At 37.2% G+C, this 57,671-nt stretch carries 54 protein-coding genes (2 of these 54 only partly in view); 20 read left to right on the top strand and 34 right to left on the bottom strand.

What is annotated here, in order from left to right; translation table 11 throughout:
* On the bottom strand, positions 1 to 85 hold the beginning of the coding sequence (locus MKY80_RS11280) for a 2-hydroxyacid dehydrogenase (protein WP_090001488.1). Its footprint begins 875 nt before the window's first position; 85 of the gene's 960 nt are visible here — the first part of the coding sequence; the start codon lies at positions 83 to 85; its stop codon lies beyond the left edge, outside the window.
* A 951-nt stretch (positions 86 to 1,036) separates the two neighbouring features.
* Between MKY80_RS11280 and MKY80_RS11275 the strand changes: the two genes are divergently transcribed.
* Entirely contained in the window at positions 1,037 to 1,945 is a 909-nt protein-coding gene (locus MKY80_RS11275; RefSeq protein WP_090001490.1) for a C40 family peptidase, read from the top strand.
* A gap of 86 nt (positions 1,946 to 2,031) precedes the next feature.
* On the opposite strand, the gene MKY80_RS11270 is transcribed toward MKY80_RS11275, so the two are convergent.
* Positions 2,032 to 3,462, bottom strand: a complete 1,431-nt coding sequence (locus tag MKY80_RS11270) for a DHA2 family efflux MFS transporter permease subunit (protein ID WP_090001492.1) — start codon at positions 3,460 to 3,462, stop codon at positions 2,032 to 2,034.
* 168 nt (positions 3,463 to 3,630) lie between these two features.
* Here MKY80_RS11270 and MKY80_RS11265 point away from each other — a divergent pair, with 168 nt between their 5' ends.
* Positions 3,631 to 4,173: a TetR/AcrR family transcriptional regulator gene (locus MKY80_RS11265; protein ID WP_089986525.1), complete on the top strand. Its 543-nt coding sequence runs from the start codon at positions 3,631 to 3,633 to the stop codon at positions 4,171 to 4,173.
* Between the two features lie 138 nt (positions 4,174 to 4,311).
* Here the strand turns inward: MKY80_RS11265 and MKY80_RS11260 are convergent, their stop codons facing one another.
* The 8 genes from MKY80_RS11260 to MKY80_RS11225 form a co-directional block, all read right to left on the bottom strand.
* Entirely contained in the window at positions 4,312 to 4,851 is a 540-nt protein-coding gene (locus tag MKY80_RS11260; RefSeq protein ID WP_107922259.1) for a GNAT family N-acetyltransferase, read from the bottom strand.
* A gap of 347 nt (positions 4,852 to 5,198) precedes the next feature.
* Positions 5,199 to 6,728, bottom strand: a complete 1,530-nt coding sequence (locus tag MKY80_RS11255; RefSeq protein ID WP_342532967.1) for a DHA2 family efflux MFS transporter permease subunit — start codon at positions 6,726 to 6,728, stop codon at positions 5,199 to 5,201.
* Between the two features lie 351 nt (positions 6,729 to 7,079).
* Positions 7,080 to 8,576: an ATP-binding cassette domain-containing protein gene (locus MKY80_RS11250; protein WP_107922258.1), complete on the bottom strand. Its 1,497-nt coding sequence runs from the start codon at positions 8,574 to 8,576 to the stop codon at positions 7,080 to 7,082.
* Positions 8,577 to 9,015: 439 nt separating this feature from the next.
* Positions 9,016 to 9,795, bottom strand: a complete 780-nt coding sequence (locus MKY80_RS11245) for an AraC family transcriptional regulator (protein ID WP_107922257.1) — start codon at positions 9,793 to 9,795, stop codon at positions 9,016 to 9,018.
* 11 nt (positions 9,796 to 9,806) lie between these two features.
* A complete protein-coding gene (locus MKY80_RS11240) occupies positions 9,807 to 10,385 on the bottom strand; it encodes a LysE family translocator (RefSeq protein ID WP_342532965.1) in 579 nt (192 codons plus the stop codon).
* Positions 10,386 to 10,464: 79 nt separating this feature from the next.
* Positions 10,465 to 11,433, bottom strand: coding sequence for an MBL fold metallo-hydrolase (locus tag MKY80_RS11235; RefSeq protein WP_089986529.1), 969 nt, complete (start codon positions 11,431 to 11,433; stop codon positions 10,465 to 10,467).
* 18 nt (positions 11,434 to 11,451) lie between these two features.
* Positions 11,452 to 11,829, bottom strand: a complete 378-nt coding sequence (locus tag MKY80_RS11230; RefSeq protein ID WP_043990349.1) for an enoyl-CoA hydratase — start codon at positions 11,827 to 11,829, stop codon at positions 11,452 to 11,454.
* A gap of 650 nt (positions 11,830 to 12,479) precedes the next feature.
* The gene (locus MKY80_RS11225; RefSeq protein ID WP_008177587.1) at positions 12,480 to 13,925 is read right to left on the bottom strand and encodes a PLP-dependent aminotransferase family protein; all 1,446 of its coding nucleotides are present in this window, start codon (positions 13,923 to 13,925) and stop codon (positions 12,480 to 12,482) included.
* Positions 13,926 to 14,275: 350 nt separating this feature from the next.
* Here MKY80_RS11225 and qoxA point away from each other — a divergent pair, with 350 nt between their 5' ends.
* From qoxA to qoxD, 4 genes are all read left to right on the top strand, one after another.
* A complete protein-coding gene (qoxA, locus tag MKY80_RS11220; protein ID WP_008177588.1) occupies positions 14,276 to 15,154 on the top strand; it encodes a cytochrome aa3 quinol oxidase subunit II in 879 nt (292 codons plus the stop codon).
* A gap of 68 nt (positions 15,155 to 15,222) precedes the next feature.
* A complete protein-coding gene (gene qoxB, locus MKY80_RS11215; protein WP_008177590.1) occupies positions 15,223 to 17,172 on the top strand; it encodes a cytochrome aa3 quinol oxidase subunit I in 1,950 nt (649 codons plus the stop codon).
* Positions 17,169 to 17,765 (top strand): cytochrome aa3 quinol oxidase subunit III, encoded by a 597-nt coding sequence (gene qoxC, locus MKY80_RS11210; protein WP_342532961.1) that lies wholly within the window; start codon positions 17,169 to 17,171, stop codon positions 17,763 to 17,765. Before qoxB ends, qoxC begins: the two co-directional genes overlap by 4 nt.
* 1 nt (position 17,766) lies before the next feature.
* Positions 17,767 to 18,051 (top strand): cytochrome aa3 quinol oxidase subunit IV, encoded by a 285-nt coding sequence (gene qoxD / locus MKY80_RS11205; RefSeq protein ID WP_008177593.1) that lies wholly within the window; start codon positions 17,767 to 17,769, stop codon positions 18,049 to 18,051.
* A gap of 88 nt (positions 18,052 to 18,139) precedes the next feature.
* Here the strand turns inward: qoxD and MKY80_RS11200 are convergent, their stop codons facing one another.
* Positions 18,140 to 18,679: an XRE family transcriptional regulator gene (locus MKY80_RS11200; RefSeq protein ID WP_008177595.1), complete on the bottom strand. Its 540-nt coding sequence runs from the start codon at positions 18,677 to 18,679 to the stop codon at positions 18,140 to 18,142.
* 149 nt (positions 18,680 to 18,828) lie between these two features.
* On the opposite strand from MKY80_RS11200, the gene MKY80_RS11195 reads away from it, so the two are divergent.
* Together MKY80_RS11195 and MKY80_RS11190 are read left to right on the top strand one after the other, a co-directional pair.
* Complete coding sequence (locus tag MKY80_RS11195) at positions 18,829 to 20,037, top strand: MFS transporter (RefSeq protein WP_342532958.1); 1,209 nt, start codon at positions 18,829 to 18,831, stop codon at positions 20,035 to 20,037.
* Between the two features lie 165 nt (positions 20,038 to 20,202).
* A complete protein-coding gene (locus MKY80_RS11190) occupies positions 20,203 to 21,057 on the top strand; it encodes a PhzF family phenazine biosynthesis protein (RefSeq protein ID WP_342532956.1) in 855 nt (284 codons plus the stop codon).
* A gap of 148 nt (positions 21,058 to 21,205) precedes the next feature.
* On the opposite strand, the gene MKY80_RS11185 is transcribed toward MKY80_RS11190, so the two are convergent.
* From MKY80_RS11185 to MKY80_RS11170, 4 genes are all read right to left on the bottom strand, one after another.
* Positions 21,206 to 22,540, bottom strand: coding sequence for a sensor histidine kinase (locus MKY80_RS11185; RefSeq protein ID WP_090001505.1), 1,335 nt, complete (start codon positions 22,538 to 22,540; stop codon positions 21,206 to 21,208).
* A complete protein-coding gene (locus MKY80_RS11180; RefSeq protein ID WP_008177603.1) occupies positions 22,537 to 23,175 on the bottom strand; it encodes a response regulator transcription factor in 639 nt (212 codons plus the stop codon). The genes MKY80_RS11185 and MKY80_RS11180 overlap by 4 nt, the downstream gene beginning before the upstream one ends.
* 11 nt (positions 23,176 to 23,186) lie before the next feature.
* A complete protein-coding gene (locus MKY80_RS11175) occupies positions 23,187 to 23,729 on the bottom strand; it encodes a glycoside hydrolase family 73 protein (protein WP_090001506.1) in 543 nt (180 codons plus the stop codon).
* A gap of 146 nt (positions 23,730 to 23,875) precedes the next feature.
* A complete protein-coding gene (locus tag MKY80_RS11170) occupies positions 23,876 to 24,757 on the bottom strand; it encodes a GNAT family N-acetyltransferase (protein ID WP_342532953.1) in 882 nt (293 codons plus the stop codon).
* Between the two features lie 475 nt (positions 24,758 to 25,232).
* Here MKY80_RS11170 and MKY80_RS11165 point away from each other — a divergent pair, with 475 nt between their 5' ends.
* Genes MKY80_RS11165 through MKY80_RS11155 form a run of 3 tightly spaced genes read left to right on the top strand, consistent with a single transcriptional unit; the run spans position 25,233 to position 29,008 of the window.
* Positions 25,233 to 26,759, top strand: a complete 1,527-nt coding sequence (locus tag MKY80_RS11165; RefSeq protein ID WP_342532951.1) for a spore germination protein — start codon at positions 25,233 to 25,235, stop codon at positions 26,757 to 26,759.
* Positions 26,760 to 26,775: 16 nt separating this feature from the next.
* A complete protein-coding gene (locus tag MKY80_RS11160) occupies positions 26,776 to 27,897 on the top strand; it encodes a GerAB/ArcD/ProY family transporter (RefSeq protein ID WP_008177611.1) in 1,122 nt (373 codons plus the stop codon).
* Complete coding sequence (locus MKY80_RS11155; RefSeq protein ID WP_043990350.1) at positions 27,884 to 29,008, top strand: Ger(x)C family spore germination protein; 1,125 nt, start codon at positions 27,884 to 27,886, stop codon at positions 29,006 to 29,008. The genes MKY80_RS11160 and MKY80_RS11155 overlap by 14 nt, the downstream gene beginning before the upstream one ends.
* Position 29,009: 1 nt before the next feature.
* Here the strand turns inward: MKY80_RS11155 and MKY80_RS11150 are convergent, their stop codons facing one another.
* From MKY80_RS11150 to MKY80_RS11130, 5 genes are all read right to left on the bottom strand, one after another.
* On the bottom strand, positions 29,010 to 29,963 hold the full coding sequence (locus tag MKY80_RS11150) for a nucleoside hydrolase (protein ID WP_107922252.1): 954 nt from the start codon (positions 29,961 to 29,963) through the stop codon (positions 29,010 to 29,012).
* A 146-nt stretch (positions 29,964 to 30,109) separates the two neighbouring features.
* Positions 30,110 to 33,280 (bottom strand): ATP-binding cassette domain-containing protein, encoded by a 3,171-nt coding sequence (locus MKY80_RS11145; RefSeq protein ID WP_342532947.1) that lies wholly within the window; start codon positions 33,278 to 33,280, stop codon positions 30,110 to 30,112.
* Between the two features lie 136 nt (positions 33,281 to 33,416).
* Positions 33,417 to 33,827: an SRPBCC domain-containing protein gene (locus tag MKY80_RS11140; RefSeq protein WP_008177618.1), complete on the bottom strand. Its 411-nt coding sequence runs from the start codon at positions 33,825 to 33,827 to the stop codon at positions 33,417 to 33,419.
* Positions 33,824 to 34,150 (bottom strand): metalloregulator ArsR/SmtB family transcription factor, encoded by a 327-nt coding sequence (locus MKY80_RS11135; RefSeq protein ID WP_036125832.1) that lies wholly within the window; start codon positions 34,148 to 34,150, stop codon positions 33,824 to 33,826. Before MKY80_RS11135 ends, MKY80_RS11140 begins: the two co-directional genes overlap by 4 nt.
* A 226-nt stretch (positions 34,151 to 34,376) precedes the next feature.
* The gene (locus MKY80_RS11130) at positions 34,377 to 35,063 is read right to left on the bottom strand and encodes a diphthine--ammonia ligase (RefSeq protein WP_089986537.1); all 687 of its coding nucleotides are present in this window, start codon (positions 35,061 to 35,063) and stop codon (positions 34,377 to 34,379) included.
* A 213-nt stretch (positions 35,064 to 35,276) separates the two neighbouring features.
* Between MKY80_RS11130 and MKY80_RS11125 the strand changes: the two genes are divergently transcribed.
* Positions 35,277 to 35,774 carry an NUDIX hydrolase gene (locus MKY80_RS11125; protein WP_107922250.1) on the top strand — a complete coding sequence of 166 codons (498 nt, stop codon included), beginning with the start codon at positions 35,277 to 35,279 and terminating at the stop codon, positions 35,772 to 35,774.
* A 4-nt stretch (positions 35,775 to 35,778) separates the two neighbouring features.
* Positions 35,779 to 36,435 (top strand): HAD family hydrolase, encoded by a 657-nt coding sequence (locus MKY80_RS11120; protein WP_139150936.1) that lies wholly within the window; start codon positions 35,779 to 35,781, stop codon positions 36,433 to 36,435.
* Between the two features lie 47 nt (positions 36,436 to 36,482).
* On the opposite strand, the gene proS is transcribed toward MKY80_RS11120, so the two are convergent.
* The 4 genes from proS to MKY80_RS11100 all read right to left on the bottom strand — a co-directional run bounded on the left by proS (position 36,483) and on the right by MKY80_RS11100 (position 40,862).
* Positions 36,483 to 37,919, bottom strand: a complete 1,437-nt coding sequence (gene proS, locus MKY80_RS11115; RefSeq protein WP_342532945.1) for a proline--tRNA ligase — start codon at positions 37,917 to 37,919, stop codon at positions 36,483 to 36,485.
* A 336-nt stretch (positions 37,920 to 38,255) separates the two neighbouring features.
* Positions 38,256 to 39,971 (bottom strand): GGDEF domain-containing phosphodiesterase, encoded by a 1,716-nt coding sequence (locus tag MKY80_RS11110; RefSeq protein WP_237068830.1) that lies wholly within the window; start codon positions 39,969 to 39,971, stop codon positions 38,256 to 38,258.
* 384 nt (positions 39,972 to 40,355) lie between these two features.
* The gene (locus MKY80_RS11105) at positions 40,356 to 40,526 is read right to left on the bottom strand and encodes a transcriptional regulator (protein WP_090001522.1); all 171 of its coding nucleotides are present in this window, start codon (positions 40,524 to 40,526) and stop codon (positions 40,356 to 40,358) included.
* A 186-nt stretch (positions 40,527 to 40,712) separates the two neighbouring features.
* On the bottom strand, positions 40,713 to 40,862 hold the full coding sequence (locus MKY80_RS11100) for a hypothetical protein (RefSeq protein ID WP_008177633.1): 150 nt from the start codon (positions 40,860 to 40,862) through the stop codon (positions 40,713 to 40,715).
* A gap of 207 nt (positions 40,863 to 41,069) precedes the next feature.
* Here MKY80_RS11100 and MKY80_RS11095 point away from each other — a divergent pair, with 207 nt between their 5' ends.
* Entirely contained in the window at positions 41,070 to 41,978 is a 909-nt protein-coding gene (locus MKY80_RS11095) for a copper amine oxidase N-terminal domain-containing protein (RefSeq protein WP_342532942.1), read from the top strand.
* A 54-nt stretch (positions 41,979 to 42,032) separates the two neighbouring features.
* Here the strand turns inward: MKY80_RS11095 and MKY80_RS11090 are convergent, their stop codons facing one another.
* From MKY80_RS11090 to MKY80_RS11080, 3 genes are all read right to left on the bottom strand, one after another.
* Positions 42,033 to 42,548, bottom strand: a complete 516-nt coding sequence (locus MKY80_RS11090; RefSeq protein ID WP_090001526.1) for a DinB family protein — start codon at positions 42,546 to 42,548, stop codon at positions 42,033 to 42,035.
* A 53-nt stretch (positions 42,549 to 42,601) separates the two neighbouring features.
* Positions 42,602 to 43,564, bottom strand: a complete 963-nt coding sequence (locus MKY80_RS11085; RefSeq protein WP_043990366.1) for a tyrosine recombinase XerC — start codon at positions 43,562 to 43,564, stop codon at positions 42,602 to 42,604.
* A 338-nt stretch (positions 43,565 to 43,902) separates the two neighbouring features.
* Complete coding sequence (locus tag MKY80_RS11080; protein ID WP_089986542.1) at positions 43,903 to 44,316, bottom strand: hypothetical protein; 414 nt, start codon at positions 44,314 to 44,316, stop codon at positions 43,903 to 43,905.
* Positions 44,317 to 44,391: 75 nt separating this feature from the next.
* Here MKY80_RS11080 and MKY80_RS11075 point away from each other — a divergent pair, with 75 nt between their 5' ends.
* The 3 genes from MKY80_RS11075 to MKY80_RS11065 all read left to right on the top strand — a co-directional run bounded on the left by MKY80_RS11075 (position 44,392) and on the right by MKY80_RS11065 (position 47,717).
* Positions 44,392 to 45,882, top strand: a complete 1,491-nt coding sequence (locus MKY80_RS11075) for a circularly permuted type 2 ATP-grasp protein (RefSeq protein ID WP_089986543.1) — start codon at positions 44,392 to 44,394, stop codon at positions 45,880 to 45,882.
* Positions 45,836 to 46,801, top strand: a complete 966-nt coding sequence (locus MKY80_RS11070) for an alpha-E domain-containing protein (RefSeq protein WP_342532939.1) — start codon at positions 45,836 to 45,838, stop codon at positions 46,799 to 46,801. The genes MKY80_RS11075 and MKY80_RS11070 overlap by 47 nt, the downstream gene beginning before the upstream one ends.
* A gap of 61 nt (positions 46,802 to 46,862) precedes the next feature.
* A complete protein-coding gene (locus tag MKY80_RS11065; protein WP_008177642.1) occupies positions 46,863 to 47,717 on the top strand; it encodes a transglutaminase family protein in 855 nt (284 codons plus the stop codon).
* 52 nt (positions 47,718 to 47,769) lie between these two features.
* Here the strand turns inward: MKY80_RS11065 and MKY80_RS11060 are convergent, their stop codons facing one another.
* Positions 47,770 to 48,645, bottom strand: coding sequence for a site-specific integrase (locus MKY80_RS11060; RefSeq protein ID WP_043990356.1), 876 nt, complete (start codon positions 48,643 to 48,645; stop codon positions 47,770 to 47,772).
* Positions 48,646 to 49,002: 357 nt separating this feature from the next.
* Here MKY80_RS11060 and MKY80_RS11055 point away from each other — a divergent pair, with 357 nt between their 5' ends.
* Positions 49,003 to 49,797 (top strand): enoyl-CoA hydratase/isomerase family protein, encoded by a 795-nt coding sequence (locus MKY80_RS11055; protein WP_008177644.1) that lies wholly within the window; start codon positions 49,003 to 49,005, stop codon positions 49,795 to 49,797.
* Positions 49,798 to 49,843: 46 nt separating this feature from the next.
* On the opposite strand, the gene MKY80_RS11050 is transcribed toward MKY80_RS11055, so the two are convergent.
* A complete protein-coding gene (locus MKY80_RS11050) occupies positions 49,844 to 50,659 on the bottom strand; it encodes an ATP-binding protein (protein ID WP_239354559.1) in 816 nt (271 codons plus the stop codon).
* A 281-nt stretch (positions 50,660 to 50,940) separates the two neighbouring features.
* Between MKY80_RS11050 and MKY80_RS11045 the strand changes: the two genes are divergently transcribed.
* The gene (locus tag MKY80_RS11045; RefSeq protein WP_239354558.1) at positions 50,941 to 52,116 is read left to right on the top strand and encodes an aminotransferase class I/II-fold pyridoxal phosphate-dependent enzyme; all 1,176 of its coding nucleotides are present in this window, start codon (positions 50,941 to 50,943) and stop codon (positions 52,114 to 52,116) included.
* A gap of 43 nt (positions 52,117 to 52,159) precedes the next feature.
* Here the strand turns inward: MKY80_RS11045 and MKY80_RS11040 are convergent, their stop codons facing one another.
* The 3 genes from MKY80_RS11040 to MKY80_RS11030 all read right to left on the bottom strand — a co-directional run bounded on the left by MKY80_RS11040 (position 52,160) and on the right by MKY80_RS11030 (position 54,810).
* Positions 52,160 to 52,525, bottom strand: coding sequence for a cupin domain-containing protein (locus MKY80_RS11040; protein ID WP_043990359.1), 366 nt, complete (start codon positions 52,523 to 52,525; stop codon positions 52,160 to 52,162).
* 70 nt (positions 52,526 to 52,595) lie between these two features.
* Positions 52,596 to 53,795, bottom strand: a complete 1,200-nt coding sequence (locus tag MKY80_RS11035; protein WP_008177648.1) for an AI-2E family transporter — start codon at positions 53,793 to 53,795, stop codon at positions 52,596 to 52,598.
* A gap of 64 nt (positions 53,796 to 53,859) precedes the next feature.
* The gene (locus tag MKY80_RS11030) at positions 53,860 to 54,810 is read right to left on the bottom strand and encodes an LCP family protein (protein ID WP_008177649.1); all 951 of its coding nucleotides are present in this window, start codon (positions 54,808 to 54,810) and stop codon (positions 53,860 to 53,862) included.
* Positions 54,811 to 54,987: 177 nt separating this feature from the next.
* On the opposite strand from MKY80_RS11030, the gene msrA reads away from it, so the two are divergent.
* Positions 54,988 to 55,509 (top strand): peptide-methionine (S)-S-oxide reductase MsrA, encoded by a 522-nt coding sequence (msrA, locus tag MKY80_RS11025; protein WP_239354556.1) that lies wholly within the window; start codon positions 54,988 to 54,990, stop codon positions 55,507 to 55,509.
* A 66-nt stretch (positions 55,510 to 55,575) separates the two neighbouring features.
* Here the strand turns inward: msrA and recQ are convergent, their stop codons facing one another.
* A complete protein-coding gene (gene recQ / locus MKY80_RS11020; RefSeq protein ID WP_342532933.1) occupies positions 55,576 to 57,348 on the bottom strand; it encodes a DNA helicase RecQ in 1,773 nt (590 codons plus the stop codon).
* Between the two features lie 7 nt (positions 57,349 to 57,355).
* Positions 57,356 to 57,671, bottom strand: partial view of a hypothetical protein gene (locus MKY80_RS11015; RefSeq protein WP_342532932.1) — the final stretch only. 785 nt of this gene lie beyond the right edge of the window; the window shows 316 of its 1,101 coding nt (coding positions 786-1,101); its start codon lies beyond the right edge, outside the window — the gene reads right to left on this strand; the stop codon is at positions 57,356 to 57,358.

Here is a 57,671-nt window from a genome sequence, read left to right as displayed (position 1 = left end):
CATGACCAGCCTGTTTGATCGGCTCCGCTAATTTTTCAATGATCGAATCTGAGACATTTAATGGTTCTAATAATTTGACTAACATTTCAATCAATTCCTTCCTATTGTTTTTGAATACGTCTGTTGATTAACTAGTTTCCATAGATTTATAGAAGAGAGATACATTTCTTCAAACTGTTATTTCACAGTAAGAAGAGGAAAATTTTTTTTGAACATTTTGCACAAAAAAAGCAGATACTTTCGTTTTCAATCACTTCCTTTTTTATTTTTTATTATGTTAATTGCTTAATTTCATTGTAGGATAGGAGCCTTTAAATAACATTGTTCACTTTAAACAAAAATAGAATCGACATTACATGTTTTTGACTAAAGCTACTATTTAAAATAACTAGAAATACGCTTTATCTAAATTAGGATTACTTTCCCTTTCTGCTCTCTGCACAAAAAATCAGCCCTGGTAATCCTAAGATTATCGGACTGATTCGATCTATATATGGATGCTAAAGTTGCGATAAAATCAATATAACTCTCTTTAACTTTGCCTTTCAAATGAATAAGTTAATATGTAGCCTTGATCAAACCTATTAAGTTTGAATAGTTATTATCTATTGCAAATTCTTCACCTAAGATGGCACATTTGCCGCTGGGCAATAATCTTACTAAGAATACTTTTGTTGATAGCCTTAAGCAAGCTAAATTGACCATAATTCCATGCCCTCCTATTTTTATAACGATGATTCATTATTACATCTCAACTTTTTATATTTTTCTAGCAAGAGATATTAATTATCGAATGCATCCACATTTAGCATAAATATAATTAATAGCTCTTATATCCCTTAATATCCAATTAATTCATATATTTTTAGTAAAATTGACCATAATTATTGCAGATACATTACACAATTAAAAATAACATGTCAGAATCATAGGAAAGTGTTAATCAGTAATATTATTGAAAAATAACTCCTAACCGTTTCGTGATATTCTTACTTTAGTTCAAAAACGATGGCTTTTTGAAAGGGGTAAGGATTAATTGAAGAAAAAAATATTACTACCGATTTTTGCATCTTTTATGTTCTTTACAGGAATAGGTATTCACGATGCGCAAGCAGCTACATATACAGATATAACAAATACAGCAAAAGCATATATTGGGGCTCCTTATAAATATGGAGGTACAGATATTAAGACAGGTGTTGATTGTTCTGCCTATACACAATTAGTATTTTCTAAGTTAGGTATTTCATTAGAACGGACATCAAATGCTCAATATCAACAAGGTACTTCTATTGCTAAAGACAATTTAAAGACTGGCGATCTCGTATTTTTTAATACTTCGGGAAGCGGTGTTTCACACGTTGGCATTTACATAGGTGACAGCAATTTTATTTCGGCTACTACAAGTTCAGGGGTTAAAATTGATAAAATCAATGACCCCTATTATTGGGGATCTCGTTACGTGGGGGCAAAACGTGTTGCGAGCTTCTCTGATTATGGAGAGGTAAAAGATGCTGAAATAGACTTTACTATTTATTCATCACGTGGAGAAGTGGCTCTTAAATTAGCTAAGAAGCTACAATTAGATACTAGTCATACAAATTCAAGTTTTCCTGATGTAAAGCCAGGTTCTAAATATGCAGGTGCTGCTGAAGCCCTTAAAAAAATCGGTGTATTTACTGGTGATGAAAACGGGAAATTCAATCCAGGTTCACCTATTACACGCGGTCAATTATCAAAAGTGTTAGTAGAAGCATTCAACTTAAAACAACAGGGCGCAACAGAAAACTTTGTAGATGTTCCAGGATCACATTGGGCTAACAGCTATGTATCCATTCTTGCATCCAATAAAATTACGGTAGGTAAAGGTGATAATTTATTTGGTGTGAACGATAATGTGACAATCGAACATTTAGATGCATTTATCCAACGATTAACTCAATAACATGAATGGCGTTTCACATAGATGAAACGCCATTTTTTTAAATTTCAAGCTCCCCTTCCCCCGCTCGACTCCATCGCAAAGCCTTCTTAACCGTTTTGTTGCATCATTTTTTTAGAGGGAACAAATAGCGTTAAAATAAATGCGATAATCGCTAAGATGGTCATGAAATAATAGGCATCACTGGAGCCTAAGATGGAAGCTAGTGTACGAACCATTTCAGCCGTAGCATTGGGTGTTTCTACAAGCAAGCTTTTCGCATGACTTGTCGTTTGTGCTGTAAAAATGGTAATGACCACAGCAGCTCCTATCGCACCCGAAATTTGACGCAACGTATTATTAACTGCGGTACCATGTGTGACAAGTGTTTTCGGCAAGGCATTTAAACCTGCTGTGTTCAAAGGCATCGTAATAAAACTCAAACCTATACGTAGGAAAATGGTACGGATCATTAAAAAAGTAAAAGATGTAGTTTCTGATAAATCTGTAACAATCCACATAGAAGGTATGATGAAAATTAAACCAATGATAAACAACGGCTTCGCTCCATAACGGTCATATATTTTTCCTGTAACAGGAGACATAAAGGCATTTACAAGTGCACCAGGTAATAATAATAAACCTGCGTCTAATGCCGTAAATCCTCTCCCATTTTGTAAATAGATTGGTAATAAAATCATATCCGCATACATCATCATTGTGACAATCATATTGATGATGGACGTTAACGTAAATACTTTATTTTGAAATACGGATAAATTTAGAAGCGGATCATTAGATTTTATTTGTCTTAAACAAAATGTCGCAATTGTTACGATCCCTACAGAGATCGTACTGATGACCACCTTATCATCCCAGCCATGGCTACCTGCATTACTAAATCCATATAAAATTAAACCAAAACCAATAGTTGATAATATAACACTCACTACGTCTAATTTTGTTTTGGCTGTTTCTGAGACATTTATCAAGTATTTTACGGCTAATAAAATGGTGATGATCACCAATGGAATAAGGCCGATAAATAACCAGCGCCATGAATAATAATCAATAATAAAGCCTGCTAATGTGGGGGCAATTGCTGGAGCAAAAATCATCGCAAGCCCTATTAACCCCATCATACTGCCTCTTTTTTCAGGTGGGAAAATAAACATGACGATACTCATTAGCAGTGGCATAATAATTCCTGCGCCAACTGCTTGAACCATACGCCCTATTAACAACATAGCGAAGTTCGGTGCCAATGCACAAAAAATCGAACCAATTAATAAAAATAGCATGGAGCTAATAAATAATTGGCGTGTAGAAAAACGTTTCATTAAGTATGCCGTAATGGGAACTAATACTCCGTTCACTAACATAAAGCCAGTAGATAACCACTGTACAGTTGTAGCTGAAACTGAAAATACTTCCATCAAATTACTCAACGCTACATTCAACAATGTTTGATTCAGTGTCGATAAAAAACAGCCTATAATTAAGACGGTTAACAACACTTTTTTATTGATGAATTCCGACATGCTAAAATTCCTCTTTCTACTTGTTTTATTAACACACTGTCAATAAAATAGATAATAACATTTTTATTTTTTGATGCCTATTTACAATTTTTCAAGAAGTGTTAATTAAACAACATATTTATAAAAACTATTAATAAAATAGAATTTAATAGATAAAGGAGAATAACATTGACGTCACAGAAGAAGCAAGATCCCCGAGCTATTCGGTCTAAACGAGTGTTTAAAGAAGCTGTAGTAGAAATTTTAATTGAAGATCCAGACATTACAAAACTAACCGTACAAAAAATAGCCCAGCGTGCTGAGCTAAATCGTGCTACCTTTTATTTGCATTTTATAGATATCAATGATTTATTAAAGCAAGTTGTGTACGATATTTTTGACGACCTGTCGTTGAAAATTTCTCCTACCTTACAAATCGACAATTTAAATAATCAAGAAAAATTAATGACCTTTTTAGATTATTTTTATAAGCATCGAAAAATTTTAGCTGTTCTTTTTGAACATCCTGGCTTCAAAAGAAAATTTCATAGAATGTTAAAAGACATGATTGTGATTAAGCGCGAAAGGGAATGTTTGGATCCGACAGAAGTAACACTATCTATGGATATACTCGCCTCGTCGGTACTAGGCATCATTATGTGGTGGCTCAAAGATGGCATTCATTTTAGTTCAGAGTATATCGCCAATCAAATGATTGCGTTATATCGATAATTTTATTAAAACGATGTTTAAATAAAAAAAACGTTTGATCAATTAAATTGAACTCCAGTGATTACAAATAAAAGTCTTGTTACATCTGCTTAAGTAACAAGACTTTTAAAGTTGTTTTATTTTAGTAAGGGACTTAGCTTAATAAAGATAGCCTAATAAGTCTATTTTGCCATCTTCCCATTTTATATTACCTATTTCTTTAATCATAAGCTCATTAATTTTTTCATGCCCTATTCCATATGTTGATTGATTTTTATGGTCTATTTTTAACCATGTACACTCATTATTGACAGACTTGAATCCTGCATTTACGTATAATTTTTTGTTATCTGCAAACAAGAGTAAAAAATCAACTGACTTTCCTTTACAAAATTCATCTATCTTCGAGAGTAGCAATGAACCTATTCCCTGGGAACGCTGATTTTTTGATACACATAAGTCGATAATGCCAAGAACTCTAATAGGTTTCCCATTTAAATTCATTATTCTATAATCCAAGCCAACCTGACCAACAAGTTCATTTTTGTCATCCGTTGCTATGAATCTAAATTGAGGTAATTGCTTAAAGTAAATCCTTTCTTTTGGATAATCTTCAGTAAAGCATTCTGTTAATAAATATTGTAATTTGGCTCTTAATGAACCATTTATTTCGTAGTCATATATGGTTTCAATCTTCAAATTAATTTCTCCTTAGTTTATTGAGCTTTATGGCAAAAAACCTTCTATTCAATTACTTTTTAAAGTTTTAATTAGAAAACATCACTATCCATCCATGCTCCCCACTAACCTTGGTAGTTAGATTTTTTGTAATTAAGCTTAGAATTCTTTTTTCATCTATCGTAAACTTAGAAGCACCTGTCAAAAAATGAGTGACGAATCAATCAAATTGTATGGTAATCAATTTCCAATGTCAATTTAATTATTATAACTATCATTATATTCCATCAGTTCAGTCAATTAGATTTTTAATCGTCTTAAAACTAAAAAACAGGTGTTGCTAACATAAGCAACACCCGTTTCCCTACTTATTTCACTTCTACTTGTTTTTCAGCATCCTCATTAGGCATCATATGTTCTTGATTTGGTTTAACTCTTTTAATAAAGAATGCAAGAATGAGTGCGATCACCGCAATCAATGTTGAAATAAAGAAGGTGTAATTGATACCATGGAGCATGGCTTCATTCATGATTTGTTGTTTTAGTTCAGCGGCCCCCTGTGTAGATGTCTGTGCATTGGCACTCATATTATTCATGGCACTAGCCGCTATTTCTTCTGCTTTGGCAGTTGTTTTATTGTTCATAACTGTAATCAATACAGCTGATCCAATGGCACCTGAGACTTGCTGAAGAGTATTATTCATTGCTGTTCCGTGTGGATTATTATGCGCTGGTAGCTGATTCAGACCATTTGTCATAACGGGCATCATAACCATCGACATTCCAAACATACGTAATGTATATAGAAGAACAAGTGTCGAATAAGCCGTATCCATACTTATTTTACTAAAGTAATAAGAAGTGACAATCGTGATAATTAATCCAAATACGGCTAAGCTTCTTGCGCCATATTTATCAAAGAGCTTCCCGGTAATTGGCGACATGATCCCCATCACAATTGCACCTGGTAGCATTAATAAACCTGAATCCATTGGTGAAATACCACGAATCGTTTGTACATATATAGGCATTAAAATCATTGCGGAGAACATAGCCACAGCAATGACGATGGAAATTGCCGATGATAAGGCAAACATAGGATATTTGAAAATACGAAACTCAAGCATTGGTTCATCCATACGAAATTGACGAAGGACAAAGGTAATTAAAGCAATCGTTCCGATAATGATTGTTCCATAGACAAGTACATTGTCCCAACCCTTTTCCCCTGCCGAACTAAAGCCGTAAAGCAGTCCGCCGAATCCGATACTCGATAGAATGAGTGATATCACATCAAGCTTAATGGCACGTTGTGGTGTCACATCCTTCAATTTAAAGGCTGCAAAGATTAATGTCAAAATAGCAATTGGTAAAACAATATCAAATAACATTCTCCAGCTATAATGTTCAATGATCCAGCCGGAAAGCGTAGGTCCAATTGCTGGAGCAGTAATCATCACGAGACCAAACATCCCCATCGCTGCGCCTCGTTTTTCAACTGGGAATGCAGTAAGCATAACATTCATTAGTAAAGGCATCATTATGGCTGAGCCTGCAGCTTGAATCATACGTGCCGCTAATAATACACTGAATGCTGGTGCAATACTTGCTAGGAATGTACCTAGTGTAAATAAGGCCATTGCGGTAATAAATAGCTTTTTATCCGTAAAACGTTGAATAAAGAACGCGCTTGCCGGTATTAAAATACCGTTAATCAACATATAGCCTGTGGAAAGCCATTGTACGGCAGTAGCATTTACATCAAATTCCGTCATAATGGCTGGGAGAGCAATGTTTAATAATGTTTCATTTAAAATTGCGACAAATGCCCCAATAAATAAAATGGCAATCATGCCGTATGGCGCTTTTGTCTGGGCAGAAATGGTATTCTCCGACATGTAGTATCAATCCTACTTTCTTTTATCTTTTTCATTTTCTTGAGAATTTCGATTGTCTTTTTAGGTCTGGACTTCTTCGTCAATGAGCTGAGTAGTTTTTTCCTCCCATCTGTTGTAGTGCCTTTGCTGATTTCATAGCAACCACCCCTTTAAAAACTAAGTAATAAAACTGTTGACGAAAGAATAGAGTATATTGTATAATTAGAATAGGGAAAGTACGTGGTAAGTTAATTATACAACGTCTATCTCTATAAATTTACCATAAGCTATTGTTGATTTCAATGTGTTCTACATATATTTTTTGAAAAAAAGTCGATTCTTTGCTTACAGAGAATCGACTTTTTTTATTGCTTATTTCTTGATTAAGCCAACGTTCGTTAATTCGTAAATGGTTGATACAACTTCCTTTAAGTATCGGCGGTCATGAGAAACACTAATAATGGCGCCACCATATTGGGCTAATGCATGACACAGTACTGGCGTTGTCAAAGGACTAAAGTTTCTCGTTGGTTCATCCAAAATTAATAGTTCACAACCGTCCATAATCATCTTTAACAAAAGCAGCTTAGCCTTCTGACCACCGCTTAACTGGCCAATCTTTTGCTGCATTTCATCGCTCGTAAATTTCATGCTCCCTAAATGAGTAAAAGCTTTCGTCATCGCTTCCTTATCACCTGTTTTTTCTAAAAAACGAATAGGTGTTTGATTTGGGTCCAATAAATCCTCGTAATTTTGCGGCATATATCCTATTGTTAATGAAGAACGGTCCTTCAACGTGTCCAATATCTTTTTTAGCAAGGTTGATTTCCCTACCCCATTTTCGCCAATAATCGCAACCTTTTCTGGTCCAATGATCGATAAGTTTATATTTTGGGAAAGCTGTTTGTTTGCTATTTCAAGCGTTTCCAATGATAGCTCTAGAATTTTTTTATGGCGATGTATATGGATAGAGGAATCGAATCGGAATTCGCTTGCCTCCTCTACAGTTGGAATCTCGAAAAAATTCTCTGTAGCTCTGTCCATTCGTTGCTTTTGATTTTTTAATGATTTTACTTTCTTCTGTAATCTCGGGTCCGAGCGAGCTACATTTTGATGCTGATGCTCTGCCTTATTCCAAACATCATGCCACCTTTCCATTTGTTTTTTATAATCGGCTGCTTGCTTCCTCGCTACCTGCTCTTGTTTGAGTAGCTCGTTTTCCCGATGTGCCAGGTATGTTTCATAGGGCTCTCTTGAAAATGTATATTTGGGTATTTGCTTGCGATTGGTAAGCTCCATATGAATAATAGCATTCGCCGTATTTTTAATAAATGTTTCATCATGCGATACAAATATGATAGGAATCGTAGTTTGCTGCATATACGCTTCTAACCAATCTATTGTGCCTATATCTAAATCGTTTGTCGGTTCATCCAGTAACAGAACATCAGGATTCATGGAGAGTAATTTTAAAAAACGATATTTAAATCGTTCCCCTCCTGAGAAATCACTAATCGATTGATCTGAAACTAAGGATTGGATATTAAAATCATCCATGGCCATTAACAGATCCTTATTCCAACTATTATCTAAAAATAATTCAGTGATCGTTAACATTTCTTCCTGTGCCGATAGCTCCTGTGAAAGATAACCTAATAAGTAGCCGTCATTTTGAATTTTCCCTTCAAACGTACAATAATCAGTCATTAATTTTTCGTTATAAATACATTTTAATAATGTACTTTTGCCATTCCCCTCCTCACCTATAATGACAATTTTGTCGCCTTTTTGAATACTTAGCTGGAATTGATCGATCAACGTCCGATTGTCTTTAATCGTTCTAATGGTTAGATTTTGAATTTCAATCATGTGAATGCTCCCTTCATTAATTCTTCCGTAATCATTCCATTTAGTTGTTCATATGCATCACCCCGACATTTGAATAAAAATAAAAAAGATGCCTCTGTTTATAAACAGAAGCATCTTGCTCAATGAAAATAGTTTCCCTATGTATCAACGTATATGGGTATCCAGTTTTTTTATCTGTGACAACCGTTTGATCGTTTATGTTGATTCAACAAATGTTCAAAAACTCGTCCCCGTACATAACATTTTTTGAATGAGCATAAACAGTCATAGAGTAGCAATTTCTAAATATGATAGGTGGAGAATGGCTTCTTGTTTATTTATATTGAAATGATGTTTTCGAATAAATAAACAATGGCTCATCTTTTCACCCTCCGATCAATTTAAGTAACTATACTTTAACATAAAATTCTATTTATTATCAATTCCATTCATTTTACTCTCAGTTTTTAACAATAGATAAATATTCAAATGCTGTAATACCAAAAATACTTTTAAAATGTTTATTTAGATGGGGTAAATCAACAAATCCACATTGTGCAACTCCCGCATAAATATCACCTGTTTGTTCAATAATGGATTTAGCTCGTTCGACTTTACAGTTTAAGAAATATTGATAAGGCGTAATCCCAGTGTGCTTTTTAAAAAGACGAATGAATTGGAATGTTGTCAATTGTAGCTCCTGACAAATATCTTCGATTTTGAGTATATTTTCTACATGTGAATGGATGATCTCTTTCGCTTTTTTAATCATAATACTATCCATTTTCATGGTTAAACTAAAATCTTGCTCCACTAAGCCATCTGATAAATGTAAAAACAACTCATGACATAATGCTGAATTTTCTTCTGTTAAAATTGCTTGTGACAGTTTTAGTATATGGTTCTTTATACTATTGTTATAGATAATAGGTTTGTCAAAGCTAATGATTTCTCTTTTTTGAATAGCCTCTAAAAATAAAGATGGCTCTACGTAAAGCATTACATATTCGAGTCCTTCACGATTATAAGCCATTCCGTCATGTACTTGTTCAGGATTAAAAAGCATAACGCCATTTTGGTGTGAAAGCTGTAAACATCCATCTAGATGATAATGCTGGATACCTTTTAATGTTACCCCGAATGCATATTCCTGATGAGCATGCTTTTTATACTTAAAATCAGTAAAGCTTGCCTTCAATGCTGTAATTCCATCCATTTTTTTATAAGTAAATTGCTGCATTCCTTTCACCTCTATTCAATCCAAATCATGATGGCTGCGTATATTAAACAACAAGCCATGAAAGCATTGACGACTTTTTTATGTTGTTGTAAAAATTGTTTAAAGATAGCTCCAAACAATACCCATAATAAGAAAGCTATTAATACGATGAGGGTAATGGCGAATACACTTACGAATATCGCGATAAATGATTCATAGTATGGTAGCACAAAGCTTGGAATAACTGTCATTGTAAATAATACGACTTTAGGGTTTAAAAATTGCATGAAAAACCCTGATTTGAAGTTTCCTACTTTATTAGTAGCATCACTCGAAATATCCATTTTAACTATTTGATAAGCTAGATAAAGCATATAAGCTGTTCCTAGTATTTGCATAATTAGCAATACTTTTGGGACCAAAGTTGAAAACAATGAATTTAGAAAAGCTGATAATGCTAATAAAATAAAAAACGCAATTGCAGAACCATAAGAAAAATGTAAGCCCTTTTTAATACCGTAATTTTGTGTCGTTGATAAAATAACCACATTTGTCGGTCCTGGTGTAGCCGTAATAATAAAACAGTACAATAAAAAAGATGTAATATCCATGAAGCAAACTTCCTTTCAAGTTTATCTCTTTGAATTATTACATCTATTATTAAAATCATTATAGTACAAAATTGCACATTTACTTTGTCCAATTCCTTGGTTTCCAATCCTCTTCTATCCATTTTTGATTGGGTGCTTCATATGGTGCTGTTGCGATTAATATGTCTTGATGCCATACTGCGGCTTTTGATCGAATCATTTCATCTAGCAATGGTTGTACAAATTCCTCAGGTTTTAAACGGAAAGAGTGAACAGCGAAATCGTAAAACCAACTGCAGCTTAGTAGATAAGGAGTAATTTCTCTACTCTTTAAACCGTTTTTTATCATCAGCGTAAATGAAAAAATTCGCTTACAGGCATGCCAAGCCATTTTTTCAGGAGACTCTATCCATTTTTCAAGTCTTTCTCTTGCTTTGTCTATCATTATGGATGGCTCATCGATAGCCGGGCCATGACCAGGATATGCTTTTTTGATAGAAAGTGTAGCGAGTCGATCTAAACTTTCTATGGAACGTCTTATACTGTTTGTCCCTTCTCTAAATATATTCAGCCATCCCACATCATTATAATGAAATAAATCTCCACAAATTAAAATTTCTTGTTTTGGTTCGTATAATGCAATATGACCCAATGTATGTCCTGGTGTATGTAAAACTTGGAAAGCACTTTGCCCCGTCATTATTTGCTGTTCATCTACTAGTAATTGCTGAACGGTATATTGTTCCACGGGTTGATCTAAAAAATGTGCACCACAGGACTCTAAATCACATTGATTCACCATTTCACCTTCCCAAAGATGTGCAGCAACGGGTATTTCATACTGTTGTTGAAAATAATGATTTCCTCCAACATGATCACTATGATAATGGGTATTAATAATGCCGTTTAATTGTGCTGGTAAAATCCCTGCAGATGTTAAAAGCTGCTCAGTTCGCACAATATCGCTGCCAAATCCAGTATCTACTAAAAAAGATTGATCATCTCTAATAATCATACTATTCGCACTTGGAAATGGACGTTCGAAAAAAAGAATCTCAGTACTTTTCATATACACCTCCACTTTGATTTATAAAATAATACCTGAAAAACTCCCCTTTAATACCTCTTTGTCCAATTGATTTATGCATGTAAATATTGCTGTAATGGCTGTTCGATTTTTTTCATCTCGTTCAAATTGCTCGATTATGACGTCACAACAAATCGTATCCTCGCTAAAAACGGGACGTAAAAATTCGAAATTCATGTTACGAGCTAGCACATTATAGTCTCCCCCGACTTTTGTAGGAAGTGTGGCTGTTAGTAGCCCTTGCACTACAATCCGCCCCTGTTCGTCGGGTGTAATATGATGAACCCCTTCATCTTTAGAAACCTTCGTAAATAATTCTACATCTTCCTTTGTAAATGTCCGTTCAAATGTTATTTTTTCACCTATTTGTAATACCATCATCATCCCCCTTAGCTAAGTAATCAAAAAACTATTATAATCAGAATATTAAAACTTATTAATAGATTACTCAACTATTTTCCCTAGCTTTTCTATAAAAGTAGCCACCTAGCGCGCTGATGGTAGTGCGGAGCTAGGTGGCTAATTAATGTTTTTAACTAGATTTGATTGGAGTATATAAGGAGTGCCTATATCCCTTATATATTCTCGTGGGCAATAAAATATAATAAGTAGTGACTGCCTTGATTTTTTTCATCGGCAGCTAAAGCTAAAAATGAGACTGTTCGAACAGGTAAAGCTTTAAAACAACATTAACGATAGGTGTTGTGAATGTTATAACCTCTTTATTAAAAGTGGGCTTCTAGCATTTTTTCGTAAAAACCTCTGTGAAGCATGGACCTTCCAGCATTAGTGACCTACCTCGTCCCTAATGTCCTCGGCATTACTATCAAGGTTTCCCTATCACCTTCCCTATTTACAGATTTCATTACTTGTGCGAATAATTGTGAATCGATCCACACGTCCATGATTGTCGATAGCTTTGATGGATGTTGGTTATCCATGTTTCTATCATAAATACTTTCTCTACTTTTTTAACCATCCACATTAGTGTTAATTTAACCATCCACTTGTCTATAATTAACAAAAACTCATCTTTTTCCATTTAGGCAATGCAGTGCTTGTGCAAACCTTTTGATTCCTTCATCTATGGACCGTGTATCTTCCCTGGCGTATGTAAAACGGACAAATCCCTTTTGAGAACCCATTGTAGAGCCAGGCACATAGATGACTCCACGTTTAATGGATTCTTCTAATAATTGTGTTTCATTATAATCTTCCATTAGTACTTGGCACCATATATGAATGCCGCCCAGTGGTGTGAAAAATGTCACCTGATCCTTTAAGTACGTATGGAGACTTTGGATAATTGTATCACGGCGTCTTTCCAATTCCTTCACTAAATGTTTTATATGCAAGTTAAAATTGGAGGACTCTAAAAAGTCATTCGCTATCCATTGCGTGAAGCTGGAGTGGCCAAAGTCAATTTGTTGCTTGGCGTCGGATAGTCTTTCAATAACCGATGTAGGACCAATAATCCAGCCAATTCGTAAACCCGAAGCTACAATTTTAGACAAGGAGCTAATGTATAATACATTTCCGTTTTTATCTAATGATTTTAATGTTGGTCTTTTCTCACCTGAAAAGGCTGTTAAGCTATAAGGATCATCTTCTACTACTGGAATGCCTAGCTTGGACGATATTTCTAGAATAGCCTCTCTTTTCTTTATAGCTAATGAAGAGCCTGTTGGATTATGAAAATCTGGGTTTAAAAATATCATTTTAATTCGATGCTTTTTATATAGTGCTTGCAAATCTTCTGGATTAATGCCATCCTTATGAACAGGAAGATAATGGATTTTTAAACCAGCCGATTTAAAAATAGGTAAATTGAAGTTATACGAAGGATCTTCAATCGCAACAGCATCTCCAGGCTTTAACAGACATTGGACAATCAAATGTAACGCCTGTTGAGCTCCAGAAGTAATGAGGATGGAAGATGGCTTTGTATCAATTCCTCTGCTAGTTTTAATATGATTTGTAAGAGTCGTTCGTAGAATCTCACTTCCTTGTGGGTGATCATATCCAAGACTACCAATGAAAGAACGTGTTGCTGTAATCTCTCTTAATGCGCTTTTAGGAAAAAGATCCTCCGATAATTCTCCGGTCGCTAAATTGATGAGTTTGTGTTCCACTGCCTCCTTTCTTATTTTTTGCGTAACTGGTAGATTCGGTAAAAAGGAGCCTGCCTCAATGTAACGATTCCAGCTCGGAATTCGCTTTCTTGTGATTCCCCAAATATCTTTGCTAATGGTTGTACCGCTTCCTCTATTGCGTTCTATGAGTCCCATTGCTTCTAATTCATCATAGGCACTAACAACTGTACTTCTATTGACCTGTAAAGTATTCGCTAAATATCGCTCTGATGGTAATGGTTTATCGGGCGGAAATGTTCCGTCTGCAATCCCTTTTTCAATATATTCTGCGAGTTGTTTATAGATAGCTTTTTTTGCATGTCGATCTGGTTTCCAATTCATCTAATCTCACCTCTATATGGCCTCTTTTATCTAGCTTTGTCTGAAAAGCTAAAAAGTCAATCGTAATATAATGTTAACGATAAATAACCATCCACTTCCTTATTACTTTCGCCATCCACTTTTAATTTTAGTCCCTAGAAATCTATGAAAACCCTTACTTGACGCTTATCCCTCTCGATATTATTATACTAAAATTACTTTCTTAGTTTTAGAACGTTCTGTGTTATCTTGCAAAACGCCTTGTCTTTCAAAGTATGTACCACTATGATAAAAATCAATTGTGAATCAAAATCCATACAAACCTATAATAACCGATAGCCACTCAAAGAATCAGTTAAAGGGGTTTGTTTATGAAAAAAAGTTGGCTCAGATTAATTGGTCTTTTCACTATTGTCACTATGTTAACCGGTTGTGACCCGCTTTTAGTATTAGATCCAAAAGGTCCTCAAGCTCAAGTACAAGCCAAAGATATTATGCTATCGATAGGGATTATGTCCTTTATCGTACTAGTCGTTTTTGTGATTTTAGCTTATATGTTAATGAAATTTCGTGCTTCCAAGCAAAGTCCCGACTATAAGCCTCCCCATATTAAAGGGAGCACAATGGTTGAAGTAATTTGTGTAGGTATCCCTGTGTTAATTGTTGCGTACATGTCTATTATTTCAGTTCAAAGTAACTACAAGGTGGAATCGACACCTGAAAAATACAAAGATGAAAAGCCATTGGTCATTTATGCTTCAACATCTAACTGGAAATGGCATTTTAGTTATCCAGAAGAAGATATTGAAACCGTAAATTATGTGTATATTCCTGCAGAGCGCCCAATCGAATTCAAGCTTTATTCGTATGGACCGATTACTAGCTTCTGGATTCCTCAGCTTGGGGGTCAAAAATATGCGATGGCCGATATGGTGAATACCTTGCATTTGGCTGCGGATATGCCCGGAGAGTTTATGGGAAGAAATGCGAACTTTAATGGTAAAGGGTTCGCGGAAAATACGTTTAACGTTACAGCGGTGACTCATGATGAATTTGATGCATGGGTGAAGGAAGTAAAGGAAACAGCAGATTTATTAACAGAGGAAAAATTTAATACGTTATTAGAACCAGGTCATGTGGGACAGTCCACATTCAATGGAACGCATTTAACGTTTCTACCGGCACCCGAGGGTGAACATGGCGGACATCAGCATGGCTCTTCACACATAAAAGATCATGCCTCTCAATAAATCAATCATGAATTTCTCAAACGAAACTAGTTTACGATAAGGTTTATGTCGAAAGGAGACATAGTCAGATGGATTACTTTGAACGTTTTGCTATACCCCATCCAAGCCCAGCTATTTATGCATCTATGGTCGCTATTGGTCTAACGGTTATAGCGATTATTGTAGCATTAACTTATTTTAAAAAGTGGGGTTATCTTTGGCGGGAATGGTTAACAACAGTGGATCATAAACGCATTGGTATTATGTATTTAATTTCAGCCATTCTTATGCTATTCCGTGGTGGTGCGGATGCTATTATGATGCGAGCACAAATGGCAGTACCGGATAATAAATTACTAGATGCCCAGCATTATAATGAAATATTTACGACACATGGAACAGTCATGATTATTTTTATGGCGATGCCATTTATTATGGCCTTTATGAACTATATTGTGCCGCTTCAAATAGGCGCAAGAGACGTGGCCTTTCCACGTTTGAATGCGTTAAGCTTTTGGCTATTTTTCATGGGAGCTATGCTATTAAATATTTCCTTTGTTATTGGCGGTTCACCTGATGCTGGCTGGACGAATTATTTCCCTCTTGCTAGTAATGAATTTAGTCAATCTGTAGGGGTCAACTATTACTTGTTTGCTCTACAAATTTCAGGGTTAGGTACATTAATTACTGGTATTAATATGATTGTTACCATTCTCAAAATGCGAGCTCCGGGAATGACATTAATGAAAATGCCTATGTTTACGTGGTCTTCATTAGTCGCAAACGTTATTATCGTTTTTGCCTTTCCGGTATTAACGGTTGCACTTGTTATGGGAACATTCGACCGCCTATTTGCTACGAACTTCTTCACAACATCTAATGGTGGTATGGATATGCTATGGGCCAATTTCTTCTGGGTTTGGGGACATCCTGAGGTTTATATCCTCATTTTACCTGCCTTTGGGCTGTACAGTGAGATCATTTCTACCTTCTCTGGACGCAATCTCTACGGCTATAAATCGATGGTCGGCTCCATGGTGATTATTTCCTTCCTATCGTTTTTAGTATGGACCCATCATTTCTTTACAATGGGGCAAGGCGCTTTAACAAATAGTATTTTTTCAATAACAACGATGGCTATTGCTGTGCCGACTGGGGTGAAGATATTTAACTGGTTATTCACCTTGTGGAAAGGAAAAATTGTCTTTACAACACCGATGCTTTATTCCATGTTGTTTATCCCTACTTTTACAATAGGTGGCGTAACAGGGGTAATGCTAGGTATGTCAGCAGCTGACTACCAATACCATAATACAATGTTTTTAGTAGCTCACTTCCATATGGTAATTATTCCTGGTGTTGTATTTGCCATGCTAGCAGGATTACATTACTATTGGCCAAAAATGTTTGGCTTTATGTTAAATGAAAAAATCGGCAAAGTGACGGCTTGGATTATTGCGATTAGCACCCTACTTGCCTTTATGCCGATGTTCTTCTCTGGCTTAGATGGACAAGCACGCCGTATGTATACTTACTCAGCATCCACAGGTTTTGGTATGTGGAATATGGTCTCCTTTGTCGGCGCTATTGGTCTTACGATTGGCTTTATGTTAATTGTCTACAACGTTTATTACAGCATTCGTTATGCACCAAGAAACATTGGCTCAGATCCATGGGACGCACGTACACTAGAATGGGCTACACCAAGTCCTGTGCCGTACTATAATTTTGCAAAAGTACCCCATGTCATTTCAACTGAAGCTTTATGGGATGCAAAATATCGTCAGCATGATTTGTTCCCAGAAAAATACGAAAACATTCATATGCCAAATAACAGCGGTATACCATTTATTTTAGGCTGTATATTCTTTGCTTGGGGCTTCTCATTTGTATTTGGTATGTGGATTCCAACGATTGTTACAACTATCGGCATTTTTATTTGTATGGCTCACCGTTCATTGGAAAAAGACCCTGGACATTATATACCTGTCGAAAAAGTGAAAGAAACGGAATCAAAATTGCGAGGTAGTCAATCATGAAAATCGATCAATCACTTCCTTTAGAATATAGTACACAGCAAAATCAATTGAATATACTAGGCTTTTGGGTATTTATCGGCGCTGAAATCATGCTTTTTGGAACGCTGTTCGCAGCTTATTTTGTGCTAGTGGATCGCACGGGTACAGGTCCTACTGGCGCAGACATTTTTGAAATAACACCTGTTTTATTTGAAACATTTATTCTTCTAACAAGTAGCTTTACCATTGGTTTGGGCATACATGCTATGCGCAAAGGCTATATGAAAGCGATGATTACATTCTATATTTTGACGCTACTACTAGGTGTAGCATTTATTGGGTTTGAAGTTTATGAGTTTATTCATTATGTGCATGTTGGTGCAGGCTTACAAACTAGCGCCTTTACAGCTACCCTATTGACAACATTAGGAACGCATGGTGCCCATGTCACATTTGGTGTGTTCTGGGGCATATTTATTGTCTACCAAATAATAACGCGTGGATTAACGCCTGAAACAGCCAATAAATCTTTCATCTTCTCCTTATACTGGCACTTTTTAGATGTGGTTTGGATTTTTATCTTCAGTTTCATTTACTTGAAAGGAATGGTGTGATATGAGTGATTTATTCCCACTAAAACAGGTGATGGGATTTGCCTTGTCGATTATCCTTACCATCATTGCAGCATGTGTCTACTTTTTTCAAATCTCAATGCCTATTACAATGACGATACTTTTAGTCACAGCATTTATTCAGGCAGGCTTGCAGTTAGTTGTCTTTATGCACGCTGGTGAAACCAATGATAAACCAGCCATCTATACAAATATTTATTATGGGCTAGTCATTGCGCTCGTTACCATTTTCGGAACATTATTATGTATGATTTGGGGGTATATTTAAATAGAGAAAAATCGTCCTTTACTTGTATAAAGTAAGGACGATTTTTTGTGGAAGTACACTTATAGAGTATGACTTTCTTTATCCATACTTATGGGGTTGTATACGTTAATGACAGCATTAAATGTACTTTTTCATCTGAGTGGTTGATATACGTGTGAAGTTCTTCACCCTTGAATTTAATGACATCCCATTGGTTTAACTGATGGGTCTTCTCGCCGACCTTTAGCTCCAATTGCCCATTCAACACCAGCACAATTTCCTCGGAGCCTTCTAAGTGACACTCACTGTATTCACTATTAGGTTCAAGTCGACCTCTATACAACTCAGTTCCATTTGTTTTGAATAAAGGTTCGACAAACCAGTCGTTATTATGGCCAGCAAATTGATATTCTGAGCCAAAACGATGGACCTCTACATTTTCTTCAAAGGATAATAAAGAAACTAATGGAATATGAAGCCCTCTACATATTTTCCAAAGGATATTAACCGTTGGATTGGTTTCCCCTCGTTCAATTTTCCCTAATGTTAGTTTACTGACATTACTAATACTTGCAAGCTCTTCGAGACTCATCCTTTTGTTTTTTCGAATCTCTCTTAAGTTCATACCTACCTGACTAGATAAATCCATATTCTCCTCCAGCAATAGTTTGCACCCCTTTCATTGACTTTGTATAAATAGTATATTATAGTATACAAGTCGATTAATTATAGTTTATTTTAAAAACTAAAAGTTAACTATAGTATATCAAATAATAACTAAAAGAGGTGTTTTCAGTGATGGCGAAATCAAAAAACTTTCCGATAATTTGGAGCGTTTTTTCTTTGTTTATACTGTCTATGAATCTACGAGCTTCAATAACATCTATCTCGCCAGTATTGAAAAATATACAAATGGATTTGCAGATGACGAGTGTTGTTGTCAGTTTATTAACGGCACTTCCCGTATTTTGTATGGGGATTTTTGCACCATTGGCAGGCAAGCTAAGTGAAAAATGGGGTATCGAATGGACGATTGGGTTATCCGTTTTATTAATTGGTGTATCAACAGCTTTACGGTTAGTGGCAACTTTTCCTTTATTTTTATTAGTAACCGCTATTCTTAGTGGGATAGGTATTGCCATAACAGGTCCACTGATTTCAGGCTATATCAAAAAGGAATTTCCTAAATATTCTTCTACAATGATCGGTGTATATTCCGCGGGTATGGGAATTGGAGCGTCTTTAAGTGCTGGTTTAGTTGTGCCTGCTATGCATGCTTTTCATCAATCCTGGAACGCAGCTTTAGCGATATGGTCAGTATTCGCTCTTATGGGGATCATAGTTTGGATTCCTATTATTAAAAAATCTAAGCAATCTCAAGAATCCTTAGAGAATTCTACAAGTAAAAAAAGTCGACTACCTTGGGGAAACCGATATGTTTGGCTTCTTATGATCATGTTCGGTTTACAATCTGGCGTTTATTACTCCCTGGCGACATGGCTCGCTCCTAAAGTACAGGATATGGGATATAGTGACGCTTACGCCGCAACAACGGTCACTATTTTTTCAATCATGCAAATGATTTGTAGCTTTATCATTCCCATCTTAATAAATAATAGTTTAAAGAGAAAGCCATGGATGCTACTTTGTGCTTCAAGCTCCTTTATTGGCATTATGATGTTAATTATGGGCGGAATCTCACCTATTTTCTGTGCGATGTTAACGGGCATCGGTGCTGGTGGCTTATTTCCATTAGCAATGATTTTACCTTTAGATGCAACGACTACACCAAAAGAGGCAAGTGAATGGACAGCGATGATTCAATTTGGTGGCTATATCATTAGCGGCATCATTCCAATGCTTGTTGGTGTCATCAAAGATATAACGAATACATTTGACGTTGCCCTTTTCACCTTATTATTTATAATCATCGTTATCATGGGGCTGACGTTAAAGGTTAAAACAAAAACGGAATCAGCTACTATCCGCGTTCTTCCTAGTAGGTGAAGTACGGAATGTTCCAACCGTGTGTCAGACTGTAGACAAACTATTTTTGAGGATTTCAGATGCTAAAATAATTTGTCTCTCGCTTTAAGGAAAATATATCCAAAAATATTTTTAATTAGTAATTTCTATGCTACTATTCACTATAAATGAGGAAGGAAGAGTCTTATGAAAATATCTGTTTACGTTGCAAGTGCATTTAGCAAGGATCATCAAGGCGGAAATAAAGCAGGAGTGGTATTGAATGAAAATACATTGACCACTACTCAAAAAATGGCCATAGCCAAACAACTGGGCTATGCGGAAACCGCATTTATATCAGCATCTGAAATGGCTGATTATAAATTTGAATATTTTACACCAAAAGAAGAGGTTGATTTATGTGGTCATGCCACAATTGGCTCTTTCACAATACTGATGCATTTTAATAAACTTTTCAAGGATCGCTATACGATTGAAACAAACAGCGGTGTTCTTACTATTACGATAAAAGATGACATCATATTCATGGAACAAAACAAACCGAAATTTTATGATGTTATATCTCCAAACGAGTTTATCGACTGTATTGACAGTAAAGCTATAGACAATCAATACCCGATTCAAATTGTCTCCACCGGCTTAAAAGATATTTTAATTCCTATAATAAGTGAAACACAATTACATGCACTGCAACCTAATTTTGAAAAGATTAAAGAAATCAGCGAGTATTATCATGTTGTCGGCATGCATGTATATACGTTTAATGACGAACGAATAATATGCAGAAATTTTGCTCCACTATACGATATCAATGAAGAAGCGGCGACTGGAACTTCAAACGGTGCATTAGCTTGCTACCTTTATGAACAGCACCATTTGCAAAAAGAAGTCTATGTATTTGAACAAGGTTATTCTTTACACTCGCCTTCCGAAATATTAGTGAAATTAGCAACTAATAGCAAGAATGAAATAGAAAAAGTTTATGTTGGCGGCAAAGGCTATTACTGTGAAACTAAGTCTTTAAATATAGAAAAAGGTTAAGAATATCATTTCTCAACCTTAGACTGTAGATTTTCTACGTTTTAATTCCAAACATAGTATTTAATTGAACAAGATGTTTGTCTTCTGTCTGAACACGGTTTAGGAATATACCTAAACCGTGTTTTCATGCATTCACCACCTATGGTTATTACTTGCTTGTAAAATCTATCGTAAACGTTATTTTTCCATTTGATAGTGTGGATTCCGTTACAAAGTCTAGCTGTTCGGCAATACTTTTCACTGTAGCGAGACCAAGCCCTGTTCCAGAGAAATGCTTATTTCGAGAGCTTTCACCTACATAGAACGGTTGCCATATTTTAGAAATATCTTGTAGCGTTGTATGATTACTTATTTCGAATATGCCCGAAGTAAAGGAAATCTGTATTTCCATGTCTGATGTATATTTTAGTGCATTGCTCACCAAATTTTCTACAATATAATAGACCTTTTCCTTCTCACTATTGAGCATAAATTCAGTTACGTCCGATTGAAGAAAAATCTGTTTTTCCCCCTGCAAAGGCTGATAGCTTTGGATGATTTCTTGTAGTAGCTGGTAAAAGTCAAAACGTGATAGGTTCAAAGCATTTTCTTCTGTTCGGGCATAATAAAGCATATCTGTAATGATTTTCTCCATACGATCCACTTGCTGATGTATAACTGTTAAATAGGTACCATCATCCAACCCATCTTCAATCCCACTTGAGTATACATTGATTAGAGCGAGAGGCGTTTTCAACTCATGTGTTAAGCCGATCATAAATTGTTTTAAATCTAGATTCCGTTGTGTTAATAATTGCTGCGCTGATTCAAGCGTCGTACTCATTTTATTAATGCTCTTTGCTAACTCTTCGATTTCATCACCTGTTTGAATGGTAGCTTGTTGAAAATTCAGTTCCCCAATCTCCTTTGCAACTTGTTGCAATTCATGCAATGGATTGGTTATTTTCCGAGATAGTAGCGCCGTGACCATTATAATAATTAAAATGCTTACAATTAGAAAGGCTAAATTAAAACGATTAATAAAATAGGCTATATCTGTAAAATGGGCCATAGAGGCTCCAATCATGACAAGCTGATCCCCTTCTTTCGCATAATGCACAATAAAGCTGGACTTTTGTTTCCCCTGATCATAGAGCTTACCTACAATTTTATCCTCCGAGATAGTTTGTAGTACTTCCTCGGAGACCCAAAATTTATTTAAGGCTATGTGCTCTCTCGCCAGTTGAAGTCTTAAATTATCATTCAGGTCATTGATGGAGTCCTCCAATGGGACTGCTACAATCGTGACATCAAATTGTCGCTTCACCAATTCTACATCCTCTAAAACTTGATAAGTTTCAAAGGCTTCTGATACTTTTTTATTCAGCTGATATAGATAATATTTAGGGAGGAAAAACTGGCTTACAACAAGGGATATCGAAAATGTAAGAATAACTACTAAAGTAATATAAATGGTTAGTTTTGTGCCGATTTTTTGTTTCATTCGCTTGTACTATATCCAATACCTCTGTGTGTTTGGATAATGTTCTCTCCTATTTTTTCTCGCAATCGTCGAATATGTGTGTCCACTGTTCGTGGATCTCCCATATAGTCCAGTCCCCACACTAAATCTAGTAATTGATCTCTCGTCAAAATTTGTCTCCGATTTTGACTAAAAATTCGTAACAGCTCGAATTCCGTTTTCGTTAACTCTATTTCTGTCCCTGCTCGCCAAACACGTTTACTTGTAACATCGAAGGACACATCATGCAGTTGTTGAATAGCTTCAATTTGCAGTAATTTTTTTGCCCTCATTATTAGTACCTTAGGATAAAAGGGTTTATTGACATAATCGTCAGCCCCATCTGCTAACGCCTTAAATTCATCTTCACCTGTGTCCCTTGCTGTAAGCATTAAGACCTTAATCTTTTGTGTTCTTTTCATTTCACGACAAACCATCATCCCATCTACTTTAGGCATCATCCAATCTAAAATGGCCAAATCAATTCTTTCTTGATAAAAAACGGTAAGTGCTTCCTCTCCATTTGTTGCAGTAAAAACCGTGAACCCTTCTCTTTGAAAATAGTTTTGTAAAATCTTTAACATATCTACTTCATCATCTGCAATGAGAATATTCATGTATGAAACTCCTAATCATCATATTTTTCCAGATTATATTGCTCGATAATAGCAATTAATTTTTCGGGATATAAAGGATCTGTCGAGTAATTGCTTTTTTTCAAGGCATAGGCAGCCTCTTGATAGGTTGAAGCAGCCAGAACCTCTTGGTATTGTTGTGCATTCCAACTGGTACCCTCTAATAATAGCTGACGATGGTCCTTTAATGCACTTTTCCAATCAGGGTAAGCTCTAAATTCTGCTTCAGTTGTAAAGCTTTTATTTTGTTCATATTCAACTGTCGGCATTTTAATAGACTTTCCATGATATCTACCTTTAATCCCAAACAGGTTATTTGCATTAACCGCTAATTCACTTTTACCGTAATTCGACTCCAATATAGCCTGTGCAATAATTACACTAGGCAATATCTCTTGATCTTGCTTATTTAACGCAACGGCTATTGGTGCAATTTCATCAATAAATTCAACTTCGTCTTGATGACCTTGTCCAAATAGCTTGGCCATATAAAGGGCTAAAATAACGGTAAGTAATAGAATACTGATTTTTTTCATTGTGTTTTACCTCATTTCCATTTAACTGATGGTTGTATCGTAAAACAGCAATGTTACAGTTATTTGACAAAACATTAAAAGTTGTAAAAATAGCCCGTACTTTTTAAGGTACAGGCTTGCGCATTGTTTGTTTCAACCTCTTCCCATTAACAATGCGAAGTTAAAGGGAACATGAAATTCCCTTGCAGAATCGCCTTTTTTGAAAGAACAAATAAAGCGTCGTCATCATTAGGTTGGATGGTCGCGGTCATGCCATTCAAGGTAAACTCCGGCGTGAAATAAAACACCACTTTTTGGGTAGAATCTTTCACAATATTGGCCAACAACTCCTCTATATGAATGGGCTGTAAGGAGATGATATCAAAAATATTTAACACCCCCTCCTCTTCCTCCATGAACACTATTGTTTCTAATTCTTCTAAATAGTAAATGGCATGCGGGAAAACTAACGTACAATAAAACATTAATAAACTTTCATTTTGCTCAACAGCGATCATACTTGAATGGATATATCGATTTTTTGCATAATCCTCAAGGAGTGCTAAATCTTGCTCAACTGTCAGCTGTTGGACGCTGGTCTGCTGTCGTTGAATAGGACTTGCTGTAAGGTCTAAGCTGAATTCACTTTCATGTATACGAGTAAAGCCAAACTTCGGATAAAAATCTAGTACCGTTTCGTTGGCAAAGAGATACATGAAATCACAGGCTCCTTCGTACTCTTTCATGATATGCAGCATCAGCTGCTTTGCCAAGCCTTGATGACGATAATGTTCATCGGTCATCACCGTACCAATCTGAATCCCATTTAATTGCTCGCCGTTTATGCGAATCGACATTTTATAAACAGAAGCATTCGCAATGACTTTTCCTTCTTGAACAAATGAATAAGGAATATATTGGTCGTTCCAATACCCTTCGTTATACCAATCTCGAAAATCCAACCCAAACGTTTTTATCGCTAAATCATTAAAGCTTTCCTTTAATCGATCATCATGACGATAATCGCTAACTAATTTGTACTTTTCCATGTTTATTCCCTCCGATTTTATCTATTCATACATCATTATTATTGGAATGATCACCTCCTAAAAACAGAAAAAGACTCTATGAGGAAACCTCATAAAGTCTTTGCTTATATACAGAAAACAACGTTAACCACTTTAGTGGCTACGATAGTATCTGTTTATATGGATCAGACAAAATTATGCTTCTCTACGTTATCGCAAAAGGGCAATACTAAATAGACCTATCATGTTTCAAACATGATAGAATAGCCCTTTTATTAAATTCATGGGAATTTAATTTGCGATAATAAGTTTTAGCATAAATGTCTAATCTCCCTTCTGTTTTTAAGAATACACTAATCTTACCACTTTCTGTTAAATGTTGTCTAGAGATTTACTGACAATGTTTAGACTGAAAAAGCATGAAATAAGTATAGAATATCCTTCAAATGTTAAATCTATAATCGAAGTTAACTATGAAGGGAGCCTACAATTCAGCATGAAATTTAAACTACCTTTCAATAAAAATCAACCACACTCCTTCGAAGAGGCACCAAAAGAAAAAGAAAGTCTTGTAAGGATCGCCCCGACAACTGATCATTTTATTCAGTCGATTCGAAACGCGACGAATAACGCAGCAGATTTAATCATTAAGGCAATCCCACCGAATGTTACCCTTATTTATATAGATAATTTAGTCGATGATCAGACATTGAACAATGACATTATCGCAAATTTGCTAAATAATCCTCAAGAAACACTAGAAGCCATTGAGGTAACTCTTTCTATCCCCGAAATTGTAACATCCAATCTACTACAGGAAACAGTAGAATCGATGGTCAATGGATCTGTCGTTATTCATATAGACGGCTGCTCCCAAGTTCTTATTGGCAATATAGCTACTCGAGAATCCAGATCATTATCGGCACCAGAAAATGAATCACAAGTAATTGGGACACAGGTTGGGTTTAATGAAAGTTTAACTACCAATATTTCTTTGATCCGTCGCTACATAGTAAGTCCTGATCTTTGTAATGAAAAACTAAAAATCGGCACGCGTACCAATACCTCGGTCTCACTACTATATATGAATGGCATTGCTAATGAGCAAATGGTCAATACAATGCGCCAACGAATTACGAATCTGTATATTGATGAGCTACTTGATAGCGCCGTTTTAGCAGAAATGATTGATGATAATTCATTGTCAGTATTCCCCCAGATGCTGCTGACGGAAAGGCCAGATAGATTTTGTGATGCGATATTAGATGGCAAAATGGGTGTTTTAGTGGATGGTAGCTCGATGGCCATCATTTGCCCGCAAGCATTTACTGAGTTTTTTCAAAGCCAGGAAGATCAAAACTTACGATGGCAAATTGCTACCTTTCTTCGTTTATTACGACTTACTGCCTTCTTTTTATCCGTCTATTTAACACCTTTTTACGTGGCGGCTTTAACTTTTCATTATGAAGTCATTCCGCAAGCCTTTTTAGTGCCATTAAGTGAGTCTAGAGCATTGGTTCCTTTCCCACCTATATTCGAGGCATTATTATTAGAGTTTATTATTGAATTACTCCGAGAAGCTGGAGCAAGGCTACCAACTAAAATTGGACAAACTATTGGTATCGTTGGCGGTATCGTAATCGGAACAGCAGCTGTGCAGGCAGGTATTACGAGTAATATTTTATTAATTATCATTGCTTTAAGTGCACTGGCATCCTTCACTTCACCGAGCTATATGATGGGCAATGTCATTCGTTTGATTCGTTTCCCAATCATTATCCTTGCAGGCTTTTGGGGTTTTTATGGCATCATGCTAGCTTTTTGCTTTATTCTTATTCATCTTTTACGTCAATCAAGCTTGGGTGCTCCGTATATGTCTCCTTTCTATCCACCAAGATTGAAAGAAATGAGGGATAGTATTATTAGAATGCCTATTCCATATACAGCGAAAAGACCTGCGTTAACAAGACCAAAGGATAAAAATAAATTCGAGCCTGAGCCAATAAAACCGCAAAAAGGTTGAACTGAAGGTGAAATAAATGAATAATCCTATACAACTTAACCCGAAAGAGATGATTAACGCTTATTTGCTCTTTTTTGTCGTGCACGGCGCTCAAATTGGGGTCGGCATACAGGGATTTCAACGTATTATCTATCAAGATGCAAGGCAGGATGCATGGATTTCAGTTCTTATAGCAGGTATTGCTACACATATCGTCACATTTTGTATGATTAAAACATTAGAGATTTACGGCTCCAATGATCTATATGGTATTCAACAAGATATTTTCGGAAAATGGATTGGCAATTTTTTAAATGCTTTGTATGTCACTTATTGCACCGTCGCCTTTTTTTCTGTTTTGCGTAATTACATTGAAGTGATCCACGCATGGATTTTCCCTAGTATTGGAACATGGTTTCTGTCAGCTACTTTATTAATCATTATTATTTATGCCTTTACAGGTGGGCTTCGAGTCATAGTCGGTGTATCTTTTTTCAGCATCATACTATCCCTATGGATTTTACCGATGCTAGCCTTTCCAATGAAGTATGCCTCTGCGGAAAGTTTATTTCCAATTTTTGAAAACGATATTCGTTCCATTTTAAAGGGTGCCCATTCCATGACCTTTACCATTATCGGCTTCGAAATCTTAAATGTTATTTATCCCTTTGTAAAGGACAAAAAAAATATCCGCAAGCCTGTTCATTTAGGGTTGTTGTTTACAACATTGATTTATGTTGTAGTCATGATGGTGTCCATTGCTTATTACAGTGAGGGAAAATTACTAAAAACAATTTGGGCAACATTAACATTGTTTAGTTTTATTAGCTTCCCTTTTATAGAGCGCTTTGAATTTATAGCCGTTTGTTTTTGGATGCTCATTATTATACCGAATCTATGTCTATATTTATGGGCTGCTTATCGCGGGGTCATTCGATTAGTTAAAATACGCGCCACGACATTTGTTTGGATATTTTCCATCATCGTTTTCATTTTCACAATGATCATTCAAACCCGTACAGAAATCAATACGATTAACACCGTATTTGGCAATATAGCATTTTACGTTATTTTTATTTACCCTATTTTGTTATGGATCTTGGCTATATTAAAAAAGAAGTTTTCATCAAAGAAGGTGCCCAAAAATGAACAAGCTTAGATGCTCTTTTATTGTTTTTCTGTCATTGATTTTTTTATATGGGTGTGCTCAAACGAATGTATTGGATAAAGTAGGATTAACCACACTAGTTGGCTACGATGTAGGAACAGAAAGCAAAATAGCTGCGACAGCCGTTATTCGTGAAGTCAATCCAGAGTTCCAAAGCAAAGTGGAAGTTTTGACGACAGAAAATGAAACGAGTAAAGGAAATCGTATGGAAGCAAACAGGAAGCTTTCTAAAAAAATAATGGTCGGTCAAATGAGGGTTATTTTGTTTGGTGAAGAATTAGCAAAAGAAGATTTACGTTATTATATTGATACTAGTCTAGAAAATGCAAGCGTCAGCAACGGTATTTATATGGCCGTAGTGGAAGGTAAAGCAGCACCATTTCTGAATTACGAATACAAAAATATTGAGGATATTGGTCAGCATGTATTCAGGTTAATCGAGCAAAATGTGAAACAGGAATATATGATTTCAGCGACACTTCATCAGATTGCTCATGATTATTATTCCATTGGACGAGATTTAGCTATGCCTACCATCAAAAGAGATGGTGAGTTTGTGGAGCTAAGTGGCGTGGCTCTCTTTAAAGGTGGCAAAATGGTTAGTACGCTTCCAGCAAAAGATAGCTTTTATGTAAAAATTGTCAGAGATACGTTTAAAGTAGGTTTATATGAAACCATTTTGGAGAAAGAAGATATTCCACCTCAATTACTCCATAAACCTGCGGATAAAATAACTGTTGCTTTTGATGCCATCCACTCTAATAGAGAGATGAAATTAATTGATGCAAAAACTCCTGAGTTCGATTTAAACATTAAAATCAAATCAAGGGTATTAGAAGTATTTCCAGATATTAATCAAGGTGACCGAGAAAGCGTGGCAGCCCTTGAAAAAGCCATCGAAAAAAAATTGTCGAAGGAAATAGCAAGAGTCATTGCTCATAGTCAGGATGTGGAATCCGATATTTTTGGCTTTGGTGAGAAATATAGAAGCGTTGTGAGACATTCCAATTTAACAAAAGACAAATGGCATGAAATGTATAAAGATATGAAAGTAAATGTGAATGTTGATTTTGTGGTCTTAAGAGACGGTGTTTTTGAATAAGCTATTGCCCATCATGGCCTGTCATAATGGTTATAAAATGATGGAAGAACATGTCATAGTGTATATCAAATGCAATACGATGTTTTTTTTCTCCGTTATTTACATTTTCAAATGGTCGTGTTTCAGCAATGCTCTGCCCTCTAGCAGGTCCATCTAATTTCTCAATGACCGTTACAGGGTAATATTCATAAATGAACATCTCAGGATAAATCGTTGCCATTAGCGTTAACGCATCATGGACGGGGCTACCTAGTAGTGACGGGTCCCGTTCCTGATAAAATTTTGTATAGTATTCCATTAGAGGTTTGAGGATTTTTGTCTTGCCAAATGAGTCTATATAATCAACCATCCCAGGCGTAACAATAGCCTTCTGTGTAGCATTCAATGGAATAATTGTGACATTTTTTGCATAGGTGAGCACAATATTTGCCGCAAATGGGTCCCCATGAAAGTTTGCTTCTGCTACGGTCGTAACATTACCTGGCACCCAAAAAGCCCCACCCATAATATAAAATTCCTTCACATGTTGCATGAGCTGATTATAAAGAATAAACATGGTCGCTAGTGATGTAAGACGCCCAATATTAACAATGATTAGCTCATCATCCTTATATTTCTCGATAATTCGAACGATTTCCAAAAAGTTTTCAATTTTTATTTCATGATCTTCGTTCGGAATAATGGGACCAAGCCCATGCTCTCCATGTATTTCTGGATAAAATGTTGGCTGTTCGCCAGTTAGAGGAATCTCTGCTCCTAAAATAACGGGAATTCCCTCGGGAAAATCAAATAATTTCATGACATAATAAATATTAGATACAGCATCTTTTCTTGAGACATTTCCATAATCAGCAATTAACCCAACGATTTCGATTTCTTTGTGTAATCTTGCATAAATCAATGCTATCGTATCGTCGATGCCAATGTCTCCGAATAATAACACCTTTTTCTTCAAACAAAAGCCTCCCTGTTACTGCCAATTTACCTATTCTTATTGTACGGTTACTCGGTCAAAGACGACACTGATTGTTTACTTTTTTGGAAAAATTAGTACATAAAAAACCCATTTGCAATTGGCAAATGGGCTTCGAAACGAATACTTTAACGATTATGTTCAAGGAACTGATAAACCGCCATCATTTCTTGCTTATTTAACTCTCTAATACGATTGAAAATAGGAATTTGCGCCACTGCTTCCAAGTGGTTTCCTTCCGTTACAACATCACTGACGATACCCGTTAGCCATGTATGTACGTCAATGTCTTCGATAATTGCCTTTTGGCCCTCATCATTAATACCAGTTGCACCACAGCTAACGCATGGAACCGTTAATTTATAGACACCGTCATGTAGTCCATCCTCCGTTAGAACCTTTTTCCCCTTACAGAATGGACATGGATGACTCCCTTTCACTTTATTGATTTGCGTCACTATTTTTTTATAGCCGAAAGCTTCATAAACATACGTCAGTTTTTTATATTTACCATTCGTAAAATATTGATCAATGATGGTGTCTCTCGTTTCATAAATATTCGGGAAATCACAAATTGTTACTTGGTTTTTACGGCTGATGGCAGCAATATTATCTTTGATTTTATCCCAGAATGGTAATGTGTTTTGCAGAACAATCTCGTAGCCAACAAAGCTGGCAAGCTCTAATTCCAGCATTTTCAGCGATACTTGCGCTTCTCTTGGCAGTAATGAAACATCCTGTATCAATGACATATCACTGCCTACAATGGCTTTAATTTTGTCAAGCTGTGGTAAATCGCCTACTAGTTTGATGACCTCATCAATCGGTTGACGGATTATTTCTCGAATATCCGTGTCACCAAAGCGTAATTTCTTTTGGTGATTAAGGACAGAGCCATGACAAATTGGGCAAGGGACCATCTCTCTTGTTTCCTTCATTTGCTCTTTAATGATGGATTTAGAGATGACCATATAACGGCCAATAATAAAATTAAAGCCTTCCCATTTTTTCGAGGATTTTGTTGCTTTATCGTAAAATGATTTGTCCCAATAACCATATAAAAATGTATGCTTTTCATCTTCAGTCATATCATTATAGCTCTTACTGATGTCTTGACCCAGTTCATTTTTGATCTCTTCAAAAAGGAATGCTAATTTTGAATGTTGGTAGTATTTAAGAACATCCATCACCTCTGGATACAATAAACCGTCCCAGAATGGCACATTTTTATGTTGAATGACTAAATCAAAATCGAACTCTTCAATCTGTAATCGACCCGAACAGCTAGGACAATGATTTTCTTGGCTAAAGAAATCAAAGCTTCTCGTATCCTTATTCGTCGGATGGGCAGCCACAATATGATTGATGAGACCACCTATTTCATATAGAAAACTATATTGGCTGTATAAATGTCTTTCAAGATCAATCGCAATGACAGGCGCAATCTTATTCGATTCATATTCACCGTAAATTAGACGGGCCATTGATGAAAGGCTTTTTAAGATGCCACCTTTGTATATATTTTCGGCATGTTTAAAATAGCGAATAGGATTGTCTTGTAAGTAATGAATACCCTTTTTCGATGCTAATGTAGATGTGATTTTTAGGTCGGTGGTGCTTTTCGTATGGTGCGATTGTTTAAAATATGCTTCATGATCCACTACATCAAGATGTGTCACTGGCCCCTGCTGTCTTTTACCAAAGTCTACAATATAATCAGAGCTTTCAAGCATGTAGGCATTATGCTCAATCATGACAATGGTGATTGAATCATCTTTCAGAATATCCCTAATACTATCAATAAATTGGTTTAAAATATTTTGTGATAATCCTTTAGAAGGCTCATCAAAAATAAACAGTGTATGAGGATTTCTCGTATTGGCGAACAGCTCTGACACTAAATGCACACATTGGAATTCACCGGTTGATAGAGTTTGTGTTTTTCTTTCCAGCGTTAAATAGCCTAGACCAAGTTTGATGAGCAAGCTTAAACGTTTATGAGCAATATCTTCCTTTGGGAGTTCCTCGATAATATCTTCAATCGAGCGTTGAAAAATATCATCGATTTCCTCACTATATTTGGTCAATTTCTTTTTAATATCAAGAAATGTCGCAACAGTGGATCGGCTTGTAATCGATTGATTTCGATCTTGCCCAACCATCACTAATTTATCTTTTGGATAGCGCTTTACAAAATCCATTGCAATACACTCATTAACTAGTGTTGATTTTCCACAGCCAGACTCTCCTGTGAAAGTGACAAGTTGATTTTGTGGAATTTCTATCTCGTCTATCTGGATATTGCGGCAATGTAGGTCACGGAATTGATAGAAGGTCTTTGGTTTTAGCTGACTACGTTCCCAATAGATAGCCTGTGGTCGAGGAGATTCCTCTACGATTTTTCCTCCGTATTTTCCACTCCCTGGTCCAAAGAATTGATGCTTATCTGCTGTATCTAAAACCGTATCCGAATGATCAATGAGCCAAATTTGATTTTTAGAGCCAAGTCGTTGAATTTGCTCTAAAATTTTCAAGAGTGTATCATGGTCAAGACCTACGGAGATTTCATCAACAATAATTACCGTATTTTCGCTTGTTGCCATAAACTCAGCTAAATACAGCCTTGTTAATTCTCCACCTGATAATGTGCCCATAATACGATTTAATGTTAAATAGCCAATATTCATCTGGATAATATTTTGAAGAATATGTTGTTTCTCTTCACTAATCTTTAATTCCGCTGATAAGGAATAGATCGTTTCGACACTTAATTGATGGATATCCGAAATACTATATTGTCCACCTCTTACTGTTAGATGGTGCTGTTCTACTTCCTCGCTATAGCGCTTCCCCTGACATTTTTTACATTCAACATTTTTCGTCGTCCCACGCCCTTTACACGTCGGACACCAGCCTAGTGCATTATTGAAGGAGAAAACTTCTGGAGATAAATGAAACTCTTCCGCTAATCGATCACGTATTTCCTTAAATACACCTGTATGCGTACCGATTGTTGAACGTGGATTCGTAGATATGGATGATTTCCCTAGAAAAAGAACTAATGGCATATCCTCCATTTTAATGGCACTAAAATTCGTTTCCATAATCGCTGGAAACAAATATTGATATTCAGCTTTAGGTAATAAAGAAACAAGACGTTTTTTGGATTCTTCCCCTATTGTTTGACAAAAAGTAGTTTTCCCTGACCCAGACAAGCCTGCAATGCCAAGGGATAGATCTTCGGGTAAGACGACATTTAAACGGTTAATATTGTTGGCAATAAGTTGATTAATCTTCATTCTGTTTTCCTTCCGTGTTTACTATTTTTCAAAAGGACACTATATTTACCTATGAAGAGCAACCTTCAGAAAATGAAAGAACACAATTCATTTTCTGAAGGAATTGCGCTCTTTTTCATAAAGGTTGATTCAATTACTAGGCTAATACTTTTTCAAGCTGACTACCCATGTTAGTCCAAGCGTATTTAGCTCCTTCAATTGCTCCTTGACGAGCTTTTGTTTCTTCACTAAATCCACCTTGATCGAGATGTAACTGAGTTGTCCCATCAGATGCTTGCGTTAATGTCCATGTTACGGTTGTTGTTTCACCCGCACTTGTCCAAGTGTAAGATAGTTTGTGTGGCTCTTCAATTTCAAGTACCTCACAATCGACAATACCATCCCACCATTCATTTGGCTCAGCTCGGAACTGGAATTTATGGCCAACAATCGGCTGAAAATCATTGCTCCAAATCCATTTTGCAAGTGTGTCCGAATCAGTTAAGGCATGCCATACTTGCTCGATGGAACTTGTAAATTTAAAATCTAATGCTACATCTGGTTTCATTTGTCTTCCCCCAATAATAAATGTAATTTTGAAATTCTTGCTTTCCAAAAATCTTCGTATATCGATATCCAATCTTGTATTTCTTTCAATGGAGCCGCATTTAGCCTATATCTTGTTTCCCTACCCTCTTTTCGAGCGATCACAAGACCTGCGTCTTTCAGGATAGTTAAATGTTTTGACACGGCAGTACGTCCCATATCAAAGTGAGCCGTTAATTCGTGAAGCGGTAACTCATCTGCCTTAGCTAATAAATTAATCAATTGGCGTCTTGTAGGGTCAGCAATGGCTACATACACGTCACGCTCTTGATGATTGTTATTCAAAACCACCACCCTTTCTATTAGGACACTAAATGGTGTCCTAATTATAAGACACCGTTTAGTGTCTAGTCAATTATTATTTTGGACATTTTGCTTTGGGTTTTATACTTATAAATACAAAAAACACAAAGGTGAGCTCCTTTGTGCTTGTATTTATGATGATTGTCTATGGATATTCTGCTTTAGACAAGCCATAGAACAGGCATCCATCTATGTTTTTAGGTTATTTTTAAGCAAGTTCTAATGGTAAAAATGCATATTCCCCATCTCGAATAATAGAACATGTACGAACCTTGATGGGATATTGGAAAAGAGGTCCATCAATCACTGTTGTATGGAATTCTCCCCCTTCTCCACAAGGGTCGATATTACGTTCTTCCAGTTCTTTAATATAATCAGGAGTAAGTACTCGTCCTAAATCCTCTTCTGTCATGCCTAATAACAGATTAACTGTCACCACCATCGTAACAAACCCTAAGCGAATAAACTCATCAACAGCATCCCGATGATTCATCTCCCATAACGGCATGCCAAGCTTTAATCCAGCTTTTTTCGTCACCTCATCATGCCAGCAGCCGTGTGCAGGCATATCTAAATCGCCCGTAACTAACACCTCTGCCCCTAGATTTTTCGCATTTTTTAAAAGTTCGATAAATACATGTTCATAATCCGTCCAACTTGCCCCAGCCGTATAGACTGGCAATCCAATAGAATCGGCTTGAGCCTGTATAAGCTCAGGTGGCATACCGTGTGATCGAGAACGTTTCCCTTCCTCCTCCAGCATGACAATCAGACCTATCGCTCGTCCCACCTGTGATGCTTTATATAAAGCTAATACACTATCCTTTCCCCCACTAAATGAAGCGATGAATGGATGATTTTTCGCATTATTTTTCCAGCCAGTTGTTTCTGTCATTTCTATATCTCCTTTTACTGTCCATGAAGATCAATCCTTCTTGCACTCTTATTAGATAGTCGCTAATAAATTGGCTTCTTTCACCTAGGTTATTGATTATTTTACATGATAGAGATGTAGGATATCACCCCTTTATTTTATCACAAGCATGCTAAGAATCTGGATATTTATGTTAAGGTATAGGTAACGGTTGATGGAAAAAGGAGGAATGTTATGAGTGATTATGTAAAAGCACTAAGACAACAGGTTGGGACAATGCCTCTTATTTTGGTAGGTTCAACGGTCATTGTCTTGAATGACAAGAAACAAATTCTTCTCCAGCTACGCTCAGATATAAAAATGTGGGGTTTACCTGGAGGAGCGATGGAGCCTGGTGAAAGTTTAGAGGATACCGCTAGACGTGAACTGTTTGAGGAAACTGGCCTACATACTTCCCAACTTCGTTTGATAACGATGCTATCTGGTCAGCAGGATTATTTTCACTATCCAAATGGAGATGAAGTTTATGGGGTAACGGCCGTCTTTATGGCAGATCAAATAGATGGACAGCTTGCAATGGTTGATGGTGAGAGTTTACAGCTAGCCTATTTTTCTTTAGATGCGTTGCCATCTAATACCGTCAAGAAAGCAATAGATATTATCGATACCTATTTATTAAAGGAAAGCTTCATTAATAAGATGATAGGTCGTGACTTCGTTGAACGGTTTTAAAGCAATGTTATTTGATTTAGATAACACCTTACTTAATAGAGATGAGGCAGTTGATAGATTGTTTTTCAAGCTAGTAAAAATGTGTTACAGGGATGTCGATCATACGTTAGAAAATGAAATGCGACAACAATTTAAAGTATATGATGGAAAATACTTTGGTCAGCATGATAAAACCGATGTTATCGCATCATTTTTTGATGAATTTCCGCCGCAAAACGGCATGCCGAACCATGCTATTCAAGACTTTTGGAATCTTCACTTCCCTCAATGTTTTGCTGTTCATCCGGATACGATAACGTTCATTCATCGTATAAAGCAGCAAGTGAAAGTGGGCATAATTACAAATGGCTCTGTAGAAAGACAAAAAGCTAAAATAGCCTACACAAATTTAGATCGCTGTTTTGATACGGTCATTATTTCTGAGGAAGTGGAATTTAGTAAACCAGATAAGCGTATCTTTGAAGTGGCCTTAAAAAGACTTGATGTCAATCCAGAGGAAACTCTTTTTGTTGGGGATGACTTAGAAAAGGATATTGATGGGTGCCAACAGGCCCATATAAAGGGCGTCTGGTTTAATCCAGACATGCGCAAAAATGACACTGCTATCCAGCCATATGCTGAGATTCATACGTTGGAGCGTTTGGGAAGCTATTTCAAATAAAAGAACAAAACCCCTGAGTTTTCGCTCAGGGGTTCGTGTACGTATTATTAATATGCTTGGGCAAACCAAACGGTATGTTTTGCTTCATTTCCACAGCAAATACAAGTCGTTTTTGTTGTTGGTGGATTGAATGGAATATTACGAGTCGTGTATTTCGTTTCTTCCTTCACTTTTTCCTCGCACACATCTTCCCCACACCACCCAGCAAGTATCCAACCTGGAATAGTGCCGTTTTCCTTAGCTATTACAATGTGCTGCTGTAACTGTGGCAGTGTATCAATTGTTGAATGAGTATGTGCCTCTCTGAATCGACGAGCCTTCTCAAGTAAACGTGTTTGCATCGTCGTTAATTCTTCCTCAATGGCTGCCACAATAGTTGATAATTCAATCGTCTGTTTGTCATCCTCATCACGTGCTTTCAGTAAAGCTTGATTATTTTCAAGATCACGTGGGCCTAATTCAATACGAACAGGCACTCCTTTTAGCTCCCATTCATTAAACTTAAATCCTGGCGATTGGTCTGAATCATCCAGTCGTACGCGAATCCCCTTCGCTTTTAATGCCGCAAAAATCGCATCCAGCTGCTCCATAATTTGGGGATTCTTTTTCCAAGGTCCTACTGGAATTAAGACCACTTGAGTTGGAGCAATTCGTGGAGGTAAAACTAATCCTTGCTCATCCCCGTGCACCATAATGACAGAACCAATTAAACGTGTGGATGTCCCCCAAGATGTTGTGTGTACATATTCGTGTTGATTGGCTTTATTTAAATATTTTATGTTAAAGGCTTCTGCAAATTTTGTTCCTAAATAATGAGACGTACCTGCTTGCACAGCCTTCCCATTTTTCATCATTGCCTCAATCGAATACGTATCGACTGCTCCTGCAAAACGTTCTGATGGCGTTTTTTGTCCATCATAAACTGGAATTGCTAGAACTTGTTCCACCACTTCTTTATAAATCTCAAGCATTTGCATCGTTTCTTTACGTGCATCTTCCTCATCCACATGAGCCGTATGCCCTTCCTGCCAAAGGAATTCTGAGGTACGAATGAAAGGCAATGTTTTCTTTTCCCAACGGAAGACATTGGCCCATTGATTAATGAGAACTGGTAGGTCACGGTAGCTTTTAATCCAATTTGAATAAAGATGACCAATCATTGTTTCAGATGTGGGACGAAGTGCTAAGCGTTCTTCTAATTTTTCACCTGCTGCTTCTGTCACCCAAGGAAGCTCAGGTGAGAACCCTTCAATATGATCCTTTTCCTTTTGGAAGAAGGATTCAGGAATTAGCATAGGAAAATAGGCGTTTCGATGGCCTGTATCTTTAAAACGACAATCCATTGCCTCCTGGATATGCTCCCAAATTTCGTAGCCATCTGGTTTAAAGGCGATGCAACCACGAACTGGCGTATAATCCATTAAATCTGCTTTTTGAATGGTTTCGATATACCATTTTGAAAAATCCTCTAGTTGTTTTGACATTGTGCTTACCTCCATTTTTTGTAAGTATTCTATTTGATGAATAAAAAAAGCACAAAGCTGTCCTTGTATAAAGGACGTCTTTGTGCTGGACCCGACGTGGTACCACCTTGAATTTAGCTTTAAGCTAATGCTTAAAACCCTCTAGCGTTTAGTAACGAAAACGACTCGGTTATGTTTTTCATAACTTCTCCGTGGTAGGTGTTCAGTAAAGAAGCGGTGATATAGCTCTCAGCAAATGCTATATTTTCTGTTTCACTATTCTTACTTACTTGGTCACATCATCAAATTGTAATTTATATTATCTCTCACTTTAGCAAAATCATTCATAAATAGCAATTAATAACTGGAACTATTAGTGAACGACTGGACGATTAAATTTGTAAAATCCTCTACAGAAAGAGGCTTACTAAAATAATAGCCTTGAACATACTCACAGCCATGCTCACGAAGTACGTTTAATTCAGCTTCTTCCTCGACACCTTCCGCAACTACTTGTAGGTTGAGCGCATGAGCTAAAGAAATCATGGCGGAAATCATCGCAATACCTGATTTTTCAGGTACGATATCACGAACGAAAGCACGATCAATTTTAAGTACATCCACAGGGAATTTTTTTAAGTAATTTAAAGATGAATAGCCTGTCCCAAAATCATCTAATGAAATCGTAATTCCAAGCGCGCGCAATTGATTAATCGTATTAATTAAATCTTCTGTATAATCTAGCATGCTCATTTCTGTAATTTCAATTTCTAATAAATGTGGGTCAATGCCTGTTCCCGCAATGACTCCCTTCACCATATCTACAAAGCCTGAAGTACTTATATGAATCGGTGAAATATTAACAGCTACTCGCAATCTGAGATTATGTGATTCATTCCAAAGTTTAGCTTGTGCACAGGCTTTACCTAGCACCCATACACCAATATCATTAATTAGTCCACATTCTTCAGCAAATGGAATAAACCGATCTGGCGGGATATGCCCCAATTCGGGATCATACCAGCGCAATAATGCTTCCATACCAATAATTGTGTCTGTTTTTAAGTCAATTTTAGGCTGGTAATGTAATTCTAAAAGATCCTTTTTTAAAGCTTGATGTAATTTTGTTTCTAGTAAAAGCCATTTATCGTTCGCTTCATCCATATTGTCACGGTAGAGGCGATATTGATTTCCTCGCGTAGATTTAGCAGCATACATCGCAATATCAGCATTTTTCAGTAATTCTTCTACAGTGTTTGCGTGATCTGGGAAAATACTAATGCCTATACTAATACTTGCATAAAATTCATAGTTATCTACTACAAAGCTTTCATTAAAGACACTAATAATTTCCTTGGCCATTTCCTCTATACGATTGACATCATTTAAAATCATGACAAATTCATCACTATTGTGACGATAGAAAGAATTAGAGGTATAATCAATATTCCGTAAACGATTGGACATTTCCACTAAAAACATATCACCGATAATATGGCCAAGCCCATCGTTTATGTGTTTAAAACGATTCACATCAATGAAAAATAACGCAAACTTTTCTCCTGTACGTCGAGATTGATGGAATTCATTTTCTAAACGCTGTTCTAATTTACGACGATTTGGTAGCCCTGTTAATTCATCGTGATAGGCTATGTGGGTAATTTTTTTAATATCCTTTTGCGCTGTAATATCGACGCGTATTGCGATATACTGATAAGGCTTTCCCCGCTCATCGAGGAATGGGAAAATAGTAGTCTTCACCCAATATAAACTGCCATCTTTTGCACGATTGCAAACCTCGCCATTCCACATCTCACCATTACCGATTGTTCTCCACATCTCTCTAAAGAAAGATTTAGGATGATAGCCTGAGTTCAGTAAACGGTGATCTTGGCCTACTAATTCTTCACGCGTATACTTCGAAATTTTACAAAAATGATCATTAACAAAAGTAATTTTTCCGGTACGATCTGTAATTGCCACAATAATGGAACTATTCATAGCGGAAAAAATATCTTGCAATTCTTTAAGACTGTAGTTCATTTGATTACTACTCGGCGTGACATTCATCATTTTCATTCTCCATTCATTAAAATATGAAGGGTTTGGTACTTTTGCTTTATTTTACAGCGAGGTATAAAGTTGTGGTATATCGCCCTTTTTTCTGTAATTATATTATAGTCTTAGAAAAGCAGTTAATTCAACCCAAATATGAAATCATTCAAGTCAAGGTTGGGATAGTTTTTGATATAAAATACAAATATTAGTTATTATTAACACTCTAAAATGTCTAATCTTAAGATTTTTGAATACTTTTGTACTATTGATAGTATTTTCCTTAGGCTATTTCTCCATTAAATACAAAATACTAATAACTTATAAATTTATCACATTGTAAAAATGATCAAACAAAATGCCTTACTGTCACTCATAAGCAGCAGTAAGGCATTTTAATAGCTAGGAGACCCCATATTCTATTGATCCTCCAGATGTTTTAGCATGCTCATTATAAGCATTTAACTGCTCTTGTGATAAATTTAAAATATAATAGTGAAAATTGATGGGCTCTAATCCATGCTCCTCACACATATGTCGATAATATTCATAGCCTTCTCGATAATCAGTCATCTTTATTTCTCCCTTTCACTTGAACTACTTTTCCTTGTACGTATAATATCGTTACATCTCTACTTTATAAATCAACGAATTTTCCGAAATCTTTTTTTAGAAAGATGAAAGCCCAGTCCATTTTACTTAGTATGGCTGGGCTTTTCATAAAATATTCGCGTCGGCTTCCGTCATCTCCATATTCTTTTAAATCCCTAATTGTTTTGCTTGCATATTATAAGCGGAAAGTTGCTTCTGGGATAACTGTAATACATAATAGCGGAAAGAAATTGGTTCTAATCCATAACGCTCACACATTTCACAATAAAATTCATATCCATCTCGATACTTTGACATTAAAAATTCCTCCTTAGTCGAATCTGTTTTATAACAGTTGTTTTTATTTTTATTTAATATATAACAGATTATGATGGACGTCAAGTGCTTATGACAGAAAAAATCATAAACGCTTGCATCGCTTTGCAAGCGTTTATAAACGCCCAAAATATGGAGTTTTTGGTATTCAATGGAAAATAAATTTTAGAACGGAGGGAAATACACAATATGAAGAACATCCTAGCAGGAATTATTTTAATAGTAGGTTGGGGAATGATAGCCAATACCCCTGTATTTGCAGCGCCTCTAGCAAAGCCAGCAGTAGAGAATAGGCCAATCGAAGTTGTTGTCAATGGTGAATTTATCAAGCTGGATATACATCCACTAATGGACCGCCATCATCTTTTCGTTCCCATCCGTGCCCTTGCATCACTTGGACTTTCCTATAGTTTTAATGCTAAAACTAAAATGACAACCGTGCAAAATAAAAATGGCGATTACTTAAAAATCACTGCCAATAGCCATTCCGCCTCTAACAATGGACAAGATGTACAAATGGAGGTGCCTGCGCAAAATCGCGAAGGCCGTATCCTTGTTCCTCTCAGATTTGTCTCTGAATCTTTGGGATACGACATATATTTTGAACCCATTCGTCAATTCGTTTTCATTAATGCCAAAGACTATTCGTTTGATTCGTCTATATGGGAGCAGGAGGATCTTCAAGCAGCGCGCAAAGCTGCTATTGCTCTACCTATTAAGGCTGATTTTAAAACACTAGGCACATTTGATGGACATCGCTTACACAGTTATACCTTTCCTATCGGTCGAGCAGATGTATATTATTTACTCGATGGTATATTTACATTTGTGGAAATTAAAAAAGGTCAGGCCATTGCCATTGGACAGCTTTTCCGTGAGCGAAGAGTGACATCTATAGCCGCAGGGAATATTTCACCCGATATGAGTTTAGATACTGATCCCATCATGGAACCCTATAACTATGGAAATGTGCTTTTTACTGAGTATGAGGACGGTACAGCTAAAGCTATTTACACTGACAAGACCGGACATTTTTTAGAAAAGAAAATGAAGATGGACATTTATTCAGACCTTATACAAAAGCTTCCTGATCAATGATCAATCGCAAAAAACAACCCATCTATCTGTTGAATGGATAGATGGGTTTTCAAATTAATTTGATGCCTGTTGCCAGCTATTTTTTATTTCCTGAATTTGCAGGATATGACGTTGCTCATGGAGATAAATTTGCTCAATCCATTGATCTAGTGGACATTCACCAAGAGCTGGATGCTTCATAGTGCGCTTTGCTAAAGCATCAGCGTCCTCAAGGGTTTCTAAAAACCCAAGAAATTCTTCTCTTGTTGTTGCTAGCAATTCCACCATCTTTTGAACATGGAAAGGATCTTCCGAAGGCTCCACTATGCTTGGCGCTTGAAATTTTCGTGTACGGTCTAACAACAGCTGCATATCCTTTCGTTCAGGAGACGATTGTTCCTGTGATTGTAAGCCCCATGTAACAGCCTTCTTTGTAGCTTCCTCTACTAAAATCAAATGATGACAAATTTGTGCTATACTCCAATTTTGTGCATCTGGCTTGTCATTAAATTCGGTATCACTTAAATGATTAATTTCCTGAAGTAATTGCTCTCTTGTGGCATCAAATTGATCCTTTGCAAGTATAATCATACGCTACCCCCTTCATTCGTTATACCTTTATATTCGACAGAGATAGGTGAAAATCATCTTTCATGCACCATATTAAATGGATTGTTTTCTAAAACCTGCTGTAACTGTTCATCCTCAATATGTGTATAAATTTGAGTGGTTGCTACACTTGAATGCCCTAAAATATGCTGTAAGCTCCTAATATCAGCACCAGCCTTATACATCATTGTTGCCGAAGTATGGCGCAGCTTATGTGGTGTAAGTCGCTCCTTTTGAAGACCTGATTGCTGATTAATACGCTTCACGATTTTAGCAACAGTTTGCCGTGTAAAACGTGTTCCCTTTTGGGAGACAAAAAGAGGCTCATCTCCGTTTCCTTTATATGGTGTTTTCCCACTATTCTCATAGTCTGCTAGTGCCTGCATGCAGCTATCATTCAAGTAAACAGTACGCTCCTTATTGCCCTTCCCGACAACGGTTAAATGACGTCCTTGTATAGAGGTAATATTAAGCTGGCATAGCTCTGTCACACGAATTCCTAAGTTTAAGAAAAACATCATCATACAATAATTTCTTGGCGATGCCTGATTAGCAGGTATGCCATCTATAAATTGTGTAGCTTCTTGAAAATTCATATAGATGGGTCTTTTTCGACCAATTTTCGGTGTTTCTAATTCCTCTGCTGGGTTTTCCTCAATTAGTCGCCGTTTCCCTTTTAAGTATTTGAAAAAGGATTTTAATGTCGCAACCTTCCGTGCCCTTGAAGCTGCAGAATTTCCACGCTGTACCTCACAATACTCCATAAAGTAATAAAGGTCCTCCAGTGTAATATCTCGAATTTCTTCTATTGTAATGGTGGCAATATCAATGACTGCTAAATTTTCTATATCCAGATCCTCCTGGACAGCTGTATGGAAACGGAAAAATAAAGTCAAATCATATTCGTATTCTTTTCTTGTGCGCTGGGACTTTCCTTTGATGGTTGTTAAATATACAAGAAAGTCCTTCATGATTTTTGGTTGTTTTGATTTTTGCATCACAATCACCTCTATTTGCTCTATTTTACCATAAAAAACGTTCCCAAATATAAATTTGGGAACTTTATTGAAAAAACAAGCTACTTTTCTATACTAAAGAAACATATGTTCGATATATACAAATAAAAAAAGATCCCCTTTTTATATAGAGGACCTTCTACTAAATAAGAAAAGAATTGTGACAGTTTTTGGTTTTTAGGTATAAAGTTGACGTTCGATGAATATTAAAATCTAGTATACTTCTATTGCTTTGTGAGGCGACTCGAAAAACAGAAAGGTGGGTAACTACCCATGTCGATTCGTCTCACAACACGCATGGTATTATTTGGAAAAATTGATTATTTTACAAAAACCGAGTATTTCTGATCAGCTTGTTTTGTAAGAGACCAGTTCGTCGATAACATTTGCTGTAGTTTTGTGACCGTTTCCTCATCACACATCAAATGTTGGATACCAGTTTCTAAAAGTTGGTAATCTATCCCTTCTTCTAGGTTAAAGCGCAGGTGCAATAAACGTTGGATGCCAGGCAATGTTACATACTTGATTCGATAATGGCCATGTAACGCATCTAAGAACTCTTGTTCGCCATCCTGGAAAAGTGCCATTGTTTCACTAAATTCATAGTTTGGTACTTGTTCCTGCCAAGCTGATACATCCCCCGCCCGTAAAGCACGTAAGATCTCCTCGTCTGAAAAATTTAATTTAGAAAGTTTATCAAGTTCATAAGCTTGCATTAGATTAATGATTGTCATGAATGTTAGCTCCTTTTATGTATTTACTCACAGTGTACCATGTTTTTATTACTACTCAAATTCGGAGGGATCCATATGATGAATTTATATGATTCTAGTCTGTTTTTCGATGAAATGTTTGATGGCAATCAACCGAAGCCCCATTATCGATCTTTTCATCATAAGCTATCCATTTTTTCGCAGGAGCAACTCGAAGAGAAATATCGTCAAGCCCAAGCAAGCTTTCTCAGACAAGGAATTACTTTTACGGTCTATGGTGCACAAGATGGAACCGAAAGGACCATGCCCTTTGATTGCGTCCCTATCATTATTCCTCAAACACAATGGGCAATTATTGAGGAAGGTGTCAAACAACGTGTGGAAGCACTGAATTTATTTTTACAGGATGTGTATGCTGAACAAAAAATCATCCGTGATGGTTATATCCCTAGACAGCTGGTAGAAAAGAATCCATATTTCTCGCCAATCATGCTGAGACTTAAGGTTCCAATTGCTAATCATATATTTTTAGCAGGTATTGATTTAATACGGGATGAAAAAGGTGACTATTTCGTGCTGGAAGACAATTTACGGAACCCTTCTGGTATTTCTTATGTGTTTGAAAACCGTGACGTCATGAAGGAAGTGTATCCAGAATTTTTTTCCAAGCATACCATTTTATCACTTGATAAGCAGATGGCTAACATGAAAAAAGCACTGCTTGCCCACCGCCCATCTACTATGGAAGAAGGGCGAGAACCAAAAGCTGTGCTACTAACAGCAGGAATGTACAACTCTGCCTATTATGATCACTTATTTTTAGCTCAGCATTTAAGTATTCAACTGGTGGAAGGCCGCGATTTAGTCGTACAGGATTTAAAGGTTTATATGAAAACAATCTATGGTTTACAGCAAATTGATATTATCTATCGCCGTATCGATGATGATTTTTTAGATCCGGTTGCATTCCGTGAGGACTCTTTATTGGGTGTCCCTCATTTAATGGCAGTTTACCAAGCAGGCAATGTGGCCATTTTAAATGCTGTTGGCAATGGCGTGGCAGATGATAAAGCGATGTATGCCTATGTCCCTGAAATGATTCGTTATTACCTACAGGAAGAGCCAATATTACCGAATGTGAAAACCTATCATTTAGAAGATGAGCAACAGCGAGCGTGGGTACTGGAGCATATTCAGGAGCTAGTCATAAAAAATGTGAGTGCATCCGGGGGCTATGATATGCTGATTGGTCCCCATGCAAGTGAGGATGAAATTACTTTATTTAAGGACAAAATTATGATGCATCCATGTCAATATATTGCCCAGCCAACTATCAAGTTGTCTAGAGCGCCATCCTTTCAAAATGGACGATTCTATCCTTGCCATGTGGATTTACGTGTGTATGCCATGAAGGGTGAGGATTGTTATGTATTGCCAGGTGGATTATCACGAGTGGCCTTACAAGAAGGTTCACTTGTGGTCAATTCATCACAGGGTGGTGGTGCTAAGGACACATGGATCTTAAAGGAGGAGTTGAAGCATGCTGAGTCGAGTAGCCGACGCGTTATTTTGGATGGCACGGTATAGTGAACGCACACAAACCAATACACATATATTACAGGTACAGCTGTTGAATATGTTGGAGCAATCTGGGCAAGAACATGATTATATTGATCATTGGGAGGCTGTATTAAATATTTGTGCCTCAAAGGAGGAGTATTTAGCCAATTATACAGCTATACGTGTTAACCCATTAATTGATTATCTTCTGTTTTCTGAGACAAACGGCAACTCTCTCCATACTACATTACGCGCCATTCGAGAAAATGCCCGAGTTACGAGAGATCGTATACCTGCGGAGCTATGGGAAATACAAAATGCCTTTTATTTAACTAAGCAACAGGACATACTAACAATGGATCGGCCTATCCCATTAATTGATCTTCAAGCTTTTTTACAGGAAGTTCGGAAGACGTTGTGGATGGTGACTGGATTAATTGAGGGCACGATGGATCGGGATCTCCCCTTTTATTTCATGCAGATTGGGAAATGGCTGGAAAGAGCTGAAAAAACAATGCGGATGACGTTAATTATTCTCGAACAACAGAAAATAACAGGACCATCCCTTCATGAAATGGATGGTACAATTCTATTGGAGCTTGCTGCCGCAAAGGAAACATTTTTGCAGAAGCACCGCCAAACCAATCTCTTAATGGTCATACGATATTTATTGCAGGATGAACATTTTCCTTGCTCGATCATGTTTTGTCTGAAAAAATTAAAAGAAGCTCTCAAGTCCATCGAGCATGATCCTTTGTCGTCAAGATGTTTAACGCTTCATTCGACCATCAAAAGCTTCGTCCTAGCAATCGATCATCATGATTTTTGGTCAATGAGCGTTGAGGAAGCCATCACAATAATGGAGGAAAGATTGAGTCAATGGATTGCCTTTAGCGAAACATTCTCGACAATCTATCATTTATATGAACCCAGCATACAACCTTGAAAGGAATCCATCACAGCTCCCTTTCAACAGGCAAGTCAGTAAGCAGAAGGAAGCGGACACAATGAAATTTGAAATTCAACATACAAATATTTTTCAGTATGAGTCTGAAGTCGATCAAAGCTTAAATACGATTCGTTTAAAGCCGCGGAGTGATGAGCGTCAACGCTTGTTATCCTATCGAATTGCAATTACTCCATCCTCTCTTACCCGTGAGCATACGGATATTTGGGGAAATACAGTAGGTTCATTTTATATTCCTGAGCAGCATCAAGTACTAGAAATTCATACATCGTCGATTGTCAGTATCCAGCGTGCGCCATTTATTCACCGCATTCAATATTCGCCCGAAATGCAGACTATTTTTCACTCACAGCTATTTTATGAACATTATCTTCCCTATTTAAAAACAACTCATTTTACGTATATGACAGAACAACAGCTGGAGGAAGTTTTTCATGCAATTGGCCATGCTGAAAATCCTGTGCTCTTTTCGCTTAATTTAATGCAATACTTATACTCTAGCTTTGAATATGATCCTTCAGCAACAGATGTGGGTACAACAGCCAGTGAGGCATTTGCCCTAAAACGCGGCGTATGCCAGGATTTCACTCATGTTATGCTAGGTGTATTGCGCTCTAAAGGAATTCCAGCACGTTATGTTAGTGGGTATTTATATGTCGATGAAAATTCAGCTCTCGTCGGCGATATTGCAACACATGCTTGGGTAGAAGTAATGATACCTGGTATTGGCTGGATTGGTCTTGATCCTACAAATAATGTGGAAGTATTAGAAAACCATATTATTTTGTGTATTGGTCGAGATTATAGTGATATAAGCCCTGTTGAAGGGGTTTATTCAGGAGGCAAGCATGATTTAACCGTAAAAGTAAGTGTCAAAGCATTGAATCACTTATAAGAAATAATGACATGTGCAGGAATGGTGACATACGCAATTGCTGCACATTTTTTTATTCAAAGCGCTGTTGTCTTTCTGTTAGTACCCATTTGCGAACATAGCCCATTTCTTGCTGAATATGTTCCAGCGTCTTCTCTTCCTGAAACGCCCTTTGCATAACGGTATAACGTAAATCGGTAGCTCTGACGTTTTTTCCAATATCTTTAGACATCGTTTGAAAAATACGTTCTACTGTCTTCGTCGTAATCGGCTTTGTCATGCTTGCCTCACTCACCCACACCCATTCCTCTACCTTTTTGTCATGCATGGATTCTGTTTCTTCCTTATAATGTCCTAGCATGTCCATAAGTAAGGGCGAACACTTTACCTCACGGCGTCCGTTCCGATTGGCAATAAAAAGAGTTGATTTTTCCCTTTGGAAATGCGACCATTTCATACGTACAAGCTCTGCTGGCTTACAACCTGTTTCCATCAAAACTTGAACAATACAACCATTCCGCCTCGCCAGCCATGCATGCTCTGCTGTTTTTGCATATTGAAAATAAGTTGGCCAAACATTAGTCATTTGCCCGATTTGCTTATTTGTAAGTACTTGTAACGCCTCTTTTTGCCTTTTTCTCGGCTGTAAAATATGTTGATAATCAAAGGGCTCCATCCATTCTCGTAAGAAAATAAAGTCTACAAAGCCGCGCATTGTTGCTATTTTATGATTAAACGTATTGATATTGCTATAGGTTTCCTTTATATCGTGACAATAAATTTGTAATAACTCTTGAAATTGGTGATCAACATACAAGTAATTTTTTTCATGGGCGAAGGATAAAAAATGCTGCCCGTCCATATTGTACTGCTTCATCGTTGCTGCACTTTTCTTTAATGACTGCAACAGCAAAATATATCTGTTCCACGCGTCCTTGAGTGTGATCATTCGATCCCTCCTTGTTTGCTGAGCGGTAATTATCTTCATTTTACTATATATTCGGTGCGTATGTTCTTATTTTTAATATTAACTTATAGTGTCGGATAATCTGTAGTCAAGGTTCATACCCGCTCCCATCCTTCAAATGCTTCTTGCATAATTAAGAAACAAATGTTCGACTTTTAGTTTCTCATACCTTTTGCTTTCTTACAATAGTAAATTGCGTTCCTTTGTTGTAGAACAATGCTATTATTCCACCTATTTTTGTATAACAACGCAATTTTATATGAAAATTCGTATAATTTCGTGTTTATCGTTCCTTGTACTATATAATAAAGGTATAAACAAATTAGGGGGTTCTCTAAAATGCAAGTAAAGACGACTAGACTGGAAGCAGAAGATGCAAAAATTATTTATCAAGAAACTGCTGGGCTAGCAATTATTACGATCCATCGACCACAAGCGAAAAATGCATTAACCGCAAATATGTGGGACCAATTAGCAAAAATTGCCCTACAAGTATTAGATAATCCTAAAAATAAAGTCCTTATTCTACGCGGCTCTGGACAAAATTTCACTGCTGGCTCTGACATTAAAGAATTTAATGCCATCTCTCTCGACAAGGCTGAGGAGGCGTTTATACATATGGAAAAGACCATTTCCACTATTGAGCGTTTGCCGATTCCTACAATTGGTGTGATTAATGGGCCTGCCATGGGGGCTGGGTTGGAATTAGCGTTAGCCTGCGACATCCGTATTGGCTCCGATAAAGCCAAACTCGGCATTCCTGTTGGTAAATTGGGGATCACCTTAAATAATAAATTTGCACAGCGTTTAGTACAGCTTGTCGGCCCTGCTACAACCAAGGATTTAGTATTCACAGGAAGAATGTTTAAAGCAGAGGAAGCTTACAAGCTTGGGATGCTCAATTATCTTGTAGCAGAAAAGGATTTAAATAAATACATGATCCGCATGGGTAAGCTTGTGGCGGGGATGTCTCCTGAATCCTTACTGGCAGTAAAGCAATCTGTCCAAGAATGCCTGGATAGTGTTCCAGCCTTATGGCAAGGCTCCACGCCATTTGTCGGCAATGATTTTGCAGAGGGTTGCCGAGCATTTGTTGAAAAACGCCAGCCACTGTTTACGCGTCAACCTAAATAAAAAACAGGTACTCTTCTCGCCCTATCGCGACGGGAGTACCTGTTTTTTATGACTTTCTCTTCTGTATTCCGGATTTAGCATGAACATGGATAGCATCCAATTCATAGCCAAAATGCTCATAAAACTCTGTCTGAACTGCATGTTGTAAGTTATATAATCGTTCTGCCAACGGATAATCGATCGTTAGCCTTACCTGTAGGGACAATATAGCTTGGACATGTTCACCTAGCACGAATTGGACTTGCTCCACCTTTTGCACAAAATCTTGCTGTTGACAGCAATACGTAAGTAGTTGGACATACACATGATGACTAATCTCAATATACTCCCGTTGAAAATCAGGACGAACAATGGTTGTTTCCCCTATCTTTTCACGTTTTGTTGAAAAAATCTCCATTCCCTTTAGCACCAGTCGCTTAAAGAAGTTTTGCTCAACTTGTCGATAAGGGATTGGCATGACATGCTTCCCTTGCGTTTGACGAATAAAACGAGCTTTTTGAATGTCCTTAAAGGAACGAACATCTTCCACAGCATAATAATGCTCGATAGCCCCTAGCTCCAGCTGCTTTGCAATACTGTTTGTCATTTTCGTTGACGTCCCTATAAGTAAAATAGATTCCACTCGGTGGGTCGCTAGCGCTTTCTTGACGGCATCACGATGCTCTTGATCCGTAAAAATGGCACGCCTAACAGCGGTAATTGTATTTTTTTCAAATTTGGCAGAAACTCCTGCGACTCTCACGCCATTGACAATGAGTAATCCATCATCGATAATCGCCTGTACGCCAATTTTATGGGCAAAAGATAGAGCACTAGTGCTTTTTCCTGTGCCACTCGGTCCACTTAACGAATATACCTTCAAAGCCCTCCCCCCCCTTATGCTAATGATAGCAGGTAGATCCATCGATTCGCACCTTAATTCTCACTGAAAAGCTATATAGTAAGTATAATACAACTTCTAGATTTACGGAATTTACAGTAGGTTTCCCCAACATTAGGCAATCCATTTTCGCTAGCCTATGCGCACATCCTCTACATTATATAAATATTTTCTTTTTTCAGAATATCTGCCCCTTTCTGTGCTTTAGTATGATAAAATGTGAACTACTATTCTGTTATACAACTACAAGGAGTGTACTAGTCTTGAAAATCGTACCATCTAAAAAAATGTCTTTATTTACACCAGCAATTTTCGGAGATTTGAAAAATTTTGCGAGAGAGCAGCAATCAAAGGGCATGACCCTGATTGACTTAAGCTTAGGAAGCCCAGACCTTCCCCCACATGCCAAAATTCGTGAACATCTATCTTATCGAGCAGGTTTAGCTGAATCGTATGGCTATACACTTACAGGCACACAGCGTTTTTATGAGGCAGTTAGTCGCTACTATAAGCGCCGTAGCCATGTTGATTTAGATCCCGCTACTGAAATCATTCAAACGATTGGCTCTCAAGAAGGCTTAGTGCATCTTCCAATGGCCTTTTGTGATCCAGGAGACATCGTGCTATCGACAAACCCAGCTTACGTTGCGTATGACGCAGGCATTCACTTAGCTGGTGCAACACCCTATTTCATGCCTCAAACAGCTGACAACAACTATCTTCCAGACTTAGACGCTGTTCCAGAAGATATTGCCCAAAAAGCAAAGCTATTAATTTTAAACTTACCAGGAAACCCAGTACCAGCGATGCCATCCTTAGCATATTTTGAAAAAGTGATTGCCTTTGCTAAAAAATATAACATCATCGTTCTGCATGATGCAGCCTATTCTGAGTTTTATTTTACAGGCGATGGACCAATTAGTTTCCTTGCTACCCCAGGTGCGAAAGAAGTAGGAATGGAAATTAACTCCCTTTCCAAAAGCTTTAGTTTGGCAGGAACACGTATTGCCTATATCGCAGGAAATGCTGAAATGATCTCGATCATAAAGCAATTAAAATCAAATTTAGATTTCGGTATTTTTGAGCCTATTCAGGATGCAGCTGTTGTTGCCCTCGATCATGCTGAAGAAATTACGGCAAGCTTACGTGCAACCTTCTCTGAGCGTCATCAAACACTGATGAATGGCTTACAGGCACTAGGTTGGGACGCAGCACCTTCCAACGGTGGTATGTTTGTTTGGGCAAAATATCCATATGATATGGACTGCACAGAACTTGCCTTTAAATTGATCGAGCAGGTTGGCATTGTGACCGTTCCAGGTACTGTATTTGGAACCGCAGGGCAAGGTTATTTGCGCTTAGCACTCGTGCAGCCAGCGGAAATCCTTCAGGAAGCAGTCGATCGTTTAGCGCAAGTTCAAGTACTACAAGAAAACTAACATAGAAAACCCTTCTAACAACAAGCTAGAAGGGTTTTATTAATTAAATCCAAACATCATTTTCAGCAGTAAGGACAGATTTTTCCTCACCCGTATTCACTACCCCTGCAGGCTCTACAAGCAAAATTTTACACTCGGCAGCGGCGTAAGGTTTGTGTTCAACTTGGCGTGGTACAACAAACATTTCCCCCTCCTTTAATCTAACTTCTCCATCACGGAATTCGATGACAAGCTCCCCTTCAATAACAATAAACACTTCATCTGTATCATCATGTTTATGCCAAACAAAATCTCCTCTTACTTTAACAAGTTTGAATTGATATTCATTCATTTCAGCAATTACCTTTGGTGACCAGTGCTCTTGGAATTTCGCTAATTTTTCTTGAAAATTAATTGGTATGTATGTCATTCCCTTTTCCCCCATCCTTCATCTCGTATTAAAAATACAGCTACTGTCAAGCGGCAGTAGCTGTATCTTCTTATACATCATATTTTTGGTGAACGTCGTCCTCGTACCGGTTATAGCGCTGTTTAAATAGCTTGAATAGATGAGTCACAAGCACTTTAAAGATTGCGTATCCTGGAATCCCCAAAATGACACCCGGTACACCAAATAACGAACCTGCCGTTAATAATACAAAGATAATTGTAATCGGGTGAATACTGAGCGATTTCCCCATAATTTGTGGAGAAATGAATTTTCCCTCGATTAACTGCACGATTGTCCATACAATCGCTAGCTTAATCAGCATCAATGGCGATGTGACAAGAGCAATAATAACGGCTGGTGTGATGGCAATAACAGGACCTAAATAAGGCACCACACTTGTAATCATCGCAAGGAAGCCGAGCAATAAAGCATATTTCATACCAATAATTAAGAAGCCAATCGTTACCATTGCACCAATACACATTGATACTAAAATTTGCCCTTGTATGTAAGAACTAATTTGCTTGTCCATATCATGGAAAATTTCAGTCACTTCTTTACGCATACGCGGTGGGCAAACTTTCAGCATAAATTTCGGTAACTTTTCGCCCTCTTTCAGTAAATAAAACAGAATGAATGGTACGGTTACAAGCGATAGAACAATGCCTGTTAACGTTGATAGGAAGCCCGTAATACCGGATGCGACACCTTGTGCTATATTTGCAGCTGTATCCTTCACAGTTTTCACCATATCTGTAGTGAAGTTTTTAACCACTTCATTGTAGTCAAAATTAATTTTATCTAAATAATCGTTAAAACGTGAATGATTAAAGAATGCAACAAATTTTTCCGTAAACTTCATAAAATACTCTGGGAATTCCTGTACAAGGTTCGTGAATTGGTCACGTAAAAACGGATAAACCAACACAACAAGCAGTGTAATGACACCAATGACCGCAATGTAGAGTATTAAAATACCCCAAATTCTCGGGATACGCCATCTAACCAAGATCGCCAACAATGGACGTAATAAATAGTAGCCAATGACGGCTAGTACCCCTGGTAAAATGACTACTTCAAATAATACTTGAAGCGGAGTAAAGATAAAGGAAACTTGATTAAACATAAAAATAACACATGCAACTAATAATAAAATAACCAGCGTAAATAATAGGTTTCTGCCACCTAAGAAACGAATAAACTTGGTTGCTAACAGGTTTGAACGTTCTTTTGGTCTTTCTTTTTCCATATATCCACCCCAATCAAAAAGCTCTACCTTTATATTACAGGATAATGTTGGATTTTGCTAAATATCACTCCAGTGAAATGCCTAAAAAATCACTTAAAAAGGCCTTATTTTGTTCCACATCTATCACGATTGAATCGCCGGCATGACTAAAGTTTTGGAATTGATAGCTACCTTCAATTGGAATCGTTGCTTTTTCAATGTTCACCTTGCCCTTAGATAACAATTTCAGCACTTGTTGCATTTCTTCAGCAGAAGAATAATCGGTTGTAATATAGCCTTGTGCTGCCCCTACAAATTTTGGTAAATGCAATACATTCGCAGGTGTTAACAGTTCATTTTTTAAAGCCTCGATAACCTTTTGCTGACGTGCTACACGACCGAAATCACCTTCCGCATCATGACGGAATCGTGCATAGCCTAGTAACTCCTGTCCATTTAAGTGATGAACACCTTGCTTTAACTCTACCCCAATATTTTCAGACATATCCTTCTCAACGTCCATCTCAACACCATTAGGCGCTAAAATATCCACCAACGATTCAAAGTTTTTAAAATCGATAAGCGCATAATGGTGAATCGGTAAGCCGAACATATTTGTTAGTGTATCCTTCAGTAGCTGTACCCCATCTAAGTAGTACGCTGTATTAAGCTTATAGGATTGATAGCCCGGGATTTCCGCATAAATATCACGCATAAAGGATACGAGCTTAATATCATTGTTTGATTTATTCCAAGATAATACCATCATCGTATCTGTTCGAGATTTCTCCTCGCCACGTGTATCGACACCAAGGATTAAGTAATTTTCGATATCGCCTTTTAATGTATCGCCAGAAAAATCCTCCTGCTCAACTTGTGTTTGATTGGCAAGCTTGAGGCCACTGCGGTACTGCATGATAGAATAACCTGCCACAACCAAGACACAGAGTATTAATAATGTAAAAATTGCTCTCCCTTTACGAAGCTTTCGTTTTGTAGGACGTTGTGAGCGTCTAGTATAATCTTGCTCTTCCATAATGACTAACTCCTCTATTTTTTTATAGTTAATGTAACGATTGATTAGCCGGAAAGTTTCATTTGGCTGATAGAGGAAGTCCCATCTTCATCTATCTTATTGTTATTTTACACCCAAATGCTCAGTTTTTTCGCCAAACAATGCTATAATATTTTCACAAAAGAAAGGATGATGTACATGATAGAAAAAGCTACATTTGCTGGCGGTTGTTTTTGGTGCATGGTTAAGCCATTCGTCGAGTGGGATGGTATACATAAAGTAACATCTGGTTATATGGGCGGCCATTTAGAAAACCCAACATACGTGGATGTTAAGAAAGGGACTTCTGGCCATTTAGAAGTCGTCGAAATTGAATTCGATCCAGCCATTTTTAGCTATGAACAACTACTAGACATTTATTGGATGCAAATCGATCCCACTGATGCTTTTGGGCAGTTTCATGACCGTGGAGAGTCCTATTCAACAGCCATCTTTACTTACACGGATGAACAAAAGCAAATCGCCGAGGCATCTAAAGAAAAGCTTGCCACTAGTGGACGCTTCGATAAACCTATTGTAACCAAAATTCGCGATGCTGAACGCTTCTATCCAGCGGAAGACTATCACCAAGATTACTATAAAAAAGAAGCTGATCACTATAAGCAAGACCGTGCTGTTTCCGGCCGTGATGAGTTTCTAACTAAGCATTGGGATAAATAAACAAAGGGAGGTGCCTCAATTTTTCATTGAGACACCTCTCTTTTTTGTAAAAACACATGCTTAATTTTAGATGGGTGTTTCTAAAAATGATTGTAGTGCCTCAAAGAAACGCTTGCCGTATTTATCAAATTTCACTTCACCGATGCCGCTAATGTGGCGTAAATCATCCAGTACTGCGGGCTTCTTGTCACATAAATCACGTAATGTTTTATCTGAGAATACTACAAATGGTGGAACTTTCTCTTCATCTGCAATTTCTTTTCGCAACACACGTAAATGTTCAAATAAAGGATCATTATCAACCAGTTTTTTAACCGTTACAGCTTCCTTCCGCATGACCTGTCGTTGCCCAAGTAGAACTTCTTTGCCATCGGCTGACACATAAATAGTCGGATACGTGCCGTGCTTAACTGCCAATAAGCCTTCGGCAATTAGAAACTCAATAAAGTTCGAGACATCTTTAGACGAATAATGCCCTTTCAAAATGCCATAGGTCGATAAACGTGCAAATCCAAATTCATTCATTTTTTGATTTTTGGAGCCGATAAGTACTTGAGCCACCATCGTCTTGCCAAATTTTTGGCCCATCCGTACAACACAAGCGAGTACCTTCTGTGCATCCTCCGTTACATTCATCACAGTACGGCCATCATTACAATTATTGCAGCGACCACAAGGCTCCTCTTGTACTTCACCAAAATAGGCTAAAATTGCATTTTGTAGGCAGCCCTCTGTATGGCAATAATCGACCATTGTTTGGAGCTTCGCTAATTCCTGTGGTATTCGTGCTTCATCTTGCGATTGGTCAATAAGAAAACGTTGAGTTTGAACATCTCCGGAGGCATACAGTAGGATACAAGCACTTGGAAGACCATCTCGACCAGCTCGCCCTGCTTCTTGATAATAGCTCTCCATGTTGCGAGGCATTTGATAGTGCAGCACAAAGCGCACATTACTTTTATCGATTCCCATACCAAAGGCGTTGGTAGCCACCATAATACGTGCCTCATCTTTTAAAAAACGCTCCTGCTCAGCCATCCGTAGATCCTCTGATAACCCAGCATGGTATTTGGCTACCGCTTCACCCGACCGACTTAGCATGTCATAAATCGCGTCTACCGCTTTTCGTGTGGCGGCGTAAATAATACCGACTTCCTGTTTATTTTTCTGCAAGTAATTTTTAATATAACGTTCTTTATTTTCACCAATTAACACCGAAAGGGCCAAATTATCACGTGTAAAGCCTGTCATCACTGTTGCATCTTCATCAATGGTTAAAATTTTCCGAATATCCTCACAAACAGCAGGTGTCGCAGTGGCGGTAAGCGCTAAAACAGTTGGCTTCTGCTGCCACAGTGTGAAAAGCTTTTGAATGGAACGATAACTTGGTCGAAAATCATGACCCCATTGAGAAATACAGTGTGCTTCATCCACCGCAATTAATGGCACGGATAAATAGGACAATGCTTGAAGGAAGGAAGCAATTTCAAGTCTTTCAGGTGCGATATACAGTAGTTTTAAATAACCAGCACTAGCTAGCTGCATCGTTTCATTCACTTCTTGTGCTGTTAATGTACTATTTATATAGGCAGCAGGAATATTGGCTGCTCGTAAAGCTTCCACCTGATCTTGCATTAAAGAAATAAGAGGCGATATAACGATTGTGAGCCCCTCAAGCATTAACGCTGGAATCTGATAACAAATAGACTTCCCTCCACCTGTTGGCATCACACAAAGGCTCGATTGTCCATGTAAAGTTTGTTCAATAATTTGGGCTTGTCCTTGCCGGAAGGCTTCATAGCCAAAATGATGCTGTAGCATTTGTCTTGCTTGCTCCATGCAAAGTTCACTCCTCAGTAGTAAGACGAAGTAGCTTGTACTCGCCCTGTTCATTTTTCATAATTTCATAAAGCATGATGGAATGGGCAAGTGCCTCCTGACCAGTTGCGTTGGTCAATACATACTCCGTTTTAGCTTGTACCTGTAGATGCTGATCCACTATACGAATATCTTGAATGTCCGTATTCGAGAAATGAATCTTCGCGTGTTTGGAGGCATAGTAGGCAACCATACCTGCCAAAGTGTCTTGCAAATCTTCTGATCCAACAATCGGCTCCATAACACTTGCATCTTGAATAGTGACAGCGCCTTTTAAATGCTTA

Source organism: Lysinibacillus sp. FSL R5-0849, assembly GCF_038595075.1.
Taxonomy (GTDB): Bacteria; Bacillota; Bacilli; order Bacillales_A; family Planococcaceae; genus Lysinibacillus; species Lysinibacillus fusiformis.
The sequence above is the reverse complement of the archived record's forward strand: the minus strand, read 5'-3'. Positions and strand labels throughout refer to the sequence as shown.

Coding starts and splice junctions, on each gene's coding strand:
- MKY80_RS11065 (WP_008177642.1), top strand. CDS start 46,863: ATGAAATTTGAAATTCAACATACAAATATTTTTCAGTATGAGTCTGAA.
- qoxB (WP_008177590.1), top strand. CDS start 15,223: ATGGATTACTTTGAACGTTTTGCTATACCCCATCCAAGCCCAGCTATT.
- qoxD (WP_008177593.1), top strand. CDS start 17,767: ATGAGTGATTTATTCCCACTAAAACAGGTGATGGGATTTGCCTTGTCG.
- MKY80_RS11170 (WP_342532953.1), bottom strand. CDS start 24,757: ATGGAAAAGTACAAATTAGTTAGCGATTATCGTCATGATGATCGATTA.
- MKY80_RS11180 (WP_008177603.1), bottom strand. CDS start 23,175: ATGAATATTCTCATTGCAGATGATGAAGTAGATATGTTAAAGATTTTA.
- MKY80_RS11035 (WP_008177648.1), bottom strand. CDS start 53,795: ATGGAAAAAGAAAGACCAAAAGAACGTTCAAACCTGTTAGCAACCAAG.
- MKY80_RS11110 (WP_237068830.1), bottom strand. CDS start 39,971: ATGATGAATGTCACGCCGAGTAGTAATCAAATGAACTACAGTCTTAAA.
- MKY80_RS11120 (WP_139150936.1), top strand. CDS start 35,779: ATGTTATTTGATTTAGATAACACCTTACTTAATAGAGATGAGGCAGTT.
- MKY80_RS11225 (WP_008177587.1), bottom strand. CDS start 13,925: ATGAATTGGAAACCAGATCGACATGCAAAAAAAGCTATCTATAAACAA.
- qoxA (WP_008177588.1), top strand. CDS start 14,276: ATGAAAAAAAGTTGGCTCAGATTAATTGGTCTTTTCACTATTGTCACT.
- MKY80_RS11175 (WP_090001506.1), bottom strand. CDS start 23,729: ATGAAAAAAATCAGTATTCTATTACTTACCGTTATTTTAGCCCTTTAT.
- MKY80_RS11185 (WP_090001505.1), bottom strand. CDS start 22,540: ATGAAACAAAAAATCGGCACAAAACTAACCATTTATATTACTTTAGTA.
- MKY80_RS11145 (WP_342532947.1), bottom strand. CDS start 33,280: ATGAAGATTAATCAACTTATTGCCAACAATATTAACCGTTTAAATGTC.
- MKY80_RS11130 (WP_089986537.1), bottom strand. CDS start 35,063: ATGACAGAAACAACTGGCTGGAAAAATAATGCGAAAAATCATCCATTC.
- MKY80_RS11245 (WP_107922257.1), bottom strand. CDS start 9,795: ATGCAGCAATTTACTTATAAAAAAATGGATGGAATTACAGCATTGAAG.
- MKY80_RS11200 (WP_008177595.1), bottom strand. CDS start 18,679: ATGGATTTATCTAGTCAGGTAGGTATGAACTTAAGAGAGATTCGAAAA.
- qoxC (WP_342532961.1), top strand. CDS start 17,169: ATGAAAATCGATCAATCACTTCCTTTAGAATATAGTACACAGCAAAAT.
- proS (WP_342532945.1), bottom strand. CDS start 37,919: ATGTCAAAACAACTAGAGGATTTTTCAAAATGGTATATCGAAACCATT.
- MKY80_RS11140 (WP_008177618.1), bottom strand. CDS start 33,827: ATGAAACCAGATGTAGCATTAGATTTTAAATTTACAAGTTCCATCGAG.
- MKY80_RS11195 (WP_342532958.1), top strand. CDS start 18,829: ATGGCGAAATCAAAAAACTTTCCGATAATTTGGAGCGTTTTTTCTTTG.
- MKY80_RS11040 (WP_043990359.1), bottom strand. CDS start 52,525: ATGACATACATACCAATTAATTTTCAAGAAAAATTAGCGAAATTCCAA.
- MKY80_RS11030 (WP_008177649.1), bottom strand. CDS start 54,810: ATGGAAGAGCAAGATTATACTAGACGCTCACAACGTCCTACAAAACGA.
- MKY80_RS11125 (WP_107922250.1), top strand. CDS start 35,277: ATGAGTGATTATGTAAAAGCACTAAGACAACAGGTTGGGACAATGCCT.
- MKY80_RS11095 (WP_342532942.1), top strand. CDS start 41,070: ATGAAGAACATCCTAGCAGGAATTATTTTAATAGTAGGTTGGGGAATG.
- MKY80_RS11155 (WP_043990350.1), top strand. CDS start 27,884: ATGAACAAGCTTAGATGCTCTTTTATTGTTTTTCTGTCATTGATTTTT.
- msrA (WP_239354556.1), top strand. CDS start 54,988: ATGATAGAAAAAGCTACATTTGCTGGCGGTTGTTTTTGGTGCATGGTT.
- MKY80_RS11235 (WP_089986529.1), bottom strand. CDS start 11,433: ATGAAAAGTACTGAGATTCTTTTTTTCGAACGTCCATTTCCAAGTGCG.
- MKY80_RS11090 (WP_090001526.1), bottom strand. CDS start 42,548: ATGATTATACTTGCAAAGGATCAATTTGATGCCACAAGAGAGCAATTA.
- MKY80_RS11085 (WP_043990366.1), bottom strand. CDS start 43,564: ATGCAAAAATCAAAACAACCAAAAATCATGAAGGACTTTCTTGTATAT.
- MKY80_RS11160 (WP_008177611.1), top strand. CDS start 26,776: ATGAATAATCCTATACAACTTAACCCGAAAGAGATGATTAACGCTTAT.
- MKY80_RS11060 (WP_043990356.1), bottom strand. CDS start 48,645: ATGATCACACTCAAGGACGCGTGGAACAGATATATTTTGCTGTTGCAG.
- MKY80_RS11075 (WP_089986543.1), top strand. CDS start 44,392: ATGATGAATTTATATGATTCTAGTCTGTTTTTCGATGAAATGTTTGAT.
- MKY80_RS11100 (WP_008177633.1), bottom strand. CDS start 40,862: ATGTCAAAGTATCGAGATGGATATGAATTTTATTGTGAAATGTGTGAG.
- MKY80_RS11080 (WP_089986542.1), bottom strand. CDS start 44,316: ATGACAATCATTAATCTAATGCAAGCTTATGAACTTGATAAACTTTCT.
- MKY80_RS11255 (WP_342532967.1), bottom strand. CDS start 6,728: ATGTCGGAGAATACCATTTCTGCCCAGACAAAAGCGCCATACGGCATG.
- MKY80_RS11250 (WP_107922258.1), bottom strand. CDS start 8,576: ATGATTGAAATTCAAAATCTAACCATTAGAACGATTAAAGACAATCGG.
- MKY80_RS11070 (WP_342532939.1), top strand. CDS start 45,836: ATGCTGAGTCGAGTAGCCGACGCGTTATTTTGGATGGCACGGTATAGT.
- MKY80_RS11165 (WP_342532951.1), top strand. CDS start 25,233: ATGAAATTTAAACTACCTTTCAATAAAAATCAACCACACTCCTTCGAA.
- MKY80_RS11230 (WP_043990349.1), bottom strand. CDS start 11,829: ATGGTATTACAAATAGGTGAAAAAATAACATTTGAACGGACATTTACA.
- MKY80_RS11240 (WP_342532965.1), bottom strand. CDS start 10,385: ATGGATATTACATCTTTTTTATTGTACTGTTTTATTATTACGGCTACA.
- recQ (WP_342532933.1), bottom strand. CDS start 57,348: ATGGAGCAAGCAAGACAAATGCTACAGCATCATTTTGGCTATGAAGCC.
- MKY80_RS11055 (WP_008177644.1), top strand. CDS start 49,003: ATGCAAGTAAAGACGACTAGACTGGAAGCAGAAGATGCAAAAATTATT.
- MKY80_RS11190 (WP_342532956.1), top strand. CDS start 20,203: ATGAAAATATCTGTTTACGTTGCAAGTGCATTTAGCAAGGATCATCAA.
- MKY80_RS11270 (WP_090001492.1), bottom strand. CDS start 3,462: ATGTCGGAATTCATCAATAAAAAAGTGTTGTTAACCGTCTTAATTATA.
- MKY80_RS11105 (WP_090001522.1), bottom strand. CDS start 40,526: ATGACTGATTATCGAGAAGGCTATGAATATTATCGACATATGTGTGAG.